This is a genomic window from Nocardia sp. NPDC088792 (assembly GCF_044750615.1).
Taxonomy (GTDB): domain Bacteria; phylum Actinomycetota; class Actinomycetes; order Mycobacteriales; family Mycobacteriaceae; genus Nocardia.
The window spans coordinates 224,299-279,540 of the sequence record NZ_JBIVKC010000007.1 but is presented as its reverse complement, the minus strand read 5'-3'; the positions used below and the strand labels follow the sequence as shown (position 1 = coordinate 279,540).

General features: G+C 67.1%; 59 protein-coding genes and 1 riboswitch (2 of these 60 cut by a window edge). Of the genes, 38 read left to right on the top strand and 21 right to left on the bottom strand.

Going from position 1 to position 55,242, the window contains the following annotated elements; translation table 11 throughout:
• Positions 1-239, bottom strand: partial view of a glycogen debranching protein GlgX gene (gene glgX / locus ACIP5Y_RS41275; RefSeq protein ID WP_400358554.1) — the 5' end (the start) only. The gene continues 1,879 nt to the left of window position 1, outside the view; only the first 239 of its 2,118 coding nucleotides appear in the window; it begins with the start codon at positions 237-239; its stop codon lies off the left edge, out of view.
• A 33-nt stretch (positions 240-272) separates the two neighbouring features.
• Entirely contained in the window at positions 273-1,211 is a 939-nt protein-coding gene (locus ACIP5Y_RS41270) for a GNAT family N-acetyltransferase (RefSeq protein WP_400358552.1), read from the bottom strand.
• 107 nt (positions 1,212-1,318) lie between these two features.
• Here ACIP5Y_RS41270 and ACIP5Y_RS41265 point away from each other — a divergent pair, with 107 nt between their 5' ends.
• The 4 genes from ACIP5Y_RS41265 to ACIP5Y_RS41250 all read left to right on the top strand — a co-directional run bounded on the left by ACIP5Y_RS41265 (position 1,319) and on the right by ACIP5Y_RS41250 (position 4,820).
• On the top strand, positions 1,319-2,587 hold the full coding sequence (locus ACIP5Y_RS41265) for an adenosylmethionine--8-amino-7-oxononanoate transaminase (RefSeq protein ID WP_400358550.1): 1,269 nt from the start codon (positions 1,319-1,321) through the stop codon (positions 2,585-2,587).
• 97 nt (positions 2,588-2,684) lie between these two features.
• Positions 2,685-3,182: a MarR family winged helix-turn-helix transcriptional regulator gene (locus ACIP5Y_RS41260; RefSeq protein WP_397013304.1), complete on the top strand. Its 498-nt coding sequence runs from the start codon at positions 2,685-2,687 to the stop codon at positions 3,180-3,182.
• Complete coding sequence (locus tag ACIP5Y_RS41255) at positions 3,179-4,015, top strand: ABC transporter ATP-binding protein (RefSeq protein ID WP_400358548.1); 837 nt, start codon at positions 3,179-3,181, stop codon at positions 4,013-4,015. The genes ACIP5Y_RS41260 and ACIP5Y_RS41255 overlap by 4 nt, the downstream gene beginning before the upstream one ends.
• Positions 3,975-4,820, top strand: coding sequence for an ABC transporter permease (locus tag ACIP5Y_RS41250; RefSeq protein ID WP_400358546.1), 846 nt, complete (start codon positions 3,975-3,977; stop codon positions 4,818-4,820). The genes ACIP5Y_RS41255 and ACIP5Y_RS41250 overlap by 41 nt, the downstream gene beginning before the upstream one ends.
• A 36-nt stretch (positions 4,821-4,856) precedes the next feature.
• On the opposite strand, the gene ACIP5Y_RS41245 is transcribed toward ACIP5Y_RS41250, so the two are convergent.
• Complete coding sequence (locus ACIP5Y_RS41245) at positions 4,857-5,168, bottom strand: hypothetical protein (RefSeq protein ID WP_400358545.1); 312 nt, start codon at positions 5,166-5,168, stop codon at positions 4,857-4,859.
• Positions 5,169-5,244: 76 nt separating this feature from the next.
• Between ACIP5Y_RS41245 and ACIP5Y_RS41240 the strand changes: the two genes are divergently transcribed.
• Together ACIP5Y_RS41240 and bioD are read left to right on the top strand one after the other, a co-directional pair.
• On the top strand, positions 5,245-6,399 hold the full coding sequence (locus ACIP5Y_RS41240) for an 8-amino-7-oxononanoate synthase (RefSeq protein ID WP_400358543.1): 1,155 nt from the start codon (positions 5,245-5,247) through the stop codon (positions 6,397-6,399).
• Positions 6,400-6,436: 37 nt separating this feature from the next.
• Entirely contained in the window at positions 6,437-7,120 is a 684-nt protein-coding gene (gene bioD / locus ACIP5Y_RS41235) for a dethiobiotin synthase (protein ID WP_400358541.1), read from the top strand.
• A 30-nt stretch (positions 7,121-7,150) separates the two neighbouring features.
• Here bioD and ACIP5Y_RS41230 read toward each other — a convergent pair whose 3' ends face one another.
• Positions 7,151-7,777: a TetR/AcrR family transcriptional regulator gene (locus ACIP5Y_RS41230; RefSeq protein ID WP_400358539.1), complete on the bottom strand. Its 627-nt coding sequence runs from the start codon at positions 7,775-7,777 to the stop codon at positions 7,151-7,153.
• Positions 7,778-7,830: 53 nt separating this feature from the next.
• On the opposite strand from ACIP5Y_RS41230, the gene ACIP5Y_RS41225 reads away from it, so the two are divergent.
• Complete coding sequence (locus ACIP5Y_RS41225; protein ID WP_400358537.1) at positions 7,831-8,556, top strand: alpha/beta fold hydrolase; 726 nt, start codon at positions 7,831-7,833, stop codon at positions 8,554-8,556.
• Complete coding sequence (locus ACIP5Y_RS41220) at positions 8,546-9,103, top strand: hypothetical protein (RefSeq protein WP_400358535.1); 558 nt, start codon at positions 8,546-8,548, stop codon at positions 9,101-9,103. Before ACIP5Y_RS41225 ends, ACIP5Y_RS41220 begins: the two co-directional genes overlap by 11 nt.
• Here ACIP5Y_RS41220 and ACIP5Y_RS41215 read toward each other — a convergent pair.
• Both ACIP5Y_RS41215 and ACIP5Y_RS41210 read right to left on the bottom strand, forming a co-directional pair.
• Complete coding sequence (locus ACIP5Y_RS41215) at positions 9,081-10,256, bottom strand: alpha/beta hydrolase (protein WP_400358533.1); 1,176 nt, start codon at positions 10,254-10,256, stop codon at positions 9,081-9,083. The two genes, ACIP5Y_RS41220 and ACIP5Y_RS41215, sit on opposite strands and share 23 nt — an antisense overlap.
• A 135-nt stretch (positions 10,257-10,391) precedes the next feature.
• A complete protein-coding gene (locus ACIP5Y_RS41210; protein ID WP_400358532.1) occupies positions 10,392-10,781 on the bottom strand; it encodes a hypothetical protein in 390 nt (129 codons plus the stop codon).
• Positions 10,782-11,277: 496 nt separating this feature from the next.
• Between ACIP5Y_RS41210 and ACIP5Y_RS41205 the strand changes: the two genes are divergently transcribed.
• From ACIP5Y_RS41205 to ACIP5Y_RS41180, 6 genes are all read left to right on the top strand, one after another.
• Complete coding sequence (locus ACIP5Y_RS41205) at positions 11,278-12,486, top strand: DUF1800 family protein (protein ID WP_400358530.1); 1,209 nt, start codon at positions 11,278-11,280, stop codon at positions 12,484-12,486.
• 17 nt (positions 12,487-12,503) lie between these two features.
• Positions 12,504-13,745, top strand: a complete 1,242-nt coding sequence (locus ACIP5Y_RS41200) for a DUF1501 domain-containing protein (RefSeq protein WP_400358528.1) — start codon at positions 12,504-12,506, stop codon at positions 13,743-13,745.
• Entirely contained in the window at positions 13,742-14,431 is a 690-nt protein-coding gene (locus tag ACIP5Y_RS41195; protein ID WP_400358527.1) for a response regulator transcription factor, read from the top strand. Before ACIP5Y_RS41200 ends, ACIP5Y_RS41195 begins: the two co-directional genes overlap by 4 nt.
• Before the next feature lie 294 nt (positions 14,432-14,725).
• On the top strand, positions 14,726-15,976 hold the full coding sequence (locus ACIP5Y_RS41190) for a sensor histidine kinase (protein WP_400358525.1): 1,251 nt from the start codon (positions 14,726-14,728) through the stop codon (positions 15,974-15,976).
• Between the two features lie 96 nt (positions 15,977-16,072).
• On the top strand, positions 16,073-16,549 hold the full coding sequence (locus tag ACIP5Y_RS41185; RefSeq protein ID WP_400358523.1) for an SRPBCC domain-containing protein: 477 nt from the start codon (positions 16,073-16,075) through the stop codon (positions 16,547-16,549).
• An 85-nt stretch (positions 16,550-16,634) separates the two neighbouring features.
• Positions 16,635-17,783: an alpha/beta fold hydrolase gene (locus ACIP5Y_RS41180; protein WP_400358521.1), complete on the top strand. Its 1,149-nt coding sequence runs from the start codon at positions 16,635-16,637 to the stop codon at positions 17,781-17,783.
• Here the strand turns inward: ACIP5Y_RS41180 and ACIP5Y_RS41175 are convergent, their stop codons facing one another.
• The 4 genes from ACIP5Y_RS41175 to ACIP5Y_RS41160 all read right to left on the bottom strand — a co-directional run bounded on the left by ACIP5Y_RS41175 (position 17,784) and on the right by ACIP5Y_RS41160 (position 21,535).
• On the bottom strand, positions 17,784-18,809 hold the full coding sequence (locus tag ACIP5Y_RS41175) for an ABC transporter substrate-binding protein (RefSeq protein WP_400358985.1): 1,026 nt from the start codon (positions 18,807-18,809) through the stop codon (positions 17,784-17,786).
• Positions 18,810-18,817: 8 nt separating this feature from the next.
• Positions 18,818-19,615, bottom strand: a complete 798-nt coding sequence (locus ACIP5Y_RS41170) for an ABC transporter ATP-binding protein (protein ID WP_400358519.1) — start codon at positions 19,613-19,615, stop codon at positions 18,818-18,820.
• Positions 19,616-19,749: 134 nt separating this feature from the next.
• Complete coding sequence (locus tag ACIP5Y_RS41165; RefSeq protein ID WP_400358518.1) at positions 19,750-20,781, bottom strand: FecCD family ABC transporter permease; 1,032 nt, start codon at positions 20,779-20,781, stop codon at positions 19,750-19,752.
• Between the two features lie 32 nt (positions 20,782-20,813).
• Positions 20,814-20,949: riboswitch (cobalamin riboswitch) on the bottom strand.
• 1 nt (position 20,950) lies between these two features.
• Positions 20,951-21,535: a TetR/AcrR family transcriptional regulator C-terminal domain-containing protein gene (locus ACIP5Y_RS41160; RefSeq protein WP_400358516.1), complete on the bottom strand. Its 585-nt coding sequence runs from the start codon at positions 21,533-21,535 to the stop codon at positions 20,951-20,953.
• Between the two features lie 140 nt (positions 21,536-21,675).
• On the opposite strand from ACIP5Y_RS41160, the gene bioB reads away from it, so the two are divergent.
• From bioB to ACIP5Y_RS41130, 6 genes are all read left to right on the top strand, one after another.
• Entirely contained in the window at positions 21,676-22,713 is a 1,038-nt protein-coding gene (gene bioB, locus ACIP5Y_RS41155) for a biotin synthase BioB (RefSeq protein WP_400358514.1), read from the top strand.
• Positions 22,714-22,842: 129 nt separating this feature from the next.
• Positions 22,843-23,058 (top strand): hypothetical protein, encoded by a 216-nt coding sequence (locus tag ACIP5Y_RS41150; protein WP_400358983.1) that lies wholly within the window; start codon positions 22,843-22,845, stop codon positions 23,056-23,058.
• Entirely contained in the window at positions 23,058-23,783 is a 726-nt protein-coding gene (locus ACIP5Y_RS41145) for a DUF2567 domain-containing protein (protein WP_400358512.1), read from the top strand. Before ACIP5Y_RS41150 ends, ACIP5Y_RS41145 begins: the two co-directional genes overlap by 1 nt.
• A 12-nt stretch (positions 23,784-23,795) precedes the next feature.
• Positions 23,796-24,074, top strand: coding sequence for a hypothetical protein (locus ACIP5Y_RS41140; RefSeq protein WP_400358510.1), 279 nt, complete (start codon positions 23,796-23,798; stop codon positions 24,072-24,074).
• Positions 24,075-24,164: 90 nt separating this feature from the next.
• Entirely contained in the window at positions 24,165-24,533 is a 369-nt protein-coding gene (locus tag ACIP5Y_RS41135; RefSeq protein ID WP_400358508.1) for an MmpS family transport accessory protein, read from the top strand.
• Positions 24,534-24,941: 408 nt separating this feature from the next.
• On the top strand, positions 24,942-25,604 hold the full coding sequence (locus ACIP5Y_RS41130) for an HAD-IA family hydrolase (protein WP_400358506.1): 663 nt from the start codon (positions 24,942-24,944) through the stop codon (positions 25,602-25,604).
• Positions 25,605-25,615: 11 nt separating this feature from the next.
• Here the strand turns inward: ACIP5Y_RS41130 and ACIP5Y_RS41125 are convergent, their stop codons facing one another.
• Complete coding sequence (locus ACIP5Y_RS41125) at positions 25,616-26,008, bottom strand: hypothetical protein (RefSeq protein WP_400358504.1); 393 nt, start codon at positions 26,006-26,008, stop codon at positions 25,616-25,618.
• Positions 26,009-26,241: 233 nt separating this feature from the next.
• On the opposite strand from ACIP5Y_RS41125, the gene ACIP5Y_RS41120 reads away from it, so the two are divergent.
• Entirely contained in the window at positions 26,242-26,775 is a 534-nt protein-coding gene (locus ACIP5Y_RS41120) for a DUF6069 family protein (protein ID WP_400358502.1), read from the top strand.
• Here ACIP5Y_RS41120 and ACIP5Y_RS41115 read toward each other — a convergent pair.
• On the bottom strand, positions 26,738-27,484 hold the full coding sequence (locus ACIP5Y_RS41115) for an NrtR DNA-binding winged helix domain-containing protein (protein ID WP_400358501.1): 747 nt from the start codon (positions 27,482-27,484) through the stop codon (positions 26,738-26,740). The genes ACIP5Y_RS41120 and ACIP5Y_RS41115 overlap by 38 nt on opposite strands.
• 78 nt (positions 27,485-27,562) lie before the next feature.
• Here ACIP5Y_RS41115 and nadA point away from each other — a divergent pair, with 78 nt between their 5' ends.
• Positions 27,563-28,600, top strand: a complete 1,038-nt coding sequence (gene nadA / locus ACIP5Y_RS41110) for a quinolinate synthase NadA (protein ID WP_400358499.1) — start codon at positions 27,563-27,565, stop codon at positions 28,598-28,600.
• A 184-nt stretch (positions 28,601-28,784) separates the two neighbouring features.
• On the opposite strand, the gene ACIP5Y_RS41105 is transcribed toward nadA, so the two are convergent.
• A complete protein-coding gene (locus tag ACIP5Y_RS41105) occupies positions 28,785-29,003 on the bottom strand; it encodes a cold-shock protein (RefSeq protein ID WP_400358497.1) in 219 nt (72 codons plus the stop codon).
• Between the two features lie 50 nt (positions 29,004-29,053).
• Between ACIP5Y_RS41105 and ACIP5Y_RS41100 the strand changes: the two genes are divergently transcribed.
• Both ACIP5Y_RS41100 and nadC read left to right on the top strand, forming a co-directional pair.
• A complete protein-coding gene (locus ACIP5Y_RS41100) occupies positions 29,054-30,811 on the top strand; it encodes an L-aspartate oxidase (protein ID WP_400358495.1) in 1,758 nt (585 codons plus the stop codon).
• A gap of 85 nt (positions 30,812-30,896) precedes the next feature.
• On the top strand, positions 30,897-31,757 hold the full coding sequence (nadC, locus tag ACIP5Y_RS41095) for a carboxylating nicotinate-nucleotide diphosphorylase (protein WP_400358493.1): 861 nt from the start codon (positions 30,897-30,899) through the stop codon (positions 31,755-31,757).
• A gap of 32 nt (positions 31,758-31,789) precedes the next feature.
• Here nadC and ACIP5Y_RS41090 read toward each other — a convergent pair whose 3' ends face one another.
• From ACIP5Y_RS41090 to ACIP5Y_RS41075, 4 genes are all read right to left on the bottom strand, one after another.
• Entirely contained in the window at positions 31,790-31,954 is a 165-nt protein-coding gene (locus ACIP5Y_RS41090) for a hypothetical protein (RefSeq protein ID WP_397013374.1), read from the bottom strand.
• A gap of 147 nt (positions 31,955-32,101) precedes the next feature.
• Complete coding sequence (locus ACIP5Y_RS41085) at positions 32,102-32,587, bottom strand: tellurite resistance TerB family protein (RefSeq protein WP_400358491.1); 486 nt, start codon at positions 32,585-32,587, stop codon at positions 32,102-32,104.
• Positions 32,588-32,745: 158 nt separating this feature from the next.
• Positions 32,746-33,924, bottom strand: coding sequence for a winged helix DNA-binding domain-containing protein (locus tag ACIP5Y_RS41080; RefSeq protein WP_400358489.1), 1,179 nt, complete (start codon positions 33,922-33,924; stop codon positions 32,746-32,748).
• A gap of 68 nt (positions 33,925-33,992) precedes the next feature.
• Complete coding sequence (locus tag ACIP5Y_RS41075; protein WP_400358487.1) at positions 33,993-34,712, bottom strand: SDR family NAD(P)-dependent oxidoreductase; 720 nt, start codon at positions 34,710-34,712, stop codon at positions 33,993-33,995.
• 82 nt (positions 34,713-34,794) lie between these two features.
• Here ACIP5Y_RS41075 and ACIP5Y_RS41070 point away from each other — a divergent pair, with 82 nt between their 5' ends.
• Complete coding sequence (locus ACIP5Y_RS41070; protein WP_400358485.1) at positions 34,795-35,424, top strand: TetR/AcrR family transcriptional regulator; 630 nt, start codon at positions 34,795-34,797, stop codon at positions 35,422-35,424.
• 107 nt (positions 35,425-35,531) lie between these two features.
• Positions 35,532-36,494: an alpha/beta hydrolase family protein gene (locus tag ACIP5Y_RS41065; RefSeq protein WP_400358484.1), complete on the top strand. Its 963-nt coding sequence runs from the start codon at positions 35,532-35,534 to the stop codon at positions 36,492-36,494.
• A gap of 12 nt (positions 36,495-36,506) precedes the next feature.
• Here ACIP5Y_RS41065 and ACIP5Y_RS41060 read toward each other — a convergent pair whose 3' ends face one another.
• Complete coding sequence (locus ACIP5Y_RS41060) at positions 36,507-38,996, bottom strand: FtsX-like permease family protein (protein ID WP_400358483.1); 2,490 nt, start codon at positions 38,994-38,996, stop codon at positions 36,507-36,509.
• Between the two features lie 143 nt (positions 38,997-39,139).
• On the opposite strand from ACIP5Y_RS41060, the gene ACIP5Y_RS41055 reads away from it, so the two are divergent.
• The 4 genes from ACIP5Y_RS41055 (at position 39,140) to ACIP5Y_RS41040 (ending at position 43,586) form a co-directional block, all read left to right on the top strand.
• Complete coding sequence (locus tag ACIP5Y_RS41055) at positions 39,140-40,072, top strand: NAD-dependent epimerase/dehydratase family protein (RefSeq protein ID WP_400358481.1); 933 nt, start codon at positions 39,140-39,142, stop codon at positions 40,070-40,072.
• A 110-nt stretch (positions 40,073-40,182) separates the two neighbouring features.
• Entirely contained in the window at positions 40,183-41,064 is an 882-nt protein-coding gene (locus ACIP5Y_RS41050) for an arylamine N-acetyltransferase (RefSeq protein ID WP_400358480.1), read from the top strand.
• 224 nt (positions 41,065-41,288) lie between these two features.
• The gene (locus ACIP5Y_RS41045) at positions 41,289-42,914 is read left to right on the top strand and encodes a protein kinase (protein WP_400358981.1); all 1,626 of its coding nucleotides are present in this window, start codon (positions 41,289-41,291) and stop codon (positions 42,912-42,914) included.
• A gap of 69 nt (positions 42,915-42,983) precedes the next feature.
• Positions 42,984-43,586, top strand: coding sequence for a maleylpyruvate isomerase family mycothiol-dependent enzyme (locus ACIP5Y_RS41040; protein WP_400358479.1), 603 nt, complete (start codon positions 42,984-42,986; stop codon positions 43,584-43,586).
• 254 nt (positions 43,587-43,840) lie between these two features.
• On the opposite strand, the gene ACIP5Y_RS41035 is transcribed toward ACIP5Y_RS41040, so the two are convergent.
• A complete protein-coding gene (locus tag ACIP5Y_RS41035) occupies positions 43,841-45,043 on the bottom strand; it encodes a condensation domain-containing protein (RefSeq protein ID WP_400358478.1) in 1,203 nt (400 codons plus the stop codon).
• 149 nt (positions 45,044-45,192) lie between these two features.
• Between ACIP5Y_RS41035 and ACIP5Y_RS41030 the strand changes: the two genes are divergently transcribed.
• Positions 45,193-45,954 (top strand): hypothetical protein, encoded by a 762-nt coding sequence (locus ACIP5Y_RS41030; RefSeq protein WP_400358477.1) that lies wholly within the window; start codon positions 45,193-45,195, stop codon positions 45,952-45,954.
• Between the two features lie 41 nt (positions 45,955-45,995).
• On the opposite strand, the gene ACIP5Y_RS41025 is transcribed toward ACIP5Y_RS41030, so the two are convergent.
• Together ACIP5Y_RS41025 and ACIP5Y_RS41020 are read right to left on the bottom strand one after the other, a co-directional pair.
• Positions 45,996-47,618 (bottom strand): acyl-CoA synthetase, encoded by a 1,623-nt coding sequence (locus ACIP5Y_RS41025; protein ID WP_400358475.1) that lies wholly within the window; start codon positions 47,616-47,618, stop codon positions 45,996-45,998.
• 98 nt (positions 47,619-47,716) lie between these two features.
• Complete coding sequence (locus ACIP5Y_RS41020) at positions 47,717-49,327, bottom strand: acyl-CoA synthetase (RefSeq protein WP_400358474.1); 1,611 nt, start codon at positions 49,325-49,327, stop codon at positions 47,717-47,719.
• A 173-nt stretch (positions 49,328-49,500) separates the two neighbouring features.
• Between ACIP5Y_RS41020 and ACIP5Y_RS41015 the strand changes: the two genes are divergently transcribed.
• From ACIP5Y_RS41015 to ACIP5Y_RS40985, 7 genes are all read left to right on the top strand, one after another.
• Positions 49,501-50,493: a Rieske 2Fe-2S domain-containing protein gene (locus ACIP5Y_RS41015; RefSeq protein WP_400358472.1), complete on the top strand. Its 993-nt coding sequence runs from the start codon at positions 49,501-49,503 to the stop codon at positions 50,491-50,493.
• A gap of 11 nt (positions 50,494-50,504) precedes the next feature.
• Entirely contained in the window at positions 50,505-50,993 is a 489-nt protein-coding gene (locus tag ACIP5Y_RS41010; protein ID WP_400358470.1) for a nitroreductase family deazaflavin-dependent oxidoreductase, read from the top strand.
• Positions 50,994-51,030: 37 nt separating this feature from the next.
• The gene (locus ACIP5Y_RS41005) at positions 51,031-51,903 is read left to right on the top strand and encodes an acyl-CoA thioesterase domain-containing protein (protein ID WP_400358468.1); all 873 of its coding nucleotides are present in this window, start codon (positions 51,031-51,033) and stop codon (positions 51,901-51,903) included.
• A complete protein-coding gene (locus ACIP5Y_RS41000) occupies positions 51,900-52,586 on the top strand; it encodes a maleylpyruvate isomerase family mycothiol-dependent enzyme (protein WP_400358466.1) in 687 nt (228 codons plus the stop codon). The genes ACIP5Y_RS41005 and ACIP5Y_RS41000 overlap by 4 nt, the downstream gene beginning before the upstream one ends.
• 1 nt (position 52,587) lies before the next feature.
• Positions 52,588-53,742, top strand: a complete 1,155-nt coding sequence (locus ACIP5Y_RS40995; RefSeq protein ID WP_400358464.1) for a cytochrome P450 — start codon at positions 52,588-52,590, stop codon at positions 53,740-53,742.
• 203 nt (positions 53,743-53,945) lie between these two features.
• Complete coding sequence (locus ACIP5Y_RS40990) at positions 53,946-54,965, top strand: cytochrome P450 (protein WP_400358462.1); 1,020 nt, start codon at positions 53,946-53,948, stop codon at positions 54,963-54,965.
• On the top strand, positions 54,962-55,242 hold the beginning of the coding sequence (locus tag ACIP5Y_RS40985; RefSeq protein ID WP_400358460.1) for an SDR family NAD(P)-dependent oxidoreductase. Its footprint extends 487 nt past the window's final position; only the first 281 of its 768 coding nucleotides appear in the window; its start codon is at positions 54,962-54,964; its stop codon lies beyond the right edge, outside the window. Before ACIP5Y_RS40990 ends, ACIP5Y_RS40985 begins: the two co-directional genes overlap by 4 nt.

Genomic DNA, 55,242 nt, shown 5'->3' with positions numbered 1-55,242 from the left:
CCGTACCGCTGTCCGGGTTCGATGCCGGGCAGGTAGGCGTGCCACACGTAGCCGTCGACCTCGTCGAGCGGAATGCGGGTCTCGCGGTCGTCGTCGTCCAGCAGGCACAGTTCCACGCGCCGGGCCACCTCGGAGAACAGCGAGAAGTTGGTGCCGGCTCCGTCGTAGGTGGCGCCCAGCGGGTACGCCGTTCCCGGCCATACACCCGGTGGTGTGGTGGTCGGGTTCGCGGGAGCCATGTCCAGACCCTATCGGTCCGGAATGTCGCTCGATCAGAGTGCCCGCCGCCAGGTCTGACCGACCAGGTCGGCGCCGAAGCTGTGGTGCGGATTCGATTCGGCCAGTGTGAATCCCGCGCGCTGGTAGATGTGCCGGGCGGAGGCCAGGACGTCATTGGTCCACAGCACCATCTCGGTGTATCCGGCGGCCTCGGCGAATCGCAGGCATTCGCCGACGAGTGCGCTGCCGACGCCGAGTCCGCGGGCCGCGGGTTCGACCAGCAGCAGGCGCAGCCGGGCGGTGGTGTCGTTCTCGGCGACACACATGACGCTGCCCACGGGGATGCCGCCGGATTCGGCGATCCAGGTGCGTTCCCGTTGCGGGTCATGGGAATTCAGGAAGTCGGCGACGATGCGGGCCACCAGTTGTTCGTATTCGCCGTTCCATCCGAATTCCTGGTGGTAGAGGACGGCGTTGCGCTGGATGATCCAGCCGTGATCGCCGGGGCGGGGTTCGCGCAGGGTCACGGCCGGTGGATCGGCGGGGGTGTCCAGGATGCGTTCGATGGTGGCCATGGCCTCGAGCAGTCGGCTGCGGGTGGCGGGGGAGTGGGGTTCCAGGAGGCTCTCGATATCGCGCTGGGACAGCCCGTCGAGTTCGCCGAAGGTGGTCCGGCCGGTATCGGTCAGTTCGACGACCTGCCGCCGCCCGTCGGTCTCGGAGCGCTTGCGGGCGACGAGTCCCTTGTCCTCGAAGCGGGTCAGGATGCGGCTGAGGTACCCCGCGTCCAGGTCGAGCGTGCGGCGCAGCGAGACGACCTCGGCCGCTCCGAAGTTGGCCAGTTCGAACAGGATCCGGGCCTCGGTGAGTGAGTACTCGGTGCCCACCAGTCCCTCGCCGAGAACACCGATGATGCGGGTGTAGTGCCGGTTGAAGGCTCGTACAGCGGAGATCTGCCGATCGTCGACGGCGGCCAGGTTCATCGTCACCATGACTCCAATCCTTTGACTGAGTCAAAGGATACGCTGGGAGCGGTCGGCCGGGGTCGTGTTCGTGGTAACTTGAACGCCGTTCAAGCCTGCCGTTCGAAGGACGAATCGTGGCACTGACACCGGATGAGATCACCGCCCTCGACGCGGCGCATGTGTGGCATCCCTACGGCGGATTCCCGGCGACCACCGAACCGCTGGTGGTCGCCTCGGCCTCCGGCACCCGGCTCACGCTGGCCGACGGGCGGGAGCTGATCGACGGGATGAGCTCGTGGTGGGCGGCGGTGCACGGGTACCGGAACCCCGTGCTGGACGCCGCGTTGCTCGCGCAATCGCAGCGGATGAGTCACGTGATGTTCGGCGGGCTCACCCACGAACCCGCGGTGCGGCTGTCGCAATTGCTGGTCGAGCTGACGCCCGCCGGGCTGGACAAGGTCTTCCTCTGCGACTCCGGATCGGTATCGGTGGAGGTCGCGGTGAAGATGTGCCTGCAATATCAGCGCGCGCTGGGCCGGCCGCAGAAGCATCGGCTGCTTACCTGGCGCGGCGGATACCACGGGGACACCTTCACACCGATGAGCGTGTGCGATCCCGAGGGCGGGATGCACGCGCTGTGGACCGACATCCTCGCCGAGCAGCTCTTCGCGCCCGAACCGCCGAAAGACTACGAGCCCGACTATGTTTCGGAGCTCGAGCGGTTGATCGCCCGGCACGCGGCCGAACTCGCGGCGGTCATCGTGGAGCCCGTGGTGCAGGGCGCGGGCGGCATGCGTTTCCACGATCCGCGCTACCTGGCCGAGCTGCGCCGACTCTGCGACGAACATGACGTGCTGCTGGTATTCGACGAGATCGCCACCGGATTCGGCCGCACCGGAAGGCTTTTCGCGGCCGAGCACGCGGGCGTGCGACCGGATGTCATGTGTGTGGGCAAGGCGTTGACCGGTGGCTATATGACCCTGGCCGCGGCGCTGTGCACGCCGGAGATCGCGGAGACCATCAGCCGCGAGCACGGCGGCCTCATGCACGGGCCGACCTTCATGGGTAATCCGCTCGCCTGCGCGGTGGCGGTGGCGTCGATCGAGCTGCTGCTGTCGCGGGATTGGCAGGGGGAAGTGCGCCGCATCGAGTTCGAGCTGAACGAGGGTCTCGCGCCCGCGCGTGCGATTCCGGGGGTGGCCGATGTCCGTGTGTTCGGTGCGATCGGTGTCATCGAACTGGATCATCCGGTGGATATGCGCAAGACCACCCATGCCGCGGTGGAATCCGGTGTGTGGCTGCGACCCTTCCGGAATCTGATCTATGCCATGCCGCCCTTCATCAGCACCGGCGCCGATGTGCGCGGCATTACCGCGGCGATGGTTGCCGCGGCGTCGGTCTGACACCACCGGTCTCGGTCCGCCGCGGCTGCTGCCTGTTCCGCTCGGCCGGAGTGGAACCCTCTCGAAATACCTCTGAATCAGAGGTATTGTGGAGCACGTGCGAGATCCACGCCGCCCGGCCGCATTCGATGAGGCTCATGCAGAACTGTTCACCCTGTTGTTCAGCTCGATGGGCCGATTGCGGCGGCAGGTGGCGCGGCTGGCCGGACGTTCGTTCGACGAGCCGGGGCTGTCGGGGGCGCAGTCGGAGTTCCTCCGGCTGATCGGGCGACGGCCCGGGATCTCGGTGAAAGAGGCCGCGGCCGAACTGGGTTCGGCCGCCAACAGCGTCTCCACCCTGGTCACCGAGCTGGTGAAGACCGGTCTGGTGCTGCGCGAACCCGATCCGCAGGATCGCCGCACCATGCGGCTCTCGCTGACCCCCGATGCCCAGCGTATTGCCGACGAGACCCGCCGGCAGCGGATCGCGCTGGTCGCCGGCGCCTTCGATCAGCTCACCGACGCCGAACGCGCGGATCTGCGTGCGGGCCTGCGGGTCATGGCGCGGCTGACCGACCTGCTACACGAAGACGAGCACAGCGGAGCCGCCCGATGAGCAATGCACAACCGGCCTTCCAGACCGCGCCTCATTACGCGGTCGAATGCGTCGGCCTCACGCACCGCTACGGCGACAATGTCGTCGTCGACGACCTCACCCTGAGCATCGAGCGCGGTGAAGTGTTCGGCCTCCTCGGCCCGAACGGCGCGGGCAAATCGACCACCATCAAGCTGATCACCACCCTCGCGCCGATCCAACAGGGTTCGGTCACCGTGTTCGGCCTGAACGTGACCACGCGCGCCGTCGATGTCCGTTACAACCTCGGCTATGTGCCGCAACAGCTTTCGATCGAGGCGGGACTGACCGGCCGGCAGAATGTGGCCTGGTTCGCGCGGCTGTTCGATGTGCCGCGGCGGGAACGCGACGAGCGGGTGGACGAGGCGATGGCCGCCATGAACCTGCTCGAGGTGGCCGACCGGCTGGCGGGTGGTTACTCCGGCGGCATGATCCGCCGCCTCGAACTGGCGCAGGCCCTGGTCAATCGGCCCGCGCTGCTCGTGCTCGACGAGCCCACGGTGGGCCTGGATCCCATTGCGCGCGACAGCGTCTGGGAGCGGGTCGCCGATCTGCGTGCGGAGTACGGCACCACGGTGCTGCTGACGACGCACTACATGGAGGAGGCCGATGCGTTGTGCGATCGGATCGCGTTGCTGCACAAGGGCGTGCTGCGTGCTACCGGATCGCCCGCCGAATTGAAGGCGGGCATCGGCCCCTCCGCCACCCTCGAGGATGTGTTCCGGCATCTCGCGGGCGGTGAGCTCGAAGATTCGACCGAAGGGAATCTCCGCAATGTCCGAAGCACTCGCCGGTCGGCCCGGCGCATGGGCTGATACCGAGTTCACGCCGGTCCTGGCCCCGCGCGGCTGGGCGCGGTTGCCCCGGTTGTTCTCGCGGGTCGGGACCTTCGCGCTGGTGGAGATCCAGAAGCTGCGCCACGATCAGACCGAGGTCCTCACTCGCGCAATACAACCCGTGTTGTGGATGGTGATCTTCGGGACCACGTTCTCCCGGATTCGCGCGCTGCCCACCGGGAATGTCAAGTATCTGGATTTCCTGGCGCCGGGCATCATCGCGCAGTCGGCGTTGTTCATCGCGATCTTCTATGGCATTCAGATCATCTGGGATCGCGATGCGGGCATTCTGACCAAACTGCTGGTGACGCCGACGCCGCGGGCGGCCTTGATCGCCGGGAAGTGTTTCGCGGCGGGGGTGCGCGCGATCGCGCAGATCGTGGTGATCTTCATCGTGGCGCTGCTGATGGGTGTCGGGCTGACCGACAATCCGCTGCGCATCCTGTTGACCGTGCCCGCGGTGTTCCTCGGGACCGCGTTCTTCGCCTGCCTGTCGATGACCATTGCCGGGCTGGTGCAGGCGCGCGATCGGCTGATGGGTATCGGTCAGGCCATCACCATGCCGTTGTTCTTCGCGTCGAACGCGCTGTACCCGGTGAGTCTGATGCCGGGCTGGCTGCAGGTGGTCAGCCATGTGAATCCGCTCAGCTACGAGGTGGATGCGCTGCGCGGCCTGATGATCGGGACGCCCGCGAATCTCTGGCTCGATTTCGGGGTGCTGACGGGCGCGGCGGCGCTCGGCGTCGCCACCGCGTCCGCGCTGCTGGGCCGGCTGGTGCGCTGAATCCTGGTTCGCGGAGAATCGCAGCGCGCGCAGTGCTCAGTGACTGACCCGTTTTTCGCGGACTTTGTCCGGATTGTCGCTGTCGGAGAGGATCTCCCAGACCTTGAAAACACAGTGATAACTGTCCGACCAGCCGCGCGCGATCAACATGTAGGTGTCGCCGTCGCGCAGGATGGTGCGGCGGCTGATCAACTTCGGATGATCGGGAATGAACTTCGAGACTAGGGCGGGCACCTTGGCGAGGGCTTGTTCGCGGGTGCCCACGACCTCGGTGAGGACCTTCGGGGACCAGGTCTTGCTGTCGCCGAAGCCGGTCGTCTGCTCGACCACTATTGCCCAACGTGGCATCGTGCAGCCTCCTTCGCAACATCCAGCATAGTCCGGCCATGGTCACCTGAACGGCGTTCAAGTATGCTCACGAGCTGTGACTGTCGATCCGTTGAGCTGGCTGGACGAGCGGGCCGCCGAGCGCGTGGACGCCGGCCTGCGCCGCGAACTGCGGGCGCGCGCCCCCGAGGCGGCGACCATCGACCTGGCGTCCAACGATTACCTCGGACTGGTACGCCACCCCGAGGTTGTCGAGGGGGCTGTCGAAGCGGTCCGCAAATGGGGTGCGGGCGCGACCGGTTCGCGTTTGGTCACCGGCACCACCACCGAGCATGAGCAACTGGAGACCGAACTCGCCGAATTCGTCGGCGCGGAAGCCGGTTTGGTCTTCGCCTCCGGATACGCCGCCAACCTCGGGGCCGTCACGGCGCTGGCCGGGCGTGGGGCACTGGTGGTTTCGGACGCGGGCAGTCACGCGTCACTGGTGGACGCCTGCCGGCTCTCGCGCGCCCGGGTCGAGATCGCGCCGCATCAGGATCCGGTCGCCGTGGATCGGCTGCTGTCGCGGCGCATCGAGGAACGGGCGCTGGTGATCACGGATTCGGTGTTCAGCGCGGACGGCGACCTGGCGCCGCTGGCCGAACTGCATCGGGTGACGCGGGCCAACGGCGCGGTGCTGCTCGTGGACGAGGCGCACGGCATCGGCGTTCGCGGTGCGGGCGGGCGCGGCCTGGTGTACGAGGTGGGCCTGGCCGGCGAACCCGATCTGGTGATCACCGCGACGCTGTCCAAAGCGCTTGCCGCGCAGGGTGGTGCGGTGCTGGCCAGTGCGCGTATCCGGGCGCACCTCATCGATTCGGCGCGCACCTTCATCTTCGATACGGGCTTGGCGCCCGCGGCCGTCGGCGCGGCCCTGGCTGCCCTGCGTATCCTCCGCAACGATCCGGGCATGGCTGCGCGGGTGCTGGACCGAGCCGCCGCTCTGGCTCGGATCGCCGGTGTGCCGGAACCGGATTCGGCGGTCGTCTCGGTGGTGCTCGGCGAGGCCCAGATCGCCTACGACGCGGCCCAGGCTTGTGTCGCCCGCGGTCTGAGCGTCGGCTGCTTCCGGCCGCCGTCGGTGCCCGAGGGCACCTCCCGCCTGCGCCTGACCGCGCGGGCCAATCTCACCGAGGCCGAACTGGCCACCATCGCAACCGTTCTCGGTGAGGTGCTCGCCGAAGCGCGCGCCCGCCGGCGGGTTTCGGCGTAATCACCGTCCATCCGCTCGACCAGGAAGTGGCAACCCAGTGAGCATCCTGTTCGTCACCGGCACCTCCACCGATGTCGGCAAGACCATAGTGACCGCCGCCCTCGCCGCCACGGCCCGTGCCGCGGGCAGCGAGGTGGCCGTCTGCAAACCGGCCCAAACCGGCGTGGCCCCGGGCGAACCCGGGGACCTGGCGGTGATCGAGCGCCTCTCCGGTGTCACCCGCACGCTGGAGCTGGCTCGCTACCCCGACCCGCTGGCCCCCGATACGGCGGCCCGCCGCTCCGGCCACCCGCTGCTCACGCTCGCCGAAACCGCCGCCGCCATCGAATCCTGTGCCGATGCCGACCTCACGCTGGTGGAGGGTGCGGGCGGGCTGCTGGTTCGTATGGGCGAGTTCACCCTTCTCGACCTGGCGCAGAAGCTCGATGCCCCGGTTCTTCTCGTCACCGCACCGGGTCTGGGCACTCTCAACCACACCGAGCTGACCACGCGCGCGCTGTACGCCGCGGGCGTCCGGTGTGCCGGTCTGGTCATCGGCTCCTGGCCCGGTACCCCCGATCTCGCCGCCGAATGCAACCGCATCGATCTCCCTGCCGTCACCGGCACCGAGATCGTCGGTACTCTGCCTGCCGGCGCGGGCGCTTGGGCCCCAGCCGATTTCACGGCCTCCGCCTCGGGTTGGTTCACTCCCGACTGGATCGCCGAATACCTTCATCCGTAATCCCCGCCCGAGTTGTCTTGTCGAGCCTGGTTATTCCGTGGGGCGGCGGCAGGCGCCGGCGCGGACCGCGGTCAGGGCGGTGGCCGCGGCGCGGTCGGCGACGGCTCGGTTCAGGGGTTCCTCGGTGACCAGCAACCGGTAGTAGACGGGTGCGGTGACCAGGCCCACGAGTTCGCGGACGTCGGTGTCGGCGGGTAGCTGCCCCTGGGTGATCGCGGCGTGGATCATGGCCCGGGCCTCTTCGTAGCGGCGGGCATACAGATCGCGCTTGAGTTCGGCGATGCGCGGATCGGCGGCGGCGTCGGAGAACAGTGCGCGGATGGTGCCGACCACCAGCGGGTCGGCGCTGGTCAGCAGGTCGACCAGGGCGCGGGCGAAGGCGCGCAGGTCCGCGTCGATGGAATCGGTGACGGGTATCGGGAACAGCGTCTCCACCAGATCGGCGATGGCTTCGGCGAGTACCGCGTCCTTGGATTGCCAGCGCCGGTAGATGGTGGTCTTGTGCACGCCGGATCGTTCCGCGATGTGCTCGACGCAGAGGGTGGCGTACCCGTGTTCGGCGAGTTCCCGGAGCGCGGCGTCCAGGACGGCCGCTCGTACGCGGGCGGTACGGCCGCCGGTGCGGATGGTGCCCGGCGCTGCGCCGGCAGCTTGCACTGGTGCTCCTGAGATCGATAAATACAACCTGGGGTTGCGTTTGATCTGTCAGTGTGCCACATCCGCCGAGGGGCACGTCCGGTCCGCATCGGCCGGACCATTCCCTGCATACCGAGGTCGAGGATCTGGCGGCGATACTGGCCGAATCCGGTGCGACACAGGTGTTCGGGATCAGCTCGAGCGGCGTGATCGTGCTCGAGGCCGCGCGGACGCTGCCGGGCCTCGAGCAGATCGCGGTCTACGAGCCGGGCCTGATGCTGGACACCTCCGGCCGATACCTCGACTGGCTGCCGCGTTTCGACACCGAGCTGGCCGCCGGGCGCATCGGCGCCGCCCTCGTCACCTGCATGTTCGGCTTCGACCTGGCGCCGGCGGCCATGAAGATCATTCCGCGCCGCGTGCTGGAGAGCTTCATCGACAAGGCGGTCGCGAAGGAGGATCTCATCGCCGCGCCGGATGTGATCACCATGCGCCGGATGACTCCGACGCTGCGCTACGAGAACATCATTCTCGCCGAGAAGGCAGGCAGGCTGGCGGATTTCGCGAACCTGCCGACCGAGACGCTGCTCTTGCGGGGGACCAAGAAGGGGCCGGGATTCATCCGGCCGGCCATGGATGCCTTGGACCGGACGCTTCCGCACCATCGCAGCGTGGTGCTCCCGGGGCTCGACCATGGCTCGCCCGCCGATCGCAGCCAGACCAACGAGCGCGGCAATCCGGCGGCCGTGGCGCCCGAACTGCGCCGCTTCTTCGGCGCCACGGACGGGAGTGCGAAATGAGCAAGGCGGCAACGGCATTGGCTCGGCCGCCGAAACCGCGGACGCGGTGACCGCGACCTTCGCGGACGGCAGCACCGCCACCGCCGACGTGCTCATCGGTGCGGACGGAATCCGTTCCACCGTGCGCACTCTCATCGACGAGAACGCGCCCGGGCCCGAGTACGGCGGGGTGCTGAGCTTCGGCGGTATCGCTCGCGGCAGTGCGGTGGAGGCGAAGGAAGGGATGATGTATTTCGCCTTCGGGCGCACCTTCCTCGGCTATTACCGGGTGCCCGCGGATGCGAATGTCGGTGTCGGCCGCGGTGGGCGGGGCGAGGATCCCACCGGCACACATATCGCCTGGTTCGCGAGTCTGCCGCGCACCGAACCGCTCACCTCGGCGGAAGCCGATGCGATCGCCGAGGGTGCCCGTGGCGCGAACAAGGCCAAGGCCGAAGGCAAATCAGCCGGGCAACCTGCCCTGCCGGCTCCGGAAGACATGTTCCGCCACACCCATTGTCACACCATCGATTGGGACCGTCCTGTCACCGCGACGCCTCCCGAATAGCGTTGTCGCGCCGGCGCAGTCCGTCGAGCCAGTCGAGGATGGTGTGCAGGGCGAGGCCGAAATTGCCTACCTGGCAATGGTTCTGGGCGTACTCGTGGCGGGTGAATTCCCGGGCCGTCAGCGAGTGGGTGGCGGTGAGCAGGGCGATCTGGTCGACGAGTTGGTCGTTGGGGATGTAGTGGTCCTCGTTGCCGTGCAGCAGCAGCACGTCCTGCGTGACCAGCGGCGAGACGGACGCGGTCTCGTAGTCGCGGTAGGCCTGGAACATCTCGAAGACGGTGGGCGTGCCGGTGGTGTGCTTGCCCTGTTCGAAGGCCCATTCCAGCAGCAGGCTCTGCGCGGAGGCCTGTGCGATGAAGTCGTCGAGTGCGGCGGCGTCGCCGTTGTCGAGCCACGACATCAGTTGGGTGCGTGTGGTTTCCGGGAACATGCGCAGGTTCACGTCGAGGAAGGAGGTCATCACGCCGTAGCTGATGACGCGGCCGACCCGCGGTTCGTGTGCGGCGGCGCGCAATACGAGGCCGCCGCCCATGGAGAAGCCCATCAGCGTGACATCGTCGAGGTGGTAGAAATCGAGCACGGCCGCGACGGGCCGGTCCCAATCGGCGCGGAACGGTATGTGCGCTTCCTCGAGGGTGGCGCCCTGGCCCGGGCCCTCGAACATGACGACGTCGTAGCCCGCGTCGCGCAGCGTAATTCCGGCGAGCAGCCATTCCTCGATGTAGGAGTCGAAGCCGCCGAATACGACAATGGTGCCGATCGGCTCGGCCGGGGTGAATCGGTAGGCCGACAGCCAGCTTTCACCGAACGGAACACGGCTGTGGCTCTCGGCGGGCACCCGGTAGTGCTCGAGCACGGTCTGCACGAACCGGGTCCGGGTCGGCAGCTTCCGGTCGTCGCCGGTGGGCAGGAAGAACTCCGCGATCCGCACGTAGGCAGCGCCTTTGAGGGCTGCCCCCGCGTCCAGGTACTTGTCGCCGAGTGTCAGGAAGATCCGCGCGAAGGTCGGATAGTCGCGCACGCCGGCGACGGCCTCGCGCATCTCCGACAGCATGGAGTGGTCGCCTACCCAGTTGTAGAAGCGATTCATCTGGTAGTTGACGCTGACGTCCGGGTGCAGGTCGTAGTAGCCGACGGGGAATTGAACGGTCAAGGTGACACTCCTGGAGCTCTTGTCGCAACAGTTCGTTGCGTTAGGGAGTGTGGCATGCGGAGGGAAACAAACGCAACAGTTTGTTGTATTTATAGGTTGGGGCTCAGTGCCGCAAGGGATTCGGGTGAGAAAGTGTCAGGCCCAGCGCCGCGTGGCGCGCCGGGCCGATCGCTCATCGTTGTAGCCGAGCAGCCTGGCCTGCTCGGATCGGGTGAGTGTGGTTCCGGCCGTGGCCTTTTCGAAACGACTCCGCCGCGCACGATCCAGCTCGGCCCGCCACGTGGTGTCGTGTTCGGCCAATCGCCGCTGCAACGATCGCGGACTGAGCGCCAGACCATGAGCCACCGCCTCGAGCGTCGCCGACCGCGCGTCCAGCGCATCGGCCAGCACCGCGCCCAGCCGGTCGAGCCACGTGGTCGCCTGCGCGGGCGAGGCGGGCATGGTGGCCGCATACCGATGCAGGATGGCGGCCAGTCGTGCGTCGGCGGTGACGAACGGCAGCTCGAGATCGGCGGTACGGAACACAACGGTATCGGCGGGAGCGTCGAAATCTATTGCCTCGGTGCCGAACGCATCGATCAGCCTGGCGTGACAGGCCGGCGAACCCCAAAATTTAGGTGATATGCCATGTTTCCGCACCCCGATACCGCCGCCGCCGGAAGCATTCAGCGAATCGCGGCCTCCCGGGCCGCCGTGGTCTGCGTCGCGGGACCCTATCTGATCGAGCGCTCCAGTAGGAGGAGGGCGGCTATTACTCCTGCTACTACGACGAGGGGGTAGTGGCTCGGGGAGTGGGCGTAGTCGTAGCTGGAGGCCATGACGAGGATCGCGAGGAGCAGGAAGAGGAGTCGCTTCATTCGGGCACCGCCTGGGGGTGGCTTTCAGGGTAGGGGGCCGGGAAGTTGTTGGGGCACTGCCCAACTCGGTGGGTGGCGGTGGAGGGGCGGGGGAGTGGCGGTGGGGTGGGGGACCGGGCGGTCGGCTCATGAATTCCTCATGAGGGGTTTGGGATTGTTGTGTCATGGAGGAATTGGCGGCGGTGGCGCATGTTTTGCGGCGTACTACCTTCGGGCCGTTTCCTGGGCAGGTCGAGGCGCTGGCCGGGGGTGCCGTCGATGCGGTGCTGGGGGCGGCGGCGTTGGTGCCGGAACAACCTGTGTTCGATGAGGACTCGGACGCCGGGGCGGAGGGGCCGGTGGGGCGGTGGTTGCGGCTCATGGGGGATCCGGCGGCGGGGGTGCACGAGAAGTTGGTGTGGTTCTGGCACGGGCATTTCACGTCCAGTCACGACAAGGTCGATACGTGGGAGCTCATGTGGCGGCAGCATGTGATCCTGCGGGAGCATGCGCTGGGGAACTTCCGGGACCTCGCGCACGCGGTCACCGTGGACGGTGCGATGTTGCAGTGGCTGGACGGGGACGGGTCCAAGGCGGCGGCGCCCAATGAGAATCATGGGCGGGAGCTCATGGAGTTGTTCACCATCGGGCGGGGGCCGTACAGCCAGGCGGATGTCCGGGCGGCGGCGGTGGCCATGTCGGGGTGGAGTGTGGGGGAGGGCGGGCAGGTCGCCTTCGATGCGGCGAGCGGGAATACCGCGCCGGTGACACTGCTCGGGCGATCGGTGACGGGCGTGCACGATGTGGTCGATGTGGTGTGCGATCGGCCGGAATGCGCCCGGTTCATCGCGGCGAAGCTGCATCTGTTCCTGGTCGGGCAGCCCGCTTCGGAGCAACGGGCGGGCGAGTTGGCGGCGGTGTTCACCGGTGCGCGGCTGGAGATCCGGCCGCTGGTCGAGGCGATCCTGCGGGGCCCGGAGTTCGCGCGGGCGGTCTACGCTCGGCCGCGATACCCGGTCGAATGGGTGACGGCCGCGCTGGGCGTCTGTGGAATCAGTGATACCGCAAAGGCTTTCGAGACCATGACGGCCCTCGGGCAGTCGCCGTTCTATCCGCCGAATGTGGCGGGCTGGCCGCCGGGCATGCGGTGGCTGGATCCCGGGGCGGCCGTCGCCCGGGCCCAGCTGGCGGTGGGCGCACCCGTGCTCCCGGATATCGCGGGTGCGACCGATCCCGTCGCGGCGGTCTTCGCGCGGGCGGGCATCCACGATCCGACACCCGCAACGCTCACTGCGGCAAGGGATCTCGCCTTCACCCTCCGGCGGGACCCGAAGTCGGCGGCGACGGCGCTGCTGGGCTTCGTCCTCACCGCACCCGAATTCATCCTTGCCTGAGTTGAACAGGATTTCTCATGGTGGACAGAAGAACAGTGCTGCGTGCCGGTCTCGGCGCGGGCGCGGTGGCCGCGGTCGGCGGCCTGGCGGGGTGCGGGGTGTTCGGGCCCTCGGACGGCACGCATCCGCCCGCCACCGTACGCGCGGCCACGCTGGACAAGCGGCGGTTGCTCGTCATCGAAATGGCCGGTGGCAGTGACGGATTGTCGATGGCGGTCCCGTACGCGGATTCGCGTTATCGAGATCTGCGGCGCGCCACCGCGATCGCCGCGGAGAAGGTGCATCGCCTCGACGGCGATCTCGGACTGCATCCGGCCTTGCGGCAGCTGGCGGCGCAGGGCGTCTCGGTGGTTCCGGGGGTCGGCACCGCGAAACCGGATCTCTCGCATTTCGAGATGCTGCACCGCTGGCAGGCCGGCGATCCCGAGGGCGCCGTCCGGCCGGACACCGGATTCCTGGGCCGCCTGTGCGACCATCTCGGCGATCCCGGCGCGCCCGCGGTCGGTGTGGCGCTGGGGGCCGGTTCGAGTCCGGCGCTGGCCTGCGCGCATGTCACCACGCTGTCGGTCGATCACGATATGGGCGGCCTGTTCCCGGCCTTCGAGGATGAGAACATTCGCGACGCCTGGCCGGCGGCGCAACGCGCCATGGCGCATCCGGATCGGGCCGATACCGCGCCTTTCGCCATGGCGCGGTCGGGAACCGCTGCGGCGCTGCGTTTCTCGGATGTGGCGGCGAAACTGACGCCCGCCGCCGACGGCTATCCGGACAGTGATCTGGGTGTGCAATTGCGGCTGGCCGCGCGCCTGCTCGCCGATGATCAGCACGGACTGCGGATCGTGCACGTGCCCATGGGCGCCGATTTCGATACCCACAGCAGGCATCCGACCCGTTACGGCGCGCTCATGACCGATCTGGACGCCGCGCTGGCGGCATTGCGCACGGACCTGGCCGCGCGCGGCATCGCCGACCGGGTCCTCATCGCCGCCTACAGCGAGTTCGGCCGCCGGGTGCCCGACAACGGTTCCGACGGTCTCGATCACGGCGCGGCCGGAACCGCCCTGCTGCTCGGCCCGACCAATCCGGGCGTATTCGGGGATCTGCCGTCGCTGCGCAACCTCGATCCGGACGACAATCTCCGGGCCACGGTCGATATGTCCGAGTTTTACGCGACGCTCGCCGAGAGCTGGTTCGGCATCCCCGCGAACGAGGTATTGCCCGGCCGACCCCGCCCGATTCCGGGGGTCGTGGCCGCATGACCACCCGGGATGCTGTAATTGCGCGGGTGCGGGTGCTGGTATGTGAGGACGACACGAACCTCGGCGACGAGATCGCCGCCGGGTTGCGAGCCGCCGGGTTCGCCGTCGACCTGGCCCGCGACTACGCCGCCGCCGACCTCAAAATCACAGTCAACAGCTACGACTGCCTCGTCATCGACCGCGGCCTCCCCGACGGCGACGGCCTCGACCTCGTCCGCGCCCACCGCGAATCCGGCCAACGCACCCCCGCACTCATCCTCACCGCCCGCGACGCCCTCACCGACCGCCTCGACGGCTTCGCCCACGGCGCCGACGACTACGTCGTCAAACCCTTCGCCATGGACGAACTCGCCGCCCGCGTCAACGCCCTGTGCCGCCGCCAGGAACTCCCCGCACCCACCCGCACCGTCCTCGGCACCCTCGTAGTGGACCGCCCCCGCCGCCGCGTACACCGCGCCGGCACCCTGCTCACCCTGACCCCCAAAGAATTCAGCGTCCTGGAACTGCTCGCCGCCCGCGCCGGCACCGTCGTCTCCCGCACCGAACTCATCGAATGCTGCTGGGACGAAATGGCCGAACCCGCCTCCAACGTCGTCGACGTCGTCATCGCCCAACTACGCCGCAAACTCGGCAACCCACCCCTCATCGACACCATCCGCGGCATCGGCTTCACCATCAACCCCTGACCCCGACATGACCTGCACCCACCCGCTACCCACTCATCCGCCCCGAGCCCGCCGCCCGCGTGCGGCCGGATTCACCAGGCGGACAGTCGAATCGCGTGGCAGCGAATTTCCCCGCCGGCGACAGAAGTGCCGCGGGATCCCGATTCCGCCGAAATCACCCGGCGGTGCGTTATGACAGGTCCGCAGTCGGAAGCTGGAGGCGCTGAGGGCGGATCCGGACCGCAGCCGAGCAGCGGGAAGTCGGCTGTGCGCGCGGCGCTTCGTCGATTTCGCAGGGGAGATGCGCGTTCGCGGGTGGCGCGGCCGGCCACGCCCGAGCGGTTGCGGCGTACGCGGTGGTTGCTGACGGCGTTGTTCACCGCTATCACGGCGGTTTGCCTGATCGTGCTGGGGACGGTGGCGGCGACGATCGATGCGCATTCGCGGGATACGGCGCTCGATGGTCGCATCGATCGGGTGGTGACCGGGCTGGCGCGGGAAGTCTATTGGGACGAGGACGGGGTGGCCGATCTCGAAACCGTGCGCACGGATGATGATCTCGCGCAGGGGTCGCGGTCGGTGGTGGTGCTGGTGCGGGCTGTGGGTGGCGGCTGGCGGGAAGGGTTCACGCACAAGCGGAATGGGCTGCCCGCCGATCTGAGCGGAGTGGCCGGTGAAGTGGCCGACAGTACGGATACCGTGTGGCGCACCACCACCGATCGCGGCGGCACCGCGGTGCGGCTGGCGGCGGAACCCGTGTGGGACAACAAGGGTGATGTCGGGGCGGTGGTCGTCGCAGGCGCGGATCCCGGGCCTTGGATGGCCGATCACCGCCGGCTGGTGCTCGCATTGGAGCTCGGTGGTGCGGCGCTGGTGGCGCTGGCCGCGCTCGCGGGACATCTGCTCTCCGGCGTGAGCATGCGGCCCGCCGTGCGCATGCTGGACGAGCAGGAACGCTTCCTGTCCGAAGCCTCTCACGAACTGCGCACCCCGCTGGCCACCCTGCGGCTGTATCTCGATGCGGCACTACGCGATCCGGACGACACCCGCCGCGCGGTGACCGATGCCCGCTCACTCACCGATCGCATGGGCCGCCTCGTCACCGGCCTGCTCGCGCGCACCCGCACCGAAACCGGGCTGGGTGAACTGGATCTGCAGCGACTGGCCCTCGACCAATTGGTCGAGGGCGTGGTCGCCGAGTCCGGTGGCGAGGTGATATTGCACACGGAACCTACTGTGGTGCAAGCAGATCCGGATCTGCTGTCGCTGGCCGTGCGTAACCTCATCGACAATGCGATCGTCCACGGCGGCGGTACCGAGGTCGAAGTGACGGTGGCGGCGGGCACCGTGACCGTGCGCGATCACGGACCCGGCCTGGATCCCGCGCTGTCGGACCCGTTCCAGCGCGGCGCGGCCGGTCCGAGCGGACACCACGGCATCGGCCTGTCGATCGTGCAATGGGTGGCACAAGCCCATTCCGGCTCTGTGGCAATACGATCCGCCGAGGACGGCGGCGCCATCGCCACCCTGACCCTCCCGCTCGCGCCTACGGACCCGCCGCAATAGACCCCGCCGAGCCGGCGAACAGACCTCGCGGATCCGCGGTGAACAGACCTCACGAAGACGGCGTAAGAACCGCGCCGCCGGGCGTACTGTGACGGCGTGGCCTCCACCCATATCGAATGGTTCGTGAGTGCTCCGCGGCCGAATGTCTTTCGGGCGCTACTGGATGCGCGTTCGGTGCGAACGTGGATGGTTCCCGACGGCATGACCAGCCGCATCCACGAATTCGACCCGCGGGTGGGCGGACGCTTCCGCATCTCGCTCAGCTACGACGTGCCGACCGGCGCCGGTAAGACCTCCGCGCACACCGACACCTTCCACGGCGTCTTCACCCGCGTGGTCCCCGATCGCACGGTCGTGCAGACCGTCGAGTTCGAGACCGAGGATCCCGCCCTCCGCGGCGAGATGACCATCAGCTACACCCTCGACGACGCCCCCGGCGGCACCCGCGTGGCCGCCCACCACGACAATCTGCCGCCCGGCCTCTCCCAGCAGGACAACGAAGTCGGCTTCCGCATGTCCCTGGCGAAACTGGCCACGCTGGCCGAGCAGGAGGAACGCCGGCGGCACGGCTGAAACGAACCCCGCAGTGCCTTAGCCGATGAAGGTTAACGGCAGGAGTACGAGCATTTCACGGCCGGGGATGTCACAGTGGATTGTTATGGCGCTGCCGGATTTTCCGAATCCGTCCGGAATCGCCGATTACGACGATCGGCGACGGGTGGCGCTGCTGCGTGCCGGGAGGCTGGGGCACGATTGGGTGCGGTGGCGGTCGGCGCGGTTCATCCTGTTGCGGCTGAGCATGATTCCGGTGGTGGTGCTCACGCTATTCGCGCAGTATCTGGCATTGGATGTGATGCCCGAACGGGCGCGGCTGGCGCAGACCCAGCCCGCCGTGCTGCCGATCGCCGGGCCATCCGATCCGCTGGCGAGCGATACCGCCGTCTTCGATCTGGTGGGTCTCGGTGTGCTCGATGCCTCGGAGACCGCTCGCGCGCTGCCGTCGCTGACGAAACTGGGGTCGGTGTGGGCGGTGCGCTATGACAACACCGGTATCGACACCAAGGTCATCGCCGACCTCATCGTGAAGGTCACCAAGGCGGCGAAGGTGAAGAAGGTGGTGCTCGCCGGGCACAGCATGGGTGGGGTGATCGCGCTCGAGATCGCCGATCACCTGCATACCGGCAGCGATCGCAAGGTGCTCGCCGTGATCCTCGACTGCACGCCCCTCGACCTGTACGCGGTCCGCCCGCAGGCGCGCGATCAGGGTGAGGAACTGCTGCGCTGGGTCGGCTGGTTCCCCGGCGCCCGCGAGAGCCGCCTGCTGCGGATGGCCGCGGAAGTCTATGCCCGCCACCAGAGTTTCTCGGGCGGCCGCTACGGTTTCCGGCCGGGCAAGTTCCGGGATGCCGTGCTCGACGTGCTGCACGAGAAGATCCTGAACACCGACGCCGCCAGCAATGGGCTCATCGAGGACCAGTTCAAGGCCATCGTGGCGGGTGGCGCGGTGGAGGATCTGCGGGCGCTGGCCAAACCGGTGGACGGAAAGCCGCGGCCCGCAATCGTTTTCATCCGCCCGCACGATCCGTACCGGGATCCGATCGTGGATGTCGAGTATTCGCATCGGGTGCTGATCGAGCAGGTCGGCGGGGTGGACGGCACCCTGCTGGTGGCCTTCACGCGGCATGCGGGGCACGCCAACCCGATTCAGCATCCGGAGGAGTACAACGAGCTGATCGCCCAGCAGGTGGTGCCGTTCATCCGTGAAGTGCAGAGCGATGCGGCTTTATCGGCGATCACCGGGCGCTGATCACCTCACGACGTCATCGTAGGCGGACCGGATTCCCGAGGGCGGCACCATGTTCCAGCGTTCCAGTTGAGTACGGACCTGTTCGGCGGCATCGATGTTCAACGGCCCGCTGGTCCACAGCGCGTAGGGGAGATTCAGGAACTTCCCCTCGGTGACGGCGCGCAGATTCTGGATGCCGGGCTTGGCGCGCAGCAGGTCCACCTTCTGCTGGAAGGTCTGCGGCGGATAGTCGACGAAGACGATGGCATCCGGATCGGCGGCGGCCAGGCGCTCCCATGAGACGGAGGTCCAGGTATCGGCGACATCGTCGAGGGCGTTGCGCGCCCCGGCCGCCGTCAGGATCGCTTGTGGCGCACCGAATTTACCGCTGGACATGATGGTGTCGGAGGCACTGTCGAACAGGAACAGCGTCGGCGGTTTCGCAGGTTGCGGGGCGGCCCGCAGCGCGGCCAGCCGCCGGTCCAGGTCATCGGTGAGCGCGGTGGCGCGATCCGTACGCGCGGTGATGCGCCCCAGATCGGTGAGATCGGTGCGCAAGGCCGTCCACGGTTCGACGATGCCGCGCTCACCGTCGGGGCGACGGCAGCTCTCGGTGAGCACGTAGGGTGCGACACCGGAGGCGCGCAGGGAATCCGGCGTCAGGTTGGCGGCCTCGGAGTAGCCGTAGTTCCAGCCCGCGACCATCACATCCGGTCGCTGCGCCAGCACCGTCTCGCGCGAAGGATAGTCGGGTGCAACGGAATTCAGCTTGTCGACCGCATCCCCGTAATGCTTGCGCAGCGTGCCCGCATCGCGTTTGAGGCTCGATACGGCGGTCACCTCGTCCTGGGCGCCCAGCGCCAGCACCATCGAGATCAGGTTGCCGTCATTGACGAACATGCGTTTCGCGGGTGACGGGAATTGCTGGTCCACACCGCAATTGCGCACGGTCAGGTCGCCCGCGACGGTCTTCGACTGCCCGCAGGCCGCCAGGGTGCCCGCCACGGCGGTGACGGTCAGGATCAGGGAGAGCTTTCCCAGGAGCATGCCAGTTCTCAAGACTGTGCCTTTCGCGCGGTGATGAGCAGATGGGAGGAACCGGTCTCGGGATCCGGCACACGCAGGGCGCGCACCCCGAACACGGTGTCGAGGACCTCCGGACGCAAAGCGATATCGGGCGTTTCGAGCGGATGCGCCCGCCCGTCGTGCAACACCAGCACCCGATCGCAGTACCGATCGGCGAGCGCCAGATCGTGCAGGCTCATGATCACCGTCCGATCCAATGACCGTGCCAGCGCCAGCAATTCGAGCTGATGCGTAATGTCCAGATGATTGGTCGGCTCATCCAGCAGCAGCACCGGCGTCTCCTGCACCAGCGCCCGCGCCAGCAAGACCCGCTGCCGCTCCCCACCCGAAAGCCGATGCACTGCCCGCCCCTCGAACCCGGCGAGATCCACCGCCCGCAAGGCCTCGTCGACCACCATCCGGTCCCCGTCGCCCCCGGTACCCCACGGCAGCAGATAAGGCGTCCGCCCCATCGCAACCAACTCACCCACCAGCAGATCCGCCTGCGGCAGCTCATCCTGCGCCACCATGGCGAGCAACCGCGCTCGCCGCCGCACCGAAAGCCGATGCACCGCGACCTCATCGACAAGAACATTGCCCGCCGCGGGCGCAACGAGCCCCGCGATCGTCCGCAGCAGCGTCGTCTTACCTGCCCCGTTGGGCCCGACGATGCCGACCATCTCCCCGGCGCCCACCTCGAACTCCACGCCGGAAACGACGGCTCGCCGCCCGGCGGCGCAAGCCAGACCCCGCACCGCCACAGATCCGCCGCCACGTGTGCCTGCCACCGCCGCAACGGAATCGGATGGCGCGGTGGCGCGCTGCCGATCGGCGGCTCGGGACGCTCGGCGCCGCGGCCATGTCGGCTTCGCCGCACCGGCGGCGTCGCGTGGGCCGGGCGCGCGATCTCGTTCCGCGTTCGTCATGCGGCACCGAATCGATATGTCCGCCGGCCCATGAGGAGGAGGAAGGCGGGGGCGCCGATCAGGCCGGTGAGGACGCCGACGGGGATTTCGGTGGGGCGGACCAGGACTCGGGTGGCGGCGTCGGCGACGACCAGGAAGAGGGCGCCGCAGAGGGCCGAGGCCGGGAGCAGGATGCGGTGACGCGGACCAACTATGAGGCGGGCCGCGTGCGGCACCACGAGGCCGACGAAGCCGATACCGCCGGAGACCGCGACCAGGACACCCACCAGGATCGCCAGCAGGATGAAGAGCGCGATCCGCAACTGCCGCACCGGCACTCCGACCGAGGCTGCGGTGTCCGCGCCCAGGTTCAGCACATCGAGCCAGTTGGCGGAGAGCAGTAGGACGAGGGTGCAGGCGGCTACCACGGTGGCGGGGAGCAGGATTCGAGTCCAGTCGGCGCCTGCCAGGCTGCCGAGCAGCCAGAAGAGGACCGATTTTGCGGCGGCGGGATCGCCGCTACGGAAGACGATGTAGCTGCTCAGGGCGCTGAAGGCCGAGCCGAGGACGGTGCCGGTCAGGACCAGGCGCAGCGGGGTGAGGCCGCCTTGGGCCACCGCGACCAGAAATACCGCCGCCGCGGCGGCCAGAGCGCCGGCCAGCGCGCCCGCCGACAGTGCCCAGAGTCCGGCTGCCGCAAAGCTTCCCGTGGTGATGACGGCTGCCGCGCCGACGCCCGCACCGGAGGAGACGCCCAGCAAATAGGGATCGGCCAGTGGGTTGCGCACCAGGGTCTGCATGGCCGCGCCCGCGACCGCCAGCCCGGCCCCGACGATCGCCGCCAGCAGGGTGCGCGGCACTCGGAGCTGCCAGACGATGGTGTCGGCGCCGAGGTTCGCGGGTGCGAGTCCGGTTGCGCGCCGGTGCAGTACGTCCAGTACGTCGTGCAGCGGGATGGTTTCGGCGCCGAATCCGGTCGCCACGATCATGGCGGCGAGCAATAGCGCCACCAGTACCGGCAGCGTGATCGCCGCCCGGGCACGGCTCATCGACGGAGCTCTCTGGGCAAATCGCGGCCTCTCCCGAGTTCGGTCCGGTGGGGGAGGTCTGACTCGCAGCCCGAAGGTTGCTCACAGTGGCGCGACCGTTCCGGGTTTGCACCGGATTCCCGCACCCACCGGGGATGACGGGACGGACTCTACCGTCCGGAAGTATTGCTCAACGGATGCGGGTGCCCAGCAGGTGACGCACACCGCTCACGAACAATTGCAGCCCGAAATCGAAGCGGGCGGTGGCGTCGGTGGTGTCGTAGAGAGGAGAGTGTTCCTCGGCGAGGGCGCCCGCGGAATCCATCTGGATGCGCGATTGCTCGTCGACGGTCTGGCCGAGTACGTAGTACAGCAGCGTGTAGGCCGCGAGATCGGCTTCCTCCCGTGTCATGCCCGCGCGAATGGCGGCGCTGGCCAGCCGTTCCCGCCCCTTGCTGGTGGTCAGCCGGGAAGCGTAAGTGGCCGAGACCAATTCGGCTCCGTCGCGGTAGGCGAGCAGGCAGGAGCGCAGCCGATGCGCCAATTCGGTCAGCTGGCCGGACCATTCGCCCGCACCGACCGGTTCGTCCATGGGTGCGAGAATGCGGTCGGCGACCGCGCCGAGCAGGGCCTGCTTATTGGGGAAGTGCCAGTACAGCGCGCCCGGCTGCACATGCAGCGAGCTCGCCAGGCGCCGCATGGTCAGGTCGGCGAGCCCGTACTGGTCGAGAATGGCGATGGCCCCGTCGACCACGTCCGTGCGATGAAGTTGCACTGCAGAATCCGACCCTCTCGTGTTCCGGCTCACGTTCCCGGCTGCTAGCCTACCCTGAACACCGTTCAAGTTGTTCGGCTACACGAGCCGGGCACGTTGCGATGCCCGGCCCGACCGGCCGGACGAAGGGACTCGTAGGCATGACCCAGGCAGCCGTCACCACCGAGGCCGGAAGCACTGCCGGCGACGACATTCTCGCCATCGCCCGCGAGCAGGTGCTCGAACGCGGCGTCGGACTCACCCAGGACCAGACCCTCGAGGTACTGCGCCTGGGCGACGACCGGCTCGAAGAACTACTGAGCCTCGCGCACGACGTGCGCATGAAATGGTGCGGACCGGAGGTCGAGGTCGAGGGCATCATCTCGCTCAAGACCGGCGGCTGCCCCGAGGACTGCCACTTCTGTTCGCAGTCCGGCCTTTTCCAGTCCCCCGTGCGCGCCGCGTGGCTCGATATCCCGTCGCTGGTCGAGGCCGCCAAGCAGACCGCCAAGACCGGCGCCACCGAATTCTGCATCGTGGCCGCCGTGCGCGGACCGGACGAGCGGCTGATGGCGCAGGTCGCCGCCGGCGTCGAGGCCATCCGCAACGAGGTCGACATCCAGGTCGCCTGCTCGCTCGGCATGCTGAACCAGGAACAGGTGAACCAGCTCGCCGCCATGGGCGTGCACCGCTACAACCACAATCTCGAGACCGCGCGTTCGCACTTCCCGAACGTGGTCACCACGCACACCTACGACGAGCGCTGGGAAACCCTGCGCATGGTGCGCGAGGCCGGTATGGAGGTCTGCTGCGGCGGCATCCTCGGCATGGGCGAAACCCTGGAGCAGCGTGCGGAATTCGCCGCGGACCTGGCCACGCTGGAGCCCGACGAGGTGCCGCTGAACTTCCTCAACCCGCGCCCCGGCACGCCGTTCGGTGACCTCGAGGTGCTGCCCGCGGCCGACGCGCTGCGAGCCGTCGCCGCCTTCCGGCTCGCGTTGCCGCGCACCATTCTGCGCTTCGCCGGCGGCCGCGAGATCACGCTCGGCGACCTCGGCGCCAAGCAGGGCATCCTCGGCGGCATCAATGCCGTCATCGTCGGCAACTACCTGACCACGCTGGGCCGGCCCGCCGAAGCCGACCTGGATCTGCTGGGCGAGCTCGAGATGCCGATCAAGGCGCTCAACGAAACTTTCTGACAGCAGCGGGGCGGTAGCCCTCTGACGCCGGTGGACCATCCGGAGCCGGTACCGTGAAGCGGTACCGGCTTCGGCGCAGCTCGACCAGGCTGTTCCACATCGAGACACGAAGGATCCATCGAGGTGATCGTGGAGATAGAGGAGCGCTACAACCCGTTCACGGGTAAGCGGATCGTGCCGGGTCTGGAGGATCCGGTGCCGGCCGCCGCCGCACTGGGATTGGAGCCGCCGCGCTACTGCGAACAGTGTGGCCGCCGCATGATCGTGCAGGTGAGCCCGGACGGCTGGTGGGCGAAGTGCTCCCGGCACGGTGTTCTCGACTCCACGCACCTGGAACACCGCTAGTGGCAACCGCATTCACCGCCACCGAACCGGGCGGGCTGGACACGGGCATCCTGATTCGTGAGGTTCGTGCCGCCACGGTGGTGGCCGCGGTGATCGGCGCGGCGAGCGCGCTGGGCGGGGTGGTCTGGGCGTATCTCGCACCGGCCGAACAGCTTGCGGTGGTCGACAAGAATCAAGGGGTGGCGCTCACCGGGGAGAGCGTGCACCGGTTCGATGGGCTCGCCATCTTCGTGCTCATCGGGTTCGTCACGGCGGTGGTCACCGCGAGTGCGGCCTGGCGGTGGCGCTGTGCGCGCGGGCCGCTGGGGCTGCTCGGCATATTGCTCGGCTCGGTGGGCGGGGCGGTGCTCATGAAGTTCGTGGGTGAGGCGGTGGCCGAGCAGGTGCATACGCGGCCCGCGAATCCGGCGCTGCACACCATCGTGGAATTCGCGCCGTCCGTGGAGAGCTGGGCCGTGATCATCGTGCAGCCGCTGGCGGCGGCGCTGGTGATTCTGATCCTGGCGGCCCTGAGCACACGTGACGATCTCGGGACCGGTGAACTGCTCCCGTTCGGCGGCAGCCCGCCCGAGCCGGATGTGCTGGCGCCCAACCAGTTCGGGTCCGCCATCACGTACGGGCCGTATTACGGTGCGGGTGGCGCGCCGCAGCCCGGTGCGCCGCGCGATCCGATGGTGCCGTTCGAGGCGCCGGGTTCGGCGCCGGAGCCGGGTACCGCGCGCTGACGGTTGCGCGCCGTGGGAAATTCGGTGGATGCGGCCGCGGGGTCGGCCTACCCTGGCGGAGCATCGGCCTCCCTGCGGGTCGAGTTCGACGACACCGTTTTCCAGGGGGAGATCATGAAAGCAGCCGCGCCGGCCGATAATCCGGCGGCGAACGATCCGGCGGAGCGACCGGACCTGGCGGCGTGGCGGCAGCGCCACGAGCTACGGCGTTCCAATGCCGCGCGCCCGATCCCGAGTGCCCGGACCTACCGTCGTTCGACCAAACATCGTAAACGTGAATCGGATGGTTGATCGGTCACTCGCGTTTTATGTCGGTGGCGTCGATTAATGTTCTTGCTGGGCGGGGGAGAACCGCTCGCCGTTGCGAGACAAGGAAATTCGATGACAATGCTTCGTTGTGCCGCCGCTACCGTCGGTGTGGCCGCAACCCTGCTGAGCGCGGGCGCGGGTATCTCGAGCGCGGATGATTCACACACGGTGCTGTACGAGGCGTGGGGGACCGGCACCAACACGGCACACGCGATCGCCTATATCGGTGATAACAGCGATGCTCTACAGGACACCAATGTGTCATTGCCGTGGTCCAAAACGGTAACCTCGAATTCAATTCCGATCTGGAACATGAACGCGCAGAACGCCGGAACAACCGGCTCCATCTCGTGCCGCATCACCGTCGACGGCATCGTCAAGGACGAGCAAACAGCCAACGGTGAGTACGCCATGGTGATGTGTTCCGTGACCCCGCAGTAGTAGCCGTCGCCGCAGGTCGGGCGTAACCTGACAGTGTCGTGTTCACGGCACTGTCAGGTAGGTAATCGGAATAAGGCGCGGGATCTCCGATGGCCGTAAATTGGTGGCGCGACGCCATTCTGTTACAAATGGCCCGCTCGCGAGCAAGCGCAGCGGTAGCCTTTCTCGTCCTCGACGACGGCACCAACATAATCACTTTTCCACGCCTCAATTGGGCGATCGTCTTCGGCGCCCTCGTCGCAATACTCGCCGGCGCGGTGGCACTCATGGTGCTGGTCAGTTCGGCTCGATTCGATGCGCCGCCGGCGCCTCCGCCGACACCGCCCGCAACATGTCAAATGTTCTGTCCCACAACGCCCTGAACCCTGCCCATTGCATTGCACCGGGTTCAGTGGTTATAACCGGTACATGACGGTTAACTCGACGCTCACCGCCCGCGGCCTACTCCTCGATATGGACGGCACCCTCGTGAACTCCGACGCCGTTGTGGAACGCCTGTGGCGCCGCTGGGCCGCCGAAAACAACCTGCCCGCCGACGATGTCCTGGCAGTGGCCCACGGCCGTCAGGGCTGGGCCACCATGGCCGAACTCCTGCCCGAACGCCCCATCGAACTGAATCAGGCCGAGAACGATCGCATGCTGGCCGAGGAAGTCACCAATGTGGACGGCGTAGTCGCGGTCCCCGGCGCCCCCGAGTTCATGGCGGCCATCGCCCACCTCCCGCACGCCTTGGTGACCTCCGCCAGCCACGCCCTCGCCGAATCCCGCATGGCCGCAGCCGCTCTCCCCCTCCCGACCCTCCGCATCACCTCCGAATTGGTCACCGCCAGCAAGCCCGACCCCGAGGGTTTCCTGAAAGCCGCAGCCGAACTGGGCATCCCACCCGAAGACTGCCTCGTCTTCGAAGACTCCGAAGCCGGCATCACCGCCGCCAAATCCGCCGGCATGCCCGTACTCGGCATAGGCCCCCGCGCCGCCGCCTTCACCCCCACCGCCCACATCCCCGACCTGACCCACCTCCGCATAGAACAACTCCCCGACGCCACTATCGCCATCCACCTCACCCACTGAGGGCTTGTAGTTCAGTGGGTAGTGGGTTGGATCCAGCGGCGTAGTGCGTCGATCGTGGTGGTCGGGGAAGTGTTGAAGCAGAGGTGGATTCCCGGGACCACGGTGATGAGCACGTTGATCACGCGCTCGAAGAGCAAGGTGTTCTCGGGGGACAGGCGAACACCGCCGCCGATCATGGCGACCCGGAAGGAACCGGACGCAAGGGTTTCGCGGAGTTTCGCTTCCGCGGCATCGGGATCCGTGGGGACCAGGCATGAGACGACATCGAAGCCTGCCTCGCGCAGGGCGGCGTTACCGGCTTCGACGAGGGCCGTCAGGCGGGCCTCGTCGATGTCGGGGTGGCGGCTGTAGTCCAGGTCGCGGGGATGGATGCCGATGGAGAGCGCGGGGGAGCGGTACATCATTCAGGTTTACCGGAAGGCCGACCGGGTGGCGAATGTGCGTTCTCTGCCTCCGGCACGAGCGGCAGATTGGTTCTGAAACAACAGGTTTCACAATATGTCGACCGGAATGCCCGATCCACCGATCCGGGAAGCCCCGACTCGGCCCAATCGAGCGATGCGCACGAGTGCGGCGGGGTACCTTCCGTGCCATGAGCGACTACGACCGGTCCGGTCGCGGTAGGTCGTCTGAACCGTTGACGGAACCCCTGTACGCCCCGAAGTCCCACTACGACGCCAGGTCCCGTGAGCCCGTGCCCGAGCCGTTGCCGAGGATTCACTCGGGACGGTTGTGGGCGGGCGGGATCGGCACGGCGGTGGTGATGGCGCTACTCATCCTGGTGGCCATCCTGCTGGTGCGTGGCGTCTTCGGCATCCCCGTCCTCGCGCCCGAGCACGAGGGCGTGTACGGGACCGCGAACACCACCACCTATGCCCTCGGCGCGGCCGGAATCACCCTGCTGGCCACCGGTATTCTGCACGGTCTGCTGGAGTTCATGCCCACCCCGCTCACCTTCTTCTACTGGATCACGTCGCTCGCCACCGCGGCGGCGGTGATCCTGCCGTTCACCGTGTCCGCCGCGCAGGACGAGCAGATCGCCACGGCCGTCATCAATCTGGTTGCGGGCGTGTGCCTGATGAGCGTGCTCGGCACGGTCGCGGCCGGATCGGTGCGCCACCCGGGCGGTGAACTCAGCTGGGCGGACGCAGAGCGGCGAACTCGTCGGTGACCCGGATCTCGGAGTCGGTGAAGCGGTAGACCGCGGCCGGACGGCCGCCGGCGCGACCGGGGGAGGCGGTGGCGCCGGTGGGGGTGATCACCTTGCGGCGGGTCAGGACGCGCTGCAGGTTGGTGGTATCCACGTCGTATCCGAGTGCCGCGCAATAGATTTCGCGCAGCGTGGACAGGGTGAAGGTGGCGGGCGCCAGGCCGAAGGCGATATTCGTGTAGGACAGCTTGCCCGCCAGGCGGTTTCGCGCGTGCTGCACGACTATGCCGTGATCGAAGGACATGTGCGGGAGGGTCGACACCGGATGCCAGCGGGTGTCGGACGGGAGTTCCGGTTCCGCGGTCAACGGGACCAGGCCCAGATAGGCCGAGGCGATCCGGCGATCGCCGGGCACGCGACGGGGATCGCTGAAGACCGAGAGCTGCTCCAGATGGGTCAGCTCCCGCACATCGACCTTCTCCGCGAGCTGCCGGGCCGCGGAGGTATCGAGGTCCTCGTCGTCGCGCAGGCGGCCCCCGGGGAGTGACCAGGTGCCCTTCGCCGGGTCCAGGGCGCGTTCCCACAACAACACCGCGAGTTCGGTCCGCTGATCGGACGGACAGCGCTGCGCGCTGGCCTTAGCGCTCTCACCTGCACTGATGGTTGCCGGGAAGCGACGAACCTGGAACACGGCGGTGAGCGTTTCGTGGATAGTGCTACTATGGGCCACGTTTTCGATTGTAAGTCGAAAACCGGTTGTATGCGAATCGGCGGAGGTTGCCGAACGCATGAGAGAAGGAGCCATGCCATGGCTGCACCAGGTGCCACGATGACGCTCGCCGAGCACATCGCGGAGGGGCCCTCGGGATTCACCGGCGTAGACGCCACCCCCGAGTGGGCGCAGGAGATCAAGCGGCTCGCCCGCGAGCGCAATGCCACGATCCTCGCGCACAACTACCAGCTTCCCGAGATCCAGGACATCGCTGATCACGTCGGCGACTCCCTCGCACTCTCCAGAATCGCCGCCGAAGCACCCGAGGACACCATCGTGTTCTGCGGCGTGCACTTCATGGCCGAGACCGCCAAGATCCTCAGCCCGGAGAAGACGGTCCTCATCCCCGACCAGCGGGCCGGCTGCTCCCTGGCCGACTCCATCACCGCGGACCAGCTCCGCGAATGGAAGGCCGAGCACCCGGACGCGCTGGTGGTGTCCTACGTGAACACCACCGCCGCGGTGAAGGCGCTCACCGATATCTGCTGCACGTCCTCCAATGCCGTCGACGTGGTCGCCTCCATCGACCCGGACCGCGAGGTGCTGTTCCTGCCCGACCAGTTCCTCGGCGCGCACGTCAAGCGCGTCACCGGACGCGAGAACATCCACATCTGGATGGGCGAATGCCACGTGCACGCCGGCATCAACGGCGACGAACTCAACGAACAGGCCCGCACCCACCCGGATGCCGAGCTCTTCGTGCACCCCGAATGCGGTTGCGCCACTTCGGCGCTGTACCTCGCGGGCGCCGGCGAGTTCCCCGCCGATCGCGTGCACATCCTGTCCACCGGCGGCATGATCGACGCCGCCAAGGCGGCGAAGTCCAATCAGGTGCTGGTCGCTACCGAGGTCGGCATGCTGCACCAGCTGCGGAAGGCCGCCCCCGGCATCGACTTCCAGGCCGTCAACGACCGCGCGTCCTGCAAGTACATGAAGATGATCACCCCCGCCGCTCTGCTCCGCTGCCTGCTGGAGAACCGCGACGAGGTGCACGTCGACCCGGAAACCGCCGCCCTGGCCCGCAACTCGGTCCAGCGCATGATCGAAATCGGCAACCCGGGCGGCGGGGAGTAATCCCATGACGCCGGGACACCCGGCGGCAAGCCGAGCCGCCGGGGACCGGACGGGCATCCCGCCCGCCCGAGCCGGCCGACGCCGCGGCACAGCGGCATCGGCAAGGGCCGCCGCGCTGGAGGGCACGGCCGCGCTGGAAGGTACGGCCGCGCTGGACGGCGCGAAGACACCGGCGGGCGCAGCGTCAGAGCTTGCGTACCCACGTGGCGCGGTAGTGGAAGCTGTCCTGGCGGACGGCTTCGTACTCGAAGGTGACGCGATCACCCGCTTCCAGGGCCCGGAATCCGGTGCCTTCGATCGCGCTGAAGTGCACCCAGGCATCGTGCCCGCCGGGCAGGTCCGGGGAAGCGATCGCGCCCCAGCCCTTTTCGGTCTCGAAGAACTTCACGACTCCATTCGCCATGCGTCGAGCATGGCATCCGGCGGTGACCCGTCCGGGAGAGGTGACCAACGATGAGTACGTCCTTATCGATTCAGTGGGAGGCCGAGGCCGACCTGGTCGTGGTCGGCGGCGGTGTCGCCGGCCTGACCGCGGCCAGAACCGCCTCGCTGCGCGGACTGCGCGTGCTGACCCTCAGCAAAGGCGGGCCCACCGATACGTCCACGCAGTACGCGCAGGGCGGGATCGCCGTGGTTGCGCCACACGGGGATTCGGTGGAATCGCATGTGCAGGACACGGTGGTGGCGGGCGCCGGGCTGTGCGACGCCGACGCCGTGCGATCCGTGGTCGAGGGCGGAGTGCATGCCGTCGCGGCGCTCACCGACCTCGGTGCGGTATTCGATCTCGGCCGGGACGGCGAGGTTTCCCGCACCCGGGAAGGCGGGCACAGCACGCGGCGCATCATTCACGCCGGCGGCGACGCCACCGGGGCCGAGGTGCAGCGCGCCCTGAACGCGGCCGGGCTGCCGGTGCTGTTCGGGGCCGCGGTGGTGGAGATCATCACCGGGCCGACCGGCGTGCGCGGGGTGGTCGCGGTGTCGGACAAGGGATTCGGCGTGGTGCACACGCCCGCCGTACTGCTCGCCACCGGCGGGCTCGGACAGTTGTACGCGTGCAGCACCAACCCGCCCGGCGCCACCGCCGACGGGATCGCGCTGGCATTGCGCGCCGGAGCGGCGGTCGCCGACCTGGAATTCGTGCAGTTCCACCCGACCGTGCTGTTCACCCCCGGCGGGCTCGGACGGCGACCGCTCATCAGCGAGGCCGTGCGCGGCGAAGGCGCGATTCTCGTCGACTCCGAGGGCAATTCGGTGACCGCGGGCGTACACCCGCGCGGTGACCTGGCGCCCCGCGATGTGGTCTCCCGCGCCATCGCCGCCCGCCTGAAGGAACTCGAGGACGATCACGTCTACCTCGACGCACGCTCGATAGCCGGCTTCCCGCAACGCTTCCCGACCATCACCGCTTCCTGCCTGGCCGCCGGCATCGACCCGCAAACCGGCCTCATCCCCGTCGCGCCCGCCGCCCATTTCCAATGCGGCGGCATCGTCACCGACCCGCACGGCCGCACCACCGTCCGCGGCCTCTACGCCGCCGGCGAAGTGGCGCGCACCGGCCTGCACGGCGCCAACCGCCTCGCCTCCAACAGCCTCCTCGAAGGTCTGGTGGTCGGCGAACGCGCCGGTCACGCCGCCGCCGAACGCCTCGGCGAACCCACCGGCGTCACCGATATCGCGCCCGTCCACCTCCTCAAGGCGGACCGAAAGCTCCTGCAGGAGCTCATGACCCAGCACGCCGACGTGGTCCGTGACGGTAACGGCCTGCGCGCCGCCGTCCTCCGCGTCATGCAACTCCTCGCGGACGCCGACGCCAATCTCACCCTCGGCGAACACAATTCGGTCGTCACGCCCGGCCGGCAACTCGCGGCAAGCGTCGAGGACAGCCGCCATGGGGAGGCCGGGATGCGAACCGATGCGGGGCAGTCCACCGCGGCCGCTGTGCAGGATGCCGTCGTGAGCGGCACCTCCGCGGCAGCGGGAGTGATTCGGGCCCTGGAGGATTCGGCCCTCACGCTCACCGCTCGCGCCCTCCTCATCGCCGCCGCGGCCCGCACCGAGAGCCGCGGCTGCCACACCCGCTCCGACTACCCGGACCCGCGAGAAGAACTCCACCGCAGCACGGTGGTGCGCCTGAGCCCCGGCGGCCGCCCCCAGCTGGTCGCCGAGGGACTCGCCCCGGCGCACGCCGCGGCCCTGAGGTCCGCGTCATGAGGCCGCCGCAGGACCGAAAGACCCTGGGCCCGGCCGGGGTTCACCTTGTCACCGCCAGTTTTGTGATCGAAAGAGGAGTGCAGCAATGACTCTCGACGCCGGAATGGATCGCGACCAGGTCGTCGCGCTCATCCGGACCGCCCTCGATGAGGATCTGCGGTTCGGGCCCGATATCACCACGCAGGCCACGGTGCCCGCGGACGCGGTGGCGAAGGCGGCCATGGTGTCCCGGCAGCCGGGGACGGTGGCCGGGCTGGATGTGGGACTGCTGGTGCTGGACGAGGTGATCGGGGCCGGGAATTACCAGGTGACCGAGCAGGTTCCGGACGGCACGCGGGTGCGGCCGGGGGATACCGTGCTGGTGCTCGAGGCACCGACGCGGGGGCTGCTGACGGCGGAGCGGACCATGCTGAATCTGGTGTGCCATCTATCGGGCATCGCCACCACGACCTCGGCGTGGGTGGACGCCGTCGAGGGCACGAATTGCCGGATTCGCGACAGCCGCAAGACACTTCCGGGGCTGCGCGCCTTGCAGAAGTACGCGGTGCGCGTCGGCGGCGGCATGAATCACCGCATGGGCCTCGGCGATGCGGCGCTCATCAAGGACAACCATGTGGTGGCGGCCGGTTCGGTGGTCGCGGCGCTGCGGGCGGTGCGGGAGCTGCGGCCCGATATCGATTGCGAGGTCGAGGTGGACAGCCTCGAACAGCTCGATGAGGTGCTGGCCGAAAAGCCGCAGCTGGTCTTGCTGGACAACTTCCCGCTGTGGGCCACCCAGGCGGCGGTGCAGCGCCGCAAGAACCGGTCACCGGAGACGAAACTCGAGTCCTCGGGCGGGCTTTCGCTCGCCGCTGCCGGCGATTACGCCCGCACCGGGGTGGACTATCTCGCCGTCGGCGCGCTCACCCATTCCATCAAGGTGCTGGACCTCGGTCTGGACATGTGAGACGTCCCGGACGAATCGGGCGGATGCTCCGATCAGCGGCTGTTCGGCGGGGTTTCGGCCAGCCAGCCGGTACCGCCGCAGACGGAGCAGAAGTCCGGCCCGCAGCGGCCGGAACCGATGCACATTCCGCAGTACCGCCAGCCGCGGTTGGGGTGCACGGTGTCGAGCAGGATATTCACGAAGCCTTGGATCGCCATGCCGGAACGCACCTCTCGCTCGGACTCAAACGCACCTAGCGTGCGGTGTTTGCCCGCCGTTGTCCAGCGGAATCCAGCGGTCTTTACGGTTTGCCCGCGGAGTTCGCGGAGGTTTGTCCATTAGGTCCCGAATTAGCCTGTCAAGGGCTAGAGACCGAACTCCTGTGGGTCCAGATGCAGGATCTGGCAAGCCTCCTTGACGGCAAGGACCTCGTTCGCTGTGAATTCGCTACCGGCGCTGCCGATCAACAGCGCCAGCTGGACAACTGCCCGACCCTGCACCGGATTCCCCGTCACGCCCGCGATTTCCTGCATCACATAGGCCCGCCCGAACGCCGGATCCATGGCGATCCGGGAGCAGTTGTCCTCGAACAGATTCCGCAGCACCTCACCGGGAAAATGCTGCAACAGCGTCTCGGCCCCCAGCCGCTGCGCCACCCGCATGCGCGCCGCCGGATCCGCGGTCCCCGCCGCGCTCGCCACCAGGGCGCACAACCCCACGGTCGCATCCCGAAATGATTCACCGCGCAATTCGTTTCGATGCGCGAGCAACTCTTCCCGCCGGTGCGGCGCGGGATCGGGCGGCGGCCCGGACGCGGCGGCATCGGTGACGAGACGGTGCGAGAAGGCCATGACACACACTCCGAAAGACTCCCGGACCGACAGACCCCCGTGGCCGAGCCCGGACTGTGCAAAGGTACGAACCCGACATTAACAGTCTGCCAACCGACAGGCCGGGCGATATCCTCCGGCAAGCCGGAAGCTACCTGAGCGCTGAGTTCCCGCTCTGCCTAAGCGCTGAGTTCCCGCTCCAGCGGCGTGCGGAAACGGGGGACCGGCCGCACCTCGCCGTACCACTCGCCCAGCCGGGTCGCCTCCGCCTCGATCGCCGCCCGCGCGTCCGAACCCGCATCCTCCAGGAGCCGCCAGGCGATTTCACCATCGGGCCGCTGCGCCCAACCGCCGACGATCCGGCCGTCCCACCAGATCGACGGCCCGATATTGCCGCTGCGATCGAACAGGGCCGCCGCATGCGGGCCGAGGAACCAGTCCCGGGACTGCCAGCCCATCGGGGTCGGATCCAGCGCGGGCAGCAGGGCCGCCCACGGTTCCGGCGCCGGAGTCGGCTCGAGATCGTCGGCCAGCACCAGGCCGGTGACGCCGTCCAGATCGACCTCGGCGATATCCAAGTGCGCCAACGCCTTCCGCACCTCCGCGACGGTCCAGCCCGTCCACCATTTGAGATCGTTCAACGGCGCCGGACCGAACGTCCGCAACCAGGCCCGCACCAGCTCGACCCGGGCCTGCTCGGCGGCCAGCGCCGGAATACCCTGCGGCAGCCAGGATTCGACGGGCGACCAGGAATACTGACTACTCGACCAGGAACCGTTCGGCCGCCCGCGCACGATCCGCCCCTCGCAACCCAGCGTCACCAGCACCCAGGTGGTGATATTGGTCGGCTTCGCATACGGCTTGTCCGGCGCGGTGTTCACCTGCGTGCGCAACCGCGGCACATCCTTGCTCAACTGCACCCCGGTGGCGCTGCCCCGCGCGAGCAGGGCGGCATGCGTCTCCTCCTCGACCTCGCTCCACCAGTGCGCGATCCGGCCCTCGACCGCCCCCGACTGCTCGAGATAGCGCCCATAGGTCCGGCGCTGCTTGGCCGCCAGCTGATCCGCGCACGAACCCTGCAGCGCCGGAACCAATTCCAGCGGCGCGACGAACATGGTGCGCCGCATGGCCAGCATGCGCAGCAGCGTCCGATCCTCGTACAGCGCCTTCTCCACATGCGCGGGCTCGATCCCGCGCCCGCGCGCCGCCACCGACAGGTACACCGTCGCCGGATCGGTCGCGTGCAGCACCACCATCGACCGCACCACATCGTTCACATCATCCGACCGCAGCCCCGGCGCCAGCCGATGCCGCACTGCCACCCGTGCCCGCCGCTCCGCGACATCCATCGAACGCATGATCGAATCTTAGCCTGTGCCGGTGCATCTCAGGTCGGGCACGGGTGCGGTCGGCCCTCGATCGCTGCTCAGGGGTTGGCGGGTCGTTCGGGGAAGGTCGCTTCGGGGCCGCCCTCGGCCTGCTGCATCGTCCAGAGCAGATCGGCGAGATGGCGCGGATCCACCGACGGCATGTCCGGAACGCTCGCACCCGAGGCCTTGGCGGCCTCCCGTGCGGCATGGAAGGGACTGTGCTCGATGGCCGCACCGATGTAGAGCCCGCCGACATAGACGCCCTTATCGCGCACCGCGGCGTGCAGCGACTGCAGGTAGTTGCGCTGCGCGGCCAGCGCGAACCCGCCCGCGATATGTGGCATGCCCTGCAGCGCGCTGGCGCCCTGCGCGCTGAGGATCGCGCCGTCACCGCGAACGAGCATGGCCGGCAAGAACTCCCGCACCAACTCCAGCAGCGCGTACAGGCCGAGGGGCAGCATGGCCTGGGCGCGTTCCAGGGTCAGCTCGAGCGTGGGGATGAAACCGTTGGCCGCCGCGCCGTAATACAACACGTCGGGATCGCCCACGACCGCTCGGATCTGTTCGGCGACCCGCGGTATGGCCTCGATATCGGACAGGTCGGCGGTGATCACATGCGTGGTCGCCCCGTTGCCGCGCAATTCCTCCGCCAGCGCGTCGAGCGACTCCTTGCTGCGGGCCACGAGCACGACCTCGTACCCCTCCTCGGCGTAGCGCTCGGCGACGGCTCGGCCGAGGGCGGGACCTGCTCCGAAAACGGCTATGGACTTCGACATAACGCCTCCAATGATCGATCACGAACTAAGTTGACGGTATCGTCAACTTTACGGCACCGTCAAGTTGTTAAGGTCGGATCCGATGAGCCCCACCACCGATGCGACCGACCCGGCGAGCAGCGCCCCCACGCCGCAGAGCAGCGCCCTGCGCGCCGATGCCGCGCGCAATGTCGCCCAGATCCGATCCGCCGCCATCTCCGCCTTCCACGGCCGCGGGCTGAGCACGCCCCTGGAGGAGATCGCCGCGGCCGCCGGAGTCAGCAAGGCGACCATCTACAACCGGTTCGGCGGGCGGCAAGGCTTGATCGACGCCGTCATCGGCGAACTCGTCGCCACGGAGATGTACGCGATCATGGAAAAGGCCCGGCGCGTACCGGACCCGTGGGAGAGCATCGCCACCTACATCACCGACCGGCGCGACCTGCAATTCCGGGAACCCTCGTTCACCGATGCCCTGCTCATGACCTACCCGGAATCCCGGCACCTGGTCGCCCTCGCCAACGCGGCCACCGACGCCACCGAGGAACTGGTCCGCCGGGGCCGCGATGCCGGAGTATTGCGCCCGGACCTCACCTCCGGCGACCTCTACTACGCCGATATCGCCAACGGGCTCGCACTCCGCAACCTGCCCACCCCCTCGCGCGCGGACTACGACCGGCGTACCCGCTTCTTCCTCGACAGCCTCCGCGCCCCGGGCCGGCCGCACGGCTGAGGCCCGCCGCCACTCGCTGCCGCAAGGCCCGCATATTCGCCGCTCGCCGCCACGCGGCAGGCCCGGGGGTGCCCGATTCGGCCGCCACCACATGGGATGATTCGGGCGTGCGAAGTCGGACTCTGCTGGCGGCACTGGGCGTGATCCTGGGCTGGCTCGCGACGACTACCGGTGCGGCGCCGGAAGTTTCGGCCGCATCGGGGGTGTCGGTGCGACCGGTCGAACTGACCGTGGACGGCGAGACCGCGACCGGACGGGTCTACGAACCCGACGGCGGGCCGCGAGCGCTCATCGTGGCCGTGCACGGACACGACGGAAGCGCCTCGGATTTCCCCGATTACATGAGTTCGATCGTGCGGGAGACCGGCGCCGCACTGGTCACCATGGATCAGCGCTCCGATACCGGCCGATGGCGCACCGGCGAATGGAACGTGTGGGCGGGCTGGCGCGACACCCTCGCCGCCACCCAGTGGTACCGCGCCGAACACCCGGGCATCGGGCCGACCGTGCTGTGGGGCTGGAGTCAGGGCGGCGTCACCAGCGGACTCGCCGCCGCCTACGCACCACCCGGCACCTACGACTACTGGGTCGACACCTTCGGGCACGCCGACGACATCACCGCCTGGCTGGAGGCCCCGCTCGCCGGACCCGGCCTGCGCCCGCAGATCGAACGCGACGCCGGCGGCTGCAATCCACTGACCTGCCCGCAGGCCTACCTCGACCGCTCACCGGCCTTCCTGGCCAATCGAATCGGCGTCCGCCAGGCCGTCCTACTGCACGGCACCGCCGACCCGCTGGTGCCGTATCCCCAGTCCCTGGAGATGCGGGCCGCGCTCACCCTCACCGGCAAACCCGTCTCCATGTACACGGTCGTCAGCGGGCGTGACCTCGACGGCAATATCGTGCCCGGCGACCACGGCATCAACCCCGTCTTCTTCGAATCCGGTTGTGCCGTCCAGCGATTGCTGCAGGGCACCGAACCCCTCGGCGGCCACGACTACCTCATCGACATCGGCAAGGGCATCGACACCGCGCCGCCCGCACCGCCGAATGCCAAGTGCGCGGCCTGATCCGGCCGCCCGCTAGTCGGCGCTGACCGCGTCGACGATATTCAACCGGGCCGCGCGCACGGCGGGCGGAATCGAGCCGAGCAGACTCAAAGCCAAGGCGCCGACCGTGAATACGGCCAGCAGCGGTCCCGGCCGGAAGGCCACGTCGATGCCCAGCACATCGGCGGCCAGTAGCGAATAGAAGTATTGGTCGGTCAGGCCGAACACAACACCGAGCCCCGCACCGACCACCCCGATCGCGGCCGCCTCGGCCAGCACCATGCGCAAGGCGAAGCGGCGGCTGGAACCCACGGCCCGCAGAATGCCGAGCTCACGCCGGCGTTCCAGCAGCGCCAGGGTGAGCGTATTGAGCAGTGCCATACCCGAAATCACCGCCACGATGACCAGCATCACCTGCGACAGTGCCAGGCCCTGCTGCATCGACTTACTCACGCCGTCCAGCGCCGCCGCACCCGAGAAGACGAACACGCCCGGCGGCACGACAGCCCGGATCGCCTCGATCAACTGCTGCCGATCCACACCTGGCGCGGCATCGATCTGGAGGGTGGTGGCGCCGGGCCGGGCGAACCACTCGCGCATGAGAGTCAGGCTGACGGCCGCCGTTCCGGCCAGGGCCGAGAAGTAGGACACCGTTTGCAATACCCGCGTGCGCTTTTCACCGCTGGGCGTCTGCACGGTCAGCTCGTCACCGGTCGAAACATGCAGTGTGCGAGCCAGATCGCGGGACAGCACCACGCCGTCGCCGTGCAGCAGCCGCTGCTGGATGCCGACGTCGAGCTGGCGGTACATGGAGTAGTCGGTATCCGGATCCACGCCGTAGACAAGGGCTTTCGTGCCGCCCAAGGTGGCGAAGGCCATCTGCCCCTGCGTCAGCTTGCCCACCCCGGGCACCGCGGCCACCCGATCGGCCAGGCCCGCGGGCAGCAGATCGGTGGGCGTCATATCCTCGGCGGAGGCGCTCACCCAGGCATCGGCGTCCCCGATGGAGGCGAGACTGTCCCGCGCGGCCCGCACCGCATCGGCATTCGCACCGGTAATGGTCACCGTGAGACCCACGGCGATGGTGACCGTCATCAGCGTCGCCCACACCCGTCGCGGCGCACGGTCGATATTCACGCCCGCGAGCACTCCGGCCGGCCCGAGCCGTCGCGCGATGGCCGAGGCGACTCGCACGATCGGTCCCGCGAACGCGAACGCCAGGGTGATGTCCGCACCGAACGCGCAGCCCAGCGCGACCGTCGCGAACAGTCCGAGATGCGCCCGCTGAATCAGGATCGCCGCCGCGATCAGCGCCACGCCCGCCCCGGCCGCGAGCACGCGCAGCCGCCGCGACACCGTATCCACCCGCGAGGCCCCGACGGGCGCCAGCGCCTCCACCGGCGCCACCCGGTACACCTGCCGCGCCGCCACCGCCGACGCCGCGATATTGGTCAGCGTGGCCGCCGCGATCGCCACCGGAATCGCGTACCAGGGCAGGATGTATTGCAGCCGCGCCTGCACCACCTGGGTGAACGCGCCCGGCAGCATCCCGATCGCCCACCGCCCCGCCAGCACCCCGAGGCCCGCGCCGATGGCTCCGCCGATCAGGCCCAGCACGGTCGCCTCCGCCAGCACATCCCGCACGATGGTCTGCTTACGGCCGCCGATGGCGCGCAACAGGGAGATCACCGGCCGCCGCCCGGCCAGCGCCATGCTCATGGTGTTGTAGATGAGGAAGGCGGCCACCACGAACGCCATACCCGCACCCATGGACGAGATGAAACGGACCATGGTGACGCCGCTCCCGGTCTGCGCCGCCTTCGCGCTCGGCGCCGCCACCAGGGCCCGCCCGGCCACCGCCGCCGTCACCGCCGAAGTCAGCTGCGCCGCATCGGTATTCGGGGCCGCCACCACCAGCACCGAATCCAGCTGCCCGACCCGATCGGTGATCCGCTGCGCCAGCGGCAATGGCGCGACCAGGTAGTGCCCGCCGTTCAACTGCGACAACTGCTTCCCCGACAGCACCGCGGCAATGGTGACCCGGACCGGACCCAATTGCACCGCTTGGTTTTTCGTGAACCCGGCCGCCGGTCCCGCCAGGACCCCGTTCGCCACATCGAGCAGTGCGCCGAGCTGATCCGGCTGCACCGCGCTGTTCAGGTCACTGTGCAGGGCGGCGCCGGACGCATCCACCCCCAGCACCAGCAGCCGATTCGAATCCGGTCCGATACTCGCCTGCAGCATGGGCACCGCCGCCGCGACCCCGGGCACCGCCGCGACCGAATCCCGCACCGAGGCCGCGAATCCCGCATCGGTGACCCCCGAAACCTCCAGCGCCGCATCGCCCGACAGCCCCGCCGACAGGCGCGCCACCGACCCGGTGAGCGATCCCGAGATGCCGGACACCGCGACCAGCAGGGCCGAGGACACCGCCATGACCAGAAGTGACGCCGCCGTCCGTCCCCAGTGCGTGGTGAACTCGCGAATATTGAACAGCCGCAGCCGGTCCAGCAGCGCGATCATGGATTCGAGGCTAGGGGCCTGTGCTTCCACTGTCCATGTACCGGCGCCTTGCTGTCCGCAAAGGTCACGGTGGCGTCTCCGACGCTAATCTCGGTAGTGGACGGGGACAGGCGAGACAGGGCTGGTACGTGATGAAAGTCGTGGTGGCAGGAGCAACCGGAGCAATCGGGCGACCACTGGTGACAGCCCTGCAGCAGTCCGGGCATCAGGTGTACGGCCTCACCCGCGGCGGGCGCGGCGCGGAGGTCATCCGCGCCCTGGGCGGTACCCCGCTGGTCGCCGATGTGATGGACCGCAAGGACCTCATGCACGCCACCGAACGACTCACCGCCGACGCGGTGATCCATCAGCTCACCGCCTACCGGCACTCACCGCCCACCCACTATCACAGCCCGGGACTGCTGCGCACCAACGCCTTGCGCGCCACCGGGAGCCGGAACCTGGTGGAACTCGCCGAAAGAGCCGGGGCCACACGGTATGTCACCCAATCCCTGATTCTCGGCTACGGCATCCGCGACCACGGGCCGGGACCGGTCACCGAGGCGGCGCCGTTCGGGCGGATTCCCGGCGACGTCAACGACACCGTCATCGGATCCCTGCACGAGGCCGAGTCGCACGCCTGGCGCGCGTCCGGCATCGACGGAATCGCGCTGCGCTACGGGCTGTTCTACGGTCCCGGCGCCTCGGATACCTTCGTGCGCGCGCTGAAGGCGCGGCTGCTCCCGGTGGCGTCGTCCGGCATCGGATACATCGGCTGGACGCAGGTGGAGGACGCCGCCGCGGCCACCGTCGCCGCGCTCGAACACGGCCGCGGCGGGCAGGCCTACAACATCGTCGACGACGAGCCCGTCACCTGGGACACCATGTTCGATGCCATGGCCGCCACCGTGGGTGCGCGCCCGCCGCTGCGCATGCCCGGCCGCCTGCTGCGCCTGGGATCACCGCTGGCGGCCGCGCAGATGCTCGATCTCTCGATCCGGCCCGCCAATGCCAAGGCGAAGAGCGAACTCGGTTGGAAGCCCACGTACCCGACCTATCGGGAAGGCCTCCCCACCATCGCGAACGCGGTGCACTGACGCGCCGACCCCGAAACCCGCGCCCTCGAACCGGAACAGGCTCGCCCCGAACGGGGTTGTGCACGACAGGATCTTGAATGTCGGGATGCGCGGACGGCGAGAGGACAGCAATGAGCGACGCGGTGGATCCGTCCTACCGGTGGAACGGCGCGGAACTGGATCTGGACGCCTATCTGGCCCGGATCGGATACGACGGTGAACGCACGCCCACCCTCGCCACCCTGCGCGGGCTCGTCTACGCGCACACCACCACCATCCCGTTCGAGAATCTCGAGATCATCCTCGGCCGCGGCGTACCCCTCGATATGGAATCCCTGCAGGACAAGCTGATCCGCCGCCCGCGCGGCGGCTACTGCTACGAGCAGGTCGGCGTGTTCGCGGCGGCGCTGGAACGCCTCGGCTTCGAATTCACCGGTATCTCCGGCCGGGTCGTCATGGGCGCGCACGGACTGCTGCCCGCCACCCACGCCCTGCTGCGCGTGCGGACCGCCGACGACCCACACGCCTGGCTGGTCGATGTGGGTTTCGGCGCGGGCCCGCTGGAACCGGTGGCGCTCACCGCCGGTCGCGGCGAATTCGCGCTCGGCGCATGGCGGTTCGAACTGGACCTGGCGTACGGCCCGGTGGGGGAGGAGGAGTGGACGCTGCGGCAGTTCGGCCGGGACGGCTGGATCGACCGGTACACCTTCACGGTGAATCCGCAGTACCGCATCGACTACGTGGTCGGGAGTCACTACGTGGCCACCGCGCCGCGGTCGCCGTTCAACCAGCGCCCGTTCGTGCAGCGGTTCCTGCCGGCGGCGCATCACGTGCTCGACGACACCACCTGGACCACCGCCTACCCCGACGGGACCGAGGAGGTGCGGGAGCTGGAGGTGGCCGAATTGCCGAAGGTGCTCGCGGAGGTGTTCGACATCGAGCTGGATGCGGCCGATTCGGCCCGCCTGGTCCGGGCCGAGTGGCCGGCCGCGGTGGCGAAGCGGGCGCGGTGATAGCTGGGAGCGAAAGCGGCCGGAACAGCAACCAATAGAACCGAAGGGTTTGTTTTTACTCTCGACAGTGCTCTGAACAGCGATTTCACGTAGCGGGTCACACATCGATCACCCCGCTGCGGCGTAGATCTCACCGAGATCTCGCTCATATCTCACGCTGACGTCGGCGGGACGCTCGCGGCCCGCTACACTCGTGCGGGGAAACACGCGGGCAACCGCGATTTATCAGTCGTCTCGGAGAACCACGGAGTAGTGCCATCGAAACCGGCCAAAAGATCGCAGGGCATTACCGCCTGGTCGAACGGATTGGTAGCGGCGGCACAGGTGTCGTCTGGCGTGCCGTCGACGAGCGGCTGGAACGTTCGGTGGCGGTCAAACAGATCCTCACCCAGCCGAGCCTGTCGCAGGCCGATAAGGACATCGTGCGCCAGCGCGCGGCCCGAGAGGCCCGCAATGCCGCCAGATTCCAGCACCCCAATGCGATCGTCGTATTCGACATCACCGAGCACGAGGGCGACCCGTGCCTGGTCATGGAATATCTGCCCTCGCAGAGCCTCGCCGTGGTGCTGTCCGCGCAGGGCACGCTGCCACTGCCGCAGGTAGCCCGCATCGGTGAGGCCGTCGCCTCCGCACTGATCGCCGCGCACCGCGCCGGCATCGTGCACCGCGACGTCAAGCCGGGCAACATCCTGCTCGGCGACAACGGAGCGGTGAAGATCACCGACTTCGGCATCGCCAAGTCCAAGGGCGACGTGACCCTCACCGCGACCGGACTCATCTCCGGCACCGCCGCCTACCTCGCCCCCGAGGTCGCGCGCGGCGCCGAACCGACCCCGGCCGCCGACGTCTTCGCCTTGGGCGCAACGCTTTTCCACGCCCTCGAAGGTGAACCGCCCTACGGCACCAACCCGAACCCGCTGGCCCTGCTCTACGCGGCCGCCAACGGGCAGATCAGCGAACCGCGCAATGCCGGCCCGCTGAGCGACCTGCTGCTCGCACTGCTGAGCTTCGAGCCGGAAGACCGGCCCAGCATGCTCGAGGTGCGCGACATCATGGCGGAATTCGCCGAGATCGGCCCCGACGCGGAAGCCACCCGCGTCATGGCCGCCCGGCGCTCCGGCAATGCCACGCCGCCGCCCAGCGCCCCCGCGCGCCCGGCCCAGCAACGGCAGGCCACCCGGCAGATGGATCGGCGGCCCGCGCAGAACGCCGACATCCCCACCGGCGCCATGAGCGCCGCCGCCCTGCTGGAGACCCCGCCGCCGCAGCGACCGTCCGGTCCGCCCACGCGGTCCACCCCGCTGCCCGATTACGAACCCGAGGGTGGATCCAAGAAGAAGCTGATCTGGATCGCACTCGTCGCCGCCATCGTGGTCATCGGCGGCGTGGTGTTCGGCATCCTGAGCTCCGGCTCCAGCGACTCCGGCAATCAGACCGGCGGCACCTCCGCGGCCAAGACCTCCACCTCGGCCACGGCCGGACAGCCGTCGACCGGTGGTCTCGGACAGACCAAGAGCGCCGGGCAGGTCGACGTCGGCACCGCCGCGGACATCATCGACAAGTTCTACGGCGACCTCGTCAATCTGAGCTTCTCGGACGCCTATTCGCTGCTCACCCCCGCCGCCCAGCAGGTGTACGGCAGCCAGCAGGCCTTCCAGCAGTACTGGACCGAGAACCGCGTCACCCGCTACTCCAGCATCTCCGGCGCCCGCGGCAACGACAGCGTCAATACCGATGGCTCCGTGGACATGTCGCTCGCCAACCTGACCTACGGCAGCAAGAGCAAGGGCTTCACCCTCCGCGTCGTCGACTCCGGGCAGGGCCCGAAGATCGACAGCGACACCCGCTAGATCCGGTGCGGCGCACAGGCGCCGCACCGGGCTCTGGCCGGATCGTCCTGCAGTGGTTAGCCTTTCGGTATGACTGTGCGGGGGATGCTCGACGACGAGCGCAGTGAACTGGTAGAGCTGCTGCGCTCACTCACCGAAGCGGAATGGGAAACACCATCGCTGTGTACAGGCTGGCAGGTGCGCGACGTTATCGGCCACCTGCAAGCCGACAGTGTGTCGCTCGGCTCGTATGTGCTGCTGGGCCTGCGTAATCCATCCGTGAACCGGATCAACCAGGCCCTCGTCGACCGATTCCGGGCACTACCGACCGCCGAACTGGTGGACCGGCTGGACCGGCCCGGCGGCTGGTTCTCGCACTACCTGCCGCGCCTGGCCCTGTCCGATATGTTCGTGCACCAGCAGGACATTCGCCGTCCCCTCGGCCACCCGCGCAAGGTCCCCGCCGAACGACTGGTCGCCGTACTCGAGAAACCCGACCCCTACGCCAACCCCCGCAAATACCTGAAAGGCCTGCGCTGGGAGGCCACCGACGCCGACTGGTCCACCGGCACCGGGCCGCTGGTCCGCGGACCCGGAGAAGCCTTGGCACTGGCCATGGTCGGCCGCCCCGCCGCACTGGCCGACCTCGAAGGCGACGGCGTACCGGTCCTGCGGACGCGCGTGGACGCCTGACGCCGTCAGCAGCCCTGACGGAACGGCGCGGCCGGGAGCAGACCAGCGAAATCGACCGTGAGCGTGCGCAGCGGTGCGTTGTGAGCCACGACCGTGCCGAGGTCAAGGAAGTTCGCCCGCGCCCAGTCGTAGTTCAGCCGCGCATTGACTTGCAGGCAGGAGCCGCCGAACGCGATGTCAGTGGCGCAACCCGTGAGTACCGCAACGGGGTCGCCGACGGCGTGGCCGGGTCGACTGAATAGAGGTTCTGGAGGTCAGAGACTCGGCAGCGTCCGAATTGTTCGGTCGATGCGCTCGACCAGGCACTTCCCGTCTTGGTCCGAGACGATGTCTCGGTTGTGGATCACATCCAGGTTCAGCCGCCCCGCTGTAGTGGTCACAAAGATTGCCGGGTGTGGCACCGGACTGGCCACCATGAACCGAGTGTTCTCGAATGTGAGGCCGGTGGGAGCCGGTGGGAGTTCGAGACGCCCCAGGTTCGACATGCTGATCGAGTTCGTACGCCAGGTATCGGAGACACCGTGTGCCATCGCACTCTGTGGTGCCTCTGTGGCGATGGCTTTGTCCAGCACCTCCTGGATCGTTCCGGAGCATTCGATGACGTCGAACTGGGCGGCCAGCGGGAGGATGACACTCCAAGCGGCGACACAGCAGAGTTCGGCTTCAGGAGGCAGTGGCGGATGGATTCTGTTGCGCAGGTCGATCGGGTAACCGATGCCGAGCGGAATCTGGTGCGGAGGATCGAACAAGCTCCGCAAAGCAGCAAGCGCACTCGCGCTCAGCAGGCTGTTGACCGAGATTCGCCATTTTCTCGCGATCGCTTCGACCCGGGTGGTTTCCGCTTGGCTGAATCTCAGGTTCTGAATCTCGAACTCAGCTGACTCCCGAGCACTTGCTTCTGGGCGGGGCAGGCGCCTGACGCCGATTGCGGGGCTTGGTTGCTCAGCCCAGGCAGAGTTGCGAAATTGCGCCAGTCGCTGTTCCAATGGCAATTCGAAGAACTGCCTCGGGATCGGCCGAGGCGGATTGCCCTCGGTCATGAGTGTGTAGTAGCGCGCGAGTTTGTGCAGCAGCGTGACCGTCAAGCGGCCATCGGCCAGTGCGTGATGGAGCGCGACGATGATCATGCAGGTGTTGCCGTCCTGCACGAGGATCGCCTGCGCAACCGGGTCGCCGACATTCCATCGGCGGTGAATGATCTTGTCGAGCCTGCCGTCATCGGAGGGAGGTTCGGTAAGCGGCGGGGCCGCGTCGTCGATCGTGACGACGTATTCGCTGTCGTCTTCGACGATTCGACTGCGAAGGATGGGATGTTCCAGAGCGAGCAACTCCCACGCTCGCGCCAGCAGCGCGGGCTCGGCAGTGCCTCGTCCACCGAGTACGGCGAAGATGGGGCTGGTCCCGGATCGGACGGTCGCTGACTCTCCCGCGGTCAATCGGCGCCGAAAAGTGGTCATATGTGGACTCCCTGCGGTTATCGATTCACGGTGATACGGCACCGACGGAATCGTTTGGATAGAACACGTTCTTGTTCTGTCGGAATCTGTTGTGTACCTTAGGTATTGAGCTCTTCGGGGGAGTGGATACCTTGTTTTGGAGGGGTGCTGTGGTCGAGGACGTTGCAGCGTTGCTGGTTCGGTCGAGAGAATTGCTGGACTCGGCTCTGTCCCGGATTGATCATCCCGGCAGCGGGATCGGCGAGGCCGGCGATGTCACGCGGGTGACACCCGAGGAGGACTGGGGTGAGACGCTGCAGCAGCGTCTGCGTGGGGTGCGTGAGGGGGTTGTGATTGCGATTTCGGACCCGATCCGGGCACGCCGGGAGTATCTAGCTGGGGATGCCCTCGTGCGGGAGTTGATCGGAGAGGGGAAGCAGGTCCAGGTCTTGGCGTCGTCGCATTATGCCGACCACCACGATCTGGAGGAACTGCTGAATGACGAATCGTTCAGCGATCGAATCCGTGTCACTGGCAGCGAGTTTCACAACACTCTGGTCATCGACAACCGTCTCGCTGTGGTGTGGACGCGCGTGAACGGGCAGCCGAGAGCGTACTTTGCCACCGAATCAACCCTCCTCGGCGCAATTCATCAATTCGCCATGCAGACGTGGGAGACCGCGCTCCCGTTGCGCGACCATATCGCGTTGCGTGACCATGGATTCGACGAGATGGCCGTCGCGGCCCTGCGTTTCCTCAATGCCGGCGTCACCGATGAGGTTGCGGCACGTCGGCTTTCGATTTCCACACGCACGTATCGCCGCTATGTTGCCGACGCCATGGTCCGGCTGAATGTCACGACCCGCTTCCAGCTCGGTGCACGCGCCGCCGAACTCGGTCTGCTGAGGGAGGGAGATCGCGCGGATACCTGAAAGTGGTTGTGAGCTACTGGCCAGGCATCCGCGCGAACCCGTCACCGCGGCGAGCGCATCATGTCGGCGTTCTCGGCGGCGTGCTTCTTCGCAGCGGGGTAGTTGGCCTTACCGCTGGGCTGGCGCATCATCTGCTCGACGATCCAATAGTTGCGCGGCGCTTTGTATCCGGCGATCTTGGTGCGCACATGCAGGTCGAGGGCGGAGAGGTCGAGTTTGCCGTTGTCGCGCGGCTGCACCAGTGCCGCAACGGAATTCCCGAATCGCTCATCCTTTATGCCGATGACCAAGGCGTCGAACACATCCGGATGCGATTTCAGTGCGCCCTCGACCTCTTCGGGGAAGACTTTCTCGCCACCGGTATTGATGCATTCCGATCCACGCCCGAGCAGGGTGACCGTGCCATCGTCCTCGTAACGTGCATAGTCGCCGGGCACCACGTACCGCACGCCGTCGACCTCGACGAAAATGGTCCGGGTCTTCGCCGGGTCCTTGTAGTACCCGAGCGGCACGTGCCCTCTGCGCGCCATCCGGCCGACCGCACCGGGCTTGGGCTCCACCAGTTTTCCGTCGTCGTCGATGAGTGCGGCCTGTGCGTTGTATTTGACTCGCGGGCCTTGGGAGTGATCGGAATCCTTGCTGACCACGGCCAGTCCGGTGCTGCCGCTTTCCGAGGATCCGATCACGTCGGTGATGAACAGGTTCGGGAACAGTTCGAGGTATTGCTGTTTGAGCGCCTGGGAGAACAGTGCGGCGTGGCTGCTGAATGCCCACAGCGAGGACACGTCGTAGGTGTGCTTGCGGTAGGCGTCCAGCAGGGGCTTGGCCATGGCGTCACCGACGACGGTGAGTACATTGACCTGCTCGCGTTCGACGGTCCGCCACACCTCGTCGGCGTCGAACTGGGGCACGAATACGACGGTGCCGCCCGAGTTCAAGGTGAGGAACGCCGCCCACTGGGCTGCGCCGTGGATGAGCGGTGAAAGCGGGGCCATCACAATGCCGTTGGGTGCGGCCTTGGCGTTGTTGGCCAACTCCCATTCATCGGCGACGTATTCGCCGGTGACGTGGTTGATGCCGCCGCCCAAGGTGCGCCACACGTCCTCGTGCGTCCACATGACGCCCTTCGGGAACCCTGTGGTTCCGCCGGTGTAGAGGATGTAGAGGTCGTCGGAGCGTCGTTCCTCGAAGTCGCGTGCGGTGGACTGTCCGGCGCGTGCCTGGTCATAAGAGACGCCCTTGTAGCGTGAGTAGTCGCCATCGGTGCCGTCCTCGACCACGATGATGTCGGTCAACTGCGGGGTGGACGGTGCGACCTCGGCCACGATATCGCTGTAGGCGCGTTCGTGTACAAGGGCTTTCAGGTCGGCATTGTCCGCGATGTAGCGGACTTCCTCGGCCACGTATCGGTAGTTCACGCTGACCGAGACCGCGCGCAGTTTGTAGGTGGCGATCATCGCTTCGAGGGCCTCGATGGAGTTGCGTGAGTACACGCCCACGTGATCGCCCTTACCGATCCCCCGTGACGCCAGGTGGTGGGCCAGCTGGTTGGCTCGCTCGTCGAGTTCACGGTAGGTCACCCGGCGATCTCTGCAGATGACGGCGGTGCGGTCGGGCACGGCGTCCACCGCATGTTCGAAGAGGTCTGCAACATTGAAAGCCATGTGCTCAAACTAGAACCGGTTATCGCTCATGCCAACGGAAGTCGCGGCCGACAATTGGCAAAAAGCTGACACCGATGCCGGCCACTGCGACGCTGAGCTCAGCGCGGGATCAGTACTGCGTCGGGGTGCTCGGCAGCGAACCGCTTGGCCCAGGGATAGTTCGCCTTTCCCGTTGTCTGTCGCTGGATTTCGGCCACGATCCAATAGCTGCGCGGAGTCTTGTAGCCGGCGAGGCGATTGCGCAGATGTGCGTCGAGGACTGCGATGTCGACTGCGGCATCGGTGCGGGGCTGGATGATCGCGCCGACTCGCTGTCCGTAGCGGTCATCGGGCAGGCCGATCACCAAGGCGTCGAAGACGTCGGGATGGGCCTTGAGGGCGGTCTCGACTTCCTCCGGAAATACCTTCTCACCACCGGTGTTGATGCATTCCGAGCCTCGCCCCAGCAAGGTTACGGTGCCGTCCTCTTCGTAGCGTGCGTAGTCGCCCGCGAGGACATAGCGGGTGCCGTCGATTTCGTGGAAGATGGAGGCGCTCTTGACAGGGTCGTTGTAGTACCCGAGGGGTAGGTGGCCTGTTCGTGCGACTCGCCCGACTACACCGGGGGCGGGAGAGAGCGGTTTGCCGTTGTCGTCGATGAGGATTGCCTGGGTACTGAAGTTGACCCGCGGGCCTTGAGAATGATCGGAATCTGTTGTGACCCTGCCCAGTCCGGTGAATCCACTTTCGGACGAGCCGATGGCGTCGGTGATGAGCAGCTCGGGGAATATCGACAGGAATTCCTGTTTCACCGACTGCGAGAACAAGGCGGCGTGACTGTTCATGGTGCGCAGGGAACTGGCGTCGTGATCGCCGCGGCGGTAGGCGTCGAGCAGGGGGCGGCCCATGGCGTCGCCGGTGATGGCCATGGCGACGATTCGGTGCTGCTGCACCAGATTCCAGATCTGTTCGGAGTCGAAGGTCGGGACCAGGACGACGGTGTTTCCGACGAACAGGGCGCCGAGCACCGCCCACTGGGCTGCGCCGTGGATCAGTGGGGAGATGGTGAGACGGACTACGCCGGTGCCGGCTGCGGCTTGTTGTGACTGTTGCCATTCGCCGGCGGCGTATTCGCCTGTGACGAAGTCGATTCCGCCGCCGAAGACGCGCCAGACGTCCTCGTGGCGCCACATTACGCCCTTGGGGAACCCGGTGGTGCCGCCGGTATAGACGATGTAGACATCGTCGGGGCTGCGCGGCGCGAAATCCCGCACCGGCGGCTGATCTATGAGGGCCTGTTCGTATTCGACTCCGCTGTAGGCGATATCGCTGCCGTCCTCGATCGCTACCGTGTGCCGCAGCTTGGGTACCGCGTCCACGGCGGCGGCGACCTTGTTGCTGTATTGGCGCTCGTGCACCAGCGCGACCAGATCCGCATTATCGAACAGGTACCGCAATTCGTCGACGACGTAGCGGTAGTTGACCGCGACGGACACCGCCCGCAACTTGTAGACCGCCAGCATCGTTTCGACGGTCTCGATCACATTCCGCGCATAGATCCCGACATGATCACCAGGCTCGATCCCGTTGGCCGCCAAGTGATGTGCGAGCCGGTTGGCACGCTCCTCCAACTCCCGATAGGTGACCTCGCGGTCTCCGCAGATAAGAGCCGTACGCTCCGGAACAGCGTCCACGGCATGCTCGAACAGGTCTGCGACATTCAATGCCATTGCCGCAAGCTAGCCCCTCTCCCCAACGAGTACAACGGGTTGGCAGCAACCGGACTCACTCGGCACCGAACCTGGCAACTACTGACCGCGCCGAGATCTTGATTCCATTCTGGAACTGGTTCTAGAGTCGGATCCATTGGGAGGAGGGGAACATTTCAATTATCAGATTCCCTATGCAGCCTTATCCGGCGAGCTGGTATCGAGTTGCTGACTCGATCGATGTGATGCCGGGAAAGATAAGCCGTCTACATTACTTGGGTAAGGATCTCATCGCCTATCGGGCGACCGCGGGACATGTAATTGTTGCCGACGCTTATTGTCCGCACCTGGGTGCCGATCTTGCTGACGGCAGGCTGGAAGGCGGTTACCTCATATGTCCGTTCCATGCATGGCGTTTCGGGGAATCCGGTCACTGTGTGCATATTCCATATTCGGCCAAGATTCCATCTGCTGCGAGCCTGCGCACCTATCCGGTCCGTGAATTCGACGGTGTGATCTTGATCTACTGGGATGAATCCGGTCGTCAGCCGGAATGGGAGGTGACAGGCTTCGATGTAGGTGACAACGATCGCTGGACGCCATTTGTGCGAAAGGGCTGGCAGATCCGCACTCATATTCAGGATATCGTGGAGAACGCGCCCGATGTGGCGCATCAGCCCGTCTTTCACAATGCTGTCGATATCCCGACTTTTGAATTCGATATCGCTGGCCATCGGATAGTCGGCGTCACGACCGGCACCTACGACTTTCCAGGTGGCCCGTCCGGCGGTGTGCATGTGACTGGACACTTCGAGAATATCGGTATGGGGTTGACCAACATTCAACTGGTTGATCAGAACAACGGTGTCGAGCTGAAACGCCAGCTTCAGATCTGCCGCACGCCGGTCGACGGCGATCTGGTTGAGGCCACCGTCGCCCAGCGGACCAGGGGCTTTGGTGATGCTCATGCCGATGCTGCGATGAACGCCAAGATTGTCCAGGCCACCTGGGAAGATTTCGAGCGCGACATCCCCATCTGGGAGAAGAAAATCTACCGGGCACTGCCGAGCCGAGTGGAATTCAATCGAGGGGAACAGCCGAGCGTGTTGTGTGACGGCGAGGGCGGAATCGTACAATTCCGGAACTGGTCGCGGCAGTTCTATACGGATTCCAACTGTGGTGTCTGATCGGAGGATCGATGGTCACGGAATCAAAATCCATGGTTTTCAGGCTGTTCGGTGATCGTAACTGGTTCATTGATGTGGGGAAGAAGTTGGCGATGGTCGATCTATTCCTTCAGACTAGATCGCAGGGTCGTCTGGGTCTTCTTACACTTGCCGGTCTCCCCAATATTGTACTGACCACTACCGGGTGCAAGACCGGCCTATTGCGTTCCACATGCCTGGCCTATGTACCTCGCGGTACCGATTACGTGATCATCGATTCCAACTGGGGTCAACCGACCCGGCCGGCGTGGTCGGCCAATCTCCTCGCCAATCCTCGGGCCCATATCATGGAGGGCGGCCGAACCGCTGAAGTTCATGCCCGACATCTGACCGGTGATGAACGAGAAACCGTTTGGCGCGAGTTGCTCGAGGACTGGCCCGACCGCGCGGTGAATGCCGAGCGCGCGGGTGAGCGAGAATTACGCATATTTCTCCTGTCGGAGATCACGTCGAATTCATGACGGACGACTGTTGTGCAACATCTATCGGAAAACGAGTATGGCATTCTTCGAACGAACCATCGAGGGTTTCGCGCCTCTTCCACACGCTGCCAGCCAATGGTCGGCACACGCGATAAACGGGGCGGCGGTCGCTGGTCTGGGTGCGTACGGCATCGAATCCGAGCATGGCGGACCCGGTCTCGTACCGGCACGGTTCACCATCGACCTGTTCCGGCAGCCGAAGTTCGGTCCCCTCTCCGTACGCACACGGCAGGTGCGCGATGGCCGCACCGTGCGCATCGCCGATGCGTGGGTCGAGCAGGGCGGCGTGCCGGTGGCTCGCGCCACCGCGGTGCTGGTTCGCCTTACCGCGCAACCAGCCGGTACTCGGTGGCAACCACGGGCGTCACCGGAATATCCACGACCACAGGATATTTCGACACCATCAGAGCCCGCAATTCACTGGGGCAGCGACGCGCATCCCGAGGGGTGGAGCACTGTGATGTCCGAACACCAGAACGCCAGCCGCAAACGGCTGTGGATTTATCAGGCCGACCTGTTCGCCGGTGAGCCGTCCTCGCCCTTCGTACGCGCGGCCAGCGTCGGCGAACTGGCCAACACCCTGACCAGTTGGGGCGATAAGGGCATCGGATTCATCAACCACGATTTCACGATGGTGTTGTCCCGCAACCCATCGAGTGCCGAGATCGGCATCGAGGCCGACAACCACTCGTCCGTGGGCGGTTTGGCGGCCGGCGCCGCCACCATGTACGACCGCGACGGCAGCTTCGGCGTCTGTGTAGTCAGCGCGGTCGCTCGTGGAGCGGCCGCCCTCGATGTTTCCGCGGCAAAGGACAACTGGGCCGATACCCACCGTGGCAGTGCGAATTCCCTTTCCGGTTCCAGTGACAGACATGAGGCAGTGAAATGACCGACATCCACCTCTGGACTCGAGAGCGCGTCATCGCAACGGTAGTCGAGGAGTTCAAGACCTTCGCCACCATGGTGCACGGCCTGTCTGAAGCCGATCTCAGTGCGACCACTGCCTGCGATGGGTGGGCAGTGCGTCACGTCGTCGGTCACGTCGTCGGAACTGCCGACGATATCCTGGCCTTCACCATCGGCAGTCGAACCCCCGACGAGCAGGCGGCGGCTTACCTGGAGTGGAGTGCCGCCGCGTCGGCGAAAGCTCTGTCCGATGCGGCGGATCGGATGGGTACCCACCTGCGTTCGCTTCCGGACACAGTGTGGACAGCTCCGGTGGAAGGTGTTCCGGGGCAAGCCTTCTCGACCGGTGTCCTCACTCTCGCCCACGAACTGTGCGTGCACACCGATGATATCGACACCGCCCTCGGCCGCGCTTCGCTCGGGCAGCGGCAATGGGAGCTTGCCGCGCAGTGGCTGGCAGTCGAGCTCGAGCGGCTCGAGTTCGAGCCGCTCACCCTGGAACTGACCGGGTTGCCGCGGTATGTGATCAATGGCGGTGGCCCTGTAATCATTGCCGATCCTGTAACTTTCGTCCGCGCTGCCACGGGCCGTGCCGAATCTGTCACCGTCGGAGTGGATTTCGATCTCAACATCTATAACCGCGACCGACGCCACATCGGAGTCTGATATGGGACCGCAGACCGATATCGTCGGCCCGCTCATCGAGCTTGGCACCTCGCCCGCCGGTGCCCCGGCGTGGATCATTCGTGACTATGCGACAGTCAAGAAGCTGCTGACCGACGAACGGATCAACCGCTTCCCACACCCGGATGTCCTCGACCCGCCTCGCTTCACCACTGCCGAGATTCTCCAGTTCAAACAGGTGAACCAAGGAGGACCTCCGCCGCCTGACGATCTGATCCGCCGCATGGTCGCGACCTCGTTCTCGCCGCGTCGTATGCGAGGCATGGAGCCCCAAGTGAATGCCATCGTCCGCGAACTCATCCAGGACATGCGCCGGGCCGGACCGCCGGCCGAAATCCGGAGTGCACTCGCAGAACCTCTGTCCGCCCATGTGATCAGCGAACTGCTCGGCATTCCAGCCGATGCCCGGGCAGCGGTGCGCGAATGGTCCGACGCCTCTGTGGATCTCACGAATCCGGCGCGTTCCGCTGCGGCCGATTACGAGCTCAAAGCATTGATGAACGACCTGGTCGAGGAGAAGTCGAAGCATCCGGGCGAGGATATCCTCACCGACATGCTCCGATTCAGTGATCAGGAGCCGGAACTGTGCGGCCGTGATCTTGTGATCGGTATGGCCGCTGGACTGCGCTTCGCGGGCCAGATCAATACCGTCACCCTGATCGACCGGGGTCTGTATCTGCTGCTCACTCATCCCATCGACCGGTTGAGACTGACCGACCCGAAGGTCCTGGAACACGCCGTAGAGGAGATCCTCCGGTTCCCGCACCCGGTGCAGCGCCGAATTGCGGGGGTGCCCCGTTATGCCCGCGCCGATATATATCTGGGGGACGTCGTCATTCGCGAGGGTGATCTCGTCATTCTGGATCTCGACGACGCGAACGTGGACCCGAGTGTTTTCGCCGACCCGGAATCCTTCTGCCCGGCTCGCAGCGAGAACCCGCATATGTCCTTCGGGTACGGCCCGCACTACTGTGTCGGTGCGGCATTGGCCCGGCTCGAACTGAAGGCTGTGTTCGGGAATATCTTCGGACTTCTGCCCGAGCTGCGTATCGATGGCGACCCGGAAGCTCTGGAACCACGGAGACACCAGCTCTCCGGCGGAGTCATGACGCTACCCGTCACCTGGGCGCGGGGATAGGAGCCGACATGTCCGAATGCCCGATCTTCCACTACCCCTCCGACACTCCCCGCAGCCTTGATCTCGACCCGGTGCTCGCGCTGGTCGAGGCGTCCGGTGGCATTGCGAAACTACAACTACCGCACGGTGCTCCGTGCTGGGTGGTCACCGGATGGGCCGACGCCCGCACTGTGTATTCGAGTAAGGCGTTCACCCGCGCGGGCATGTCCGACGAGGCCGCGCCCCGGCTCACCGCCGGACTGCTGCTGGCCGGCGCCATAGGTGGCCAAGACGACGAAGTGCACCTGAAGCTACGCCGGGCCATCCAACGGGAACTCGGCCCGGATCGCATGGCTGCTCTGCAGATTCGCGCGGAGGCCATCATGACCGAGCTTCTGAACTCCATGATCCGCACCGGCGGCGGTGATTACGTGTCTCTGGTGGCGAAACCCTTTGCGGTACAAGTGCTGTGTGAACTGCTCGGGATACCTGTCGAGGACCGGGACACACTGGTCGCCTGGGTGACGGCACTGCTCACCGGCGCCGCCGAGGGCTCCGATCCCGAGTCCATCGGAGTGGCCGCGAAGGACGCAGGGAAGTACATCGTCGCTTTGATCCGGCGGCGCCGTCGTGAGCCCGGCCAGGATCTGGTCTCGGCCTTCGCTGCCCGCTCCGACGAGCTCGATACGCGCGAGATCGCGACCATTGTATTCGCCCTCGTCATGGGCGGTTTCGAAACCACGGCCCACATGCTGAGCAAGCTGGTGTTGCGTCTGCTGTCGCGCAAGGACTTGTGGCACACGCTGGTAGAGCATCCTGAGCTGCTCTCCTCTGCGACCGAGGAGCTGTTGCGCACCACTGCGATTGCGGGTGGCGAGGCGATTCCTTGGCAGGTGTGCGAACCTGTCACCCTCGCCGGCGTCGCCATGGTGCCGGGGGAATACGTGCTGCCCGCCGTCGGCGCGGCCAATTTCGATCCAGCCATCTTCCCGGAGCCGGAAGAAATTCGCTTGGACCGAACTGGAAAGACTCACTTGACGTTCGGGCATGCAGCACATTTCTGCATCGGATCGCAGATCGCCCGGATGGAACTTGAGGTGGGGCTGAGCGCGCTCCTCCGGATGTGCCCGCGGACCGAACTCGCCATCACGCCGGAGGATGTCGCCTGGCGCGATGGCTCGGCGGTGTGGGAATTGGCCGAGTTGCCGGTGCGTCTGAGCCGAGTGGAGGAGCTCGCGTCGTGATCGGATTCGACGGCCGGCGAGTGGTAGTGACCGGCGCCGGTGCGGGCATCGGTCGCGCTACCACCTTGCATCTGCTCGCAGAGGGGGCCGACGTGGTGGCTGCAGGCCGCGGCGCCGAGGGTTTGAAGGAGACCGCGGCCCTCGCGGAACACTCCGGCAACGATGCGAGACTTCGCACCATGGTCCTCGACGTGTCGGACCCGCGTGCGGTGCAAGCGGTTTTCGCGGAGGCGATTTCGGGAATGGGTGGCCTCGATGTGCTGGTGAACTCCGCGGG

Coding starts and splice junctions, on each gene's coding strand:
- ACIP5Y_RS41250 (WP_400358546.1), top strand. CDS start 3,975: ATGTCCGAAGCACTCGCCGGTCGGCCCGGCGCATGGGCTGATACCGAG.
- ACIP5Y_RS41000 (WP_400358466.1), top strand. CDS start 51,900: ATGACCGACATCCACCTCTGGACTCGAGAGCGCGTCATCGCAACGGTA.
- ACIP5Y_RS41200 (WP_400358528.1), top strand. CDS start 12,504: ATGGTGGACAGAAGAACAGTGCTGCGTGCCGGTCTCGGCGCGGGCGCG.
- ACIP5Y_RS41080 (WP_400358489.1), bottom strand. CDS start 33,924: ATGCGTTCGATGGATGTCGCGGAGCGGCGGGCACGGGTGGCAGTGCGG.
- ACIP5Y_RS41070 (WP_400358485.1), top strand. CDS start 34,795: ATGAGCCCCACCACCGATGCGACCGACCCGGCGAGCAGCGCCCCCACG.
- ACIP5Y_RS41025 (WP_400358475.1), bottom strand. CDS start 47,618: ATGGCTTTCAATGTTGCAGACCTCTTCGAACATGCGGTGGACGCCGTG.
- ACIP5Y_RS41245 (WP_400358545.1), bottom strand. CDS start 5,168: ATGCCACGTTGGGCAATAGTGGTCGAGCAGACGACCGGCTTCGGCGAC.
- ACIP5Y_RS41060 (WP_400358483.1), bottom strand. CDS start 38,996: ATGATCGCGCTGCTGGACCGGCTGCGGCTGTTCAATATTCGCGAGTTC.
- ACIP5Y_RS40990 (WP_400358462.1), top strand. CDS start 53,946: ATGTCCGACGAGGCCGCGCCCCGGCTCACCGCCGGACTGCTGCTGGCC.
- nadC (WP_400358493.1), top strand. CDS start 30,897: ATGACTCTCGACGCCGGAATGGATCGCGACCAGGTCGTCGCGCTCATC.
- ACIP5Y_RS41205 (WP_400358530.1), top strand. CDS start 11,278: ATGGAGGAATTGGCGGCGGTGGCGCATGTTTTGCGGCGTACTACCTTC.
- ACIP5Y_RS41165 (WP_400358518.1), bottom strand. CDS start 20,781: ATGAGCCGTGCCCGGGCGGCGATCACGCTGCCGGTACTGGTGGCGCTA.
- ACIP5Y_RS41195 (WP_400358527.1), top strand. CDS start 13,742: ATGACCACCCGGGATGCTGTAATTGCGCGGGTGCGGGTGCTGGTATGT.
- ACIP5Y_RS41175 (WP_400358985.1), bottom strand. CDS start 18,809: ATGCTCCTGGGAAAGCTCTCCCTGATCCTGACCGTCACCGCCGTGGCG.
- ACIP5Y_RS41040 (WP_400358479.1), top strand. CDS start 42,984: ATGACTGTGCGGGGGATGCTCGACGACGAGCGCAGTGAACTGGTAGAG.
- ACIP5Y_RS41005 (WP_400358468.1), top strand. CDS start 51,031: ATGGCATTCTTCGAACGAACCATCGAGGGTTTCGCGCCTCTTCCACAC.
- ACIP5Y_RS41255 (WP_400358548.1), top strand. CDS start 3,179: ATGAGCAATGCACAACCGGCCTTCCAGACCGCGCCTCATTACGCGGTC.
- ACIP5Y_RS41090 (WP_397013374.1), bottom strand. CDS start 31,954: ATGGCGATCCAAGGCTTCGTGAATATCCTGCTCGACACCGTGCACCCC.
- ACIP5Y_RS41075 (WP_400358487.1), bottom strand. CDS start 34,712: ATGTCGAAGTCCATAGCCGTTTTCGGAGCAGGTCCCGCCCTCGGCCGA.
- ACIP5Y_RS40995 (WP_400358464.1), top strand. CDS start 52,588: ATGGGACCGCAGACCGATATCGTCGGCCCGCTCATCGAGCTTGGCACC.
- ACIP5Y_RS41035 (WP_400358478.1), bottom strand. CDS start 45,043: ATGACCACTTTTCGGCGCCGATTGACCGCGGGAGAGTCAGCGACCGTC.
- bioB (WP_400358514.1), top strand. CDS start 21,676: ATGACCCAGGCAGCCGTCACCACCGAGGCCGGAAGCACTGCCGGCGAC.
- ACIP5Y_RS41010 (WP_400358470.1), top strand. CDS start 50,505: ATGGTCACGGAATCAAAATCCATGGTTTTCAGGCTGTTCGGTGATCGT.
- ACIP5Y_RS41135 (WP_400358508.1), top strand. CDS start 24,165: ATGACAATGCTTCGTTGTGCCGCCGCTACCGTCGGTGTGGCCGCAACC.
- ACIP5Y_RS41180 (WP_400358521.1), top strand. CDS start 16,635: ATGGCGCTGCCGGATTTTCCGAATCCGTCCGGAATCGCCGATTACGAC.
- ACIP5Y_RS41085 (WP_400358491.1), bottom strand. CDS start 32,587: ATGGCCTTCTCGCACCGTCTCGTCACCGATGCCGCCGCGTCCGGGCCG.
- ACIP5Y_RS41015 (WP_400358472.1), top strand. CDS start 49,501: ATGCAGCCTTATCCGGCGAGCTGGTATCGAGTTGCTGACTCGATCGAT.
- ACIP5Y_RS41125 (WP_400358504.1), bottom strand. CDS start 26,008: ATGATGTACCGCTCCCCCGCGCTCTCCATCGGCATCCATCCCCGCGAC.
- nadA (WP_400358499.1), top strand. CDS start 27,563: ATGGCTGCACCAGGTGCCACGATGACGCTCGCCGAGCACATCGCGGAG.
- ACIP5Y_RS41020 (WP_400358474.1), bottom strand. CDS start 49,327: ATGGCATTGAATGTCGCAGACCTGTTCGAGCATGCCGTGGACGCTGTT.
- ACIP5Y_RS41130 (WP_400358506.1), top strand. CDS start 24,942: ATGACGGTTAACTCGACGCTCACCGCCCGCGGCCTACTCCTCGATATG.
- ACIP5Y_RS41105 (WP_400358497.1), bottom strand. CDS start 29,003: ATGGCGAATGGAGTCGTGAAGTTCTTCGAGACCGAAAAGGGCTGGGGC.
- ACIP5Y_RS41050 (WP_400358480.1), top strand. CDS start 40,183: ATGAGCGACGCGGTGGATCCGTCCTACCGGTGGAACGGCGCGGAACTG.
- ACIP5Y_RS41270 (WP_400358552.1), bottom strand. CDS start 1,211: ATGGTGACGATGAACCTGGCCGCCGTCGACGATCGGCAGATCTCCGCT.
- ACIP5Y_RS41100 (WP_400358495.1), top strand. CDS start 29,054: ATGAGTACGTCCTTATCGATTCAGTGGGAGGCCGAGGCCGACCTGGTC.